Below are 56,733 nucleotides of genomic sequence, written 5' to 3' on the forward strand. Positions count from 1 at the left end.
TTTCCGCCATCCATGGCGGTCACACACCGTCCTGGGCTGGTCACCGGGGCTCCCAATTAAAACGAGAAAGGCCCCCCATAGCGGGTGGCCTTTTTTCGTTTTAGCTAGCAACTTGCGTTGCTATCTCATTGGGTAACTAAACCCATCAGAAAACAGTATCGAAGTAGCACTGCGTTGACTGTAAGGTAACAAACCATCCCTGGTGCTACGTCCAGCCGGTTCCTTGTGCCTTCAGCAAAAAGTCCAGGTCGGGCTTCCTCTGCCCTCCCGTTCACCACTCAATGAGCTTCACGTTTTCGCTCATTTCGGGCGTGGTTCACCCTGTACCGTCGTTCCGCCCTAGCCGAGCTTCGCGCCCTCGCTCGTCTCCAGACGGCCTCACCTTATCCGCGGTGGTCAAATAAATTACTATTCACCGTAACTCAGTTTTATGGATAGCGATTAACGCCGCTCAGTTTTGCAAAACAAGTCGGAAATCATATTCGTCTAAATCCGGTGTGTAGCACTTACTATAACGACGGAAATTAACGGATTGCCAAGTTTCCTTGTTAAGTAAAGCGGAGATTGTCTGCACATTATTCTTGGTAACCGGCTGTAACCTTGTGCTGATTTGCACACCGAGTTCCTGTTTAAAATCGATACCATTGGCATGATCCAGTAACAGAGCCATAGTCCAGCCTCCTTCCATAAAGTGACCACCAAAACTGACCAATACTTGTCCATCTCTAACGGCATTCAAAGCGGCATGTGACCAGTCAAAAGTTCCAATGACTGGTTGGTAGGGGGGATCTTGCTGACGTGCAATAGCGAGCACCCCCTCCGCGATATCCATCCCTGCGGTCCAGTAGGCATCCACACGGCCAACCCGATCCAGTAGTGCCTGAGTAAGCTTCGCAGCGCTATTTGCACTCCAGTCACTGTTCATTGTCGGAAGCCATTCGATGCCTTTTGGAGTTCTTTCACGTTGAGATTCTTTTCGCATACGCTGCATGGCTCGATTGTAACCTGTCAAGCGTGTACGACTGACAGTTGATTGATGAGCTCCAGAAATCGCTACAATAGAGCTAACGCTGCGTTGTGCTGCCAATAATGTCGCCAGTTCCTGACCCGCTTGCTCGTCATCTGGGGTCATATGACCTATCCATGCTGAATACTGCTCTCTGGGCATACCTATTGTTGCATATCCGCGCTTTTCCAGACTGGTGTTGATTGAAAAGTAGGGAATGTTGTGGGCTTCAATCAGTTCGAGCAGGCTTTCTTCGCCATTTGAGTAAAAAATTCCCACAATATAATCTGGTGGAGTGGCAGTGGTCAGTTTTTCATTGATCAGCTCAAGGAAGCTAAATCGATTGTGATATTGTTGTTGGATAGGAATCGTTTCAATATCAATCCCTAACCCTTCGGCGACATGTTCAGTAAAAGATTTTTGTAAATGCCAAAAAGAACCTTGTGCACCTTGTGGGTAAAAATACAGTACTTTCAGAGGACGCGTGGTTTCGTCAACGGTGATATCAGCACAGGTTTTTGCCAAGCTTTGCGTTGGATACGGAAACATGAGCAATATCAAAGCGAGTTTGAAAGCAGTGAAAAATCTACAATAAATAACGTGATAGGGACTAAGCAAATTGGTCGCTTGAATAGACAACAAAAGATGATCCAATGATAGTTAAACACGCGCTGATAGAGTAATTTTTTTAACAAGCTCGCACGGTCGGTAGATGTCCGGGGTGAGATACTGAAGGCAGGCGCCGGGCTTAATTTTGCGTGCTACAAAGTATTATCGTTAAAAAATTGCATCACCTGATTTTTGTCAAATACAACAGGAAAAGAGGCTAACCAGTCCAGTGCCGGTTCTATCTCATCAAAAAATTGATGCTCTATGTCTGCCTGCTCATAGCCTGCACTCAACTGGCGTACAATGGTTTTCGGGTACTCGGTGTCTTTCAGGACAATGGCCAGTGCAGTCAAACCAAAGCTTTTGCGCCTTGCTGTCTCTCGTACAAATACTTCAAACGCGTCCGGAGGCATCAGGCTTTCACCGTATAAACAGCTTAACTGAACCCATGGCTGTGTTTGGTCAACGTCTTTAAGAACACTACCCAGCCGTTTCGAACCACGCCGCAAACTTGGATCGTTCCAGGGGCCGCGAGCAACAAAGGTGACAAATTGGCCAAAGCGATCAACAAGATACTCGCCGTGTTCAAGCATCAGAACCTCCAAATGATGACTTACCTACATAAACCGGGAAGCAGTTTGCTGCCGCTTTACAAATAATCGAATAAACGGGATCAATAGATGCCATTGCAATAAGTGATAACGTCGCCTATTTCCTTTAGTAAAGTGTGAACATTCATGTTGGTCAAGGAGCATCCTGTGAACCCCTTTACCTTTAGTGCCGTTGCTAAGTTACATGTAGAGGTCGGCGCAGCAATTCATTTGGTCTCTCACTGCGAACGCTTTGCAGCCAGACGTGTATTGGTTGTAACGGATGCGGGTATTATCCGCGCTGGCTTGCTTATCGATACCGTAACCGAGTTTGCCAACCAGGATGTGCAGTTATGTGTGTTTGATAAAGTAGAAGCCGATCCCAGTGAAGCAACGGTACTGCAAGCGGTTGACGTTGCTAAAGCCCAGGAAGTGGATGTTGTGATCGGGTTTGGTGGTGGTAGCGCGATGGATGTTGCCAAGTTAGTTGCTGTGCTGGCTCACCGCGACAATCAACAATCCTTAGCTGACATGTACGGTGTTGATCAACTCTCCGGACCACGTTTGCCATTGATTCAGGTACCTACCACCGCAGGTACAGGCTCCGAAGTCACCCCCATTGCAATAATCACCACGGGCGGTACAACCAAAGCCGGCGTTGTGTCTTCTACATTACTGCCGGATGTGGCGGTGCTGGACGCAAACCTTACTCGGGGGCTTCCTGCTCACGTTACGGCGGCAACAGGCATCGATGCAATGGTGCATGCCATTGAAGCATTCACCAGCAAGGTAAAGAAAAATCCGATCTCCGACATGTTTGCGCTTGAGGCGCTGCGCCTATTGTCAGACAGTGTGCGTGTAGCCGTCAAAGACGGAAATGATCTACAAGCCCGCGAGAAGGCGCTATTGGGCGCCAATCTCGCCGGTCAGGCATTTGCGAACGCACCGGTCGCCGCGGTTCATGCGCTGGCCTATCCGTTGGGCGGGCACTTCCATATACCTCATGGGCTGAGCAACGCGTTGGTATTACCCCATGTGATGCGATTTAATCTGCCAGCCTGTGCAACAGCGTATGCGCAACTGGCAGAAGTGATGATCCCTGCCCAAGTGCAGGCTGAGATGGATCACGAGGCCAAGGCCAATACGTTGATCGATTGGCTGGCCGAACTGGTCACAGAATGTGGTCTACCCGATACGCTAAGCGATTGTAATGTTCCGCAATCCAGCCTGGCAGCGTTAGCCGGTGATGCCATGTTGCAGCAGCGATTGCTGATCAATAATCCCCGCGAAGTGACTGAGCAGGACGCACTGGCGATCTATCAGGCGGCCTATCAATGAATGACCAACAGATGACCCGACAACAGTTCGCTTGCTTTTATCCTGTTACGACCCGTTGGCATGACAATGATGTCTATGGTCATGTAAACAACGTCACGTATTACAGTTTTTTTGATTCAGCGGTAAACCGTTACCTGATCGAAGAAGGGGGACTGGATATTCACACCGCCCCGGTGGTGGCCTTTGTGGTCGAGTCCCAATGTCGGTATTTCCAGCCAATCGCGTACCCACAAGACATTCATATTGGTGTTAGTGTCAGCAAATTGGGTGCTCGCTCTGTCACCTACCAGTTGGGCGTTTTTGTTGGTGATGAGACGATGCCCAGGGCGCAGGGCAGCTTTGTTCATGTGTTTGTTGATCGTACAACCCAGCGCGCCGTTGCGATTCCCGACAATCAACGTCGGGCACTGCAGCTGTTGCTGCAGGATCCATCTCAGTGAAAGTCGCGAGATTTTCCGGCTAATCCGTCGGCCAGGTGATCAAGACGCTCAAGCTTGCCCGCAACAATATGGGTAACGCCACCGTCGCCACGTTCCAGAATGCCCCTTACCATCAGCAGGCGTGAGTTAAGAAATGCCTGTTTCTGGGCCCGCGCAGTGGCTTTCCACACGATCACATTGATATTGCCGGTATCGTCTTCCAGTGTCACAAATGTCACCCCGCCAGCAGTACCCGGCGCTTGCCGCCCAATCACCATACCGCAGACGGTGACCACAGTCTGGGCTGGATGTTGATGCAATGTGCTGGCACAGATGTGTTTTGGCAGCATACCTTGTTCACGGAGCAGGCGGATAGGGTGATGCTTCAGTGACACCGTCGTGGCCGCATAATCTTCCAGCATATCAGCCATCGGCTCAGGCGCGTTGTCGAACAAGAATAATTGATGTTGTTGTTTAAACAGGGGCAAGGTCGAGGTGGTATCCATCAATGCCCATCGGGCAGCATAACGATTGTCATGCACAGTGTGCAGCGCATTGGCGCTGGCCAACGCTTCCAGTTGTTCACGGGATAAGCCCACTTGCTGGAGCTGGGCAACGTCCTTGAAGCCCACTTTGGGACGTTGCACAGTCAATTGCTTCATCGCGCTTTCTGACACCCCCTTTACGAGTCGCAAACCGAGGCGAATGGCCTGTTGTTGTTCATGTTCAACCCATTGATGATCCCAATCAGACTGATTCACACACACGGGGAGTACGGTAATGTCGTGCCGCCGCGCGTCCTGTATCAGTTGGGCTGGGGCATAGAAACCCATCGGCCAACTGTTGAGCAGGGCAACATAAAAGGCCACCGGATAGTGGCATTTCAGCCATGAAGATACGTAGGCCAGCACCGCAAAGGAGGCTGAATGAGACTCCGGGAAACCGTATTCGCCAAAGCCCAGAATTTGATTAAACAGACGCTCTGCAAACGCTTCGCTATACCCTCGCTGGCGCATGCCGTCGATAAGCTTGTGTTTAAATTGCATCAACTGACCATTTTTCTTCCAACTGGCCATGGCCCGACGTAGTTGATCCGCTTCACCACCACTGAATCCGGCGGCGACCATCGCCAGTTGGATCACCTGCTCCTGAAAAATGGGAACGCCCATGGTGCGACTGAGTACCTGCTCGACGTCCTTGGACGGGTATTCAACGGCCTCCAGGCCATCCCGTCGTTTTAAGTAGGGGTGAACCATGTCCCCCTGGATCGGACCGGGACGAACGATGGCAATTTGCACCACCAAATCGTAATAACAGGCAGGTTTGAGTCGTGGCAGCATGCTCATTTGGGCGCGGGATTCTATTTGGAACACGCCGACGGTATCGGCGCGCTGGATCATGGCATACACGTCGGGGTCATCGTCCTGACGGGTAATATCGGCAATCTGCAACACCCGCTGTTGATGTTGCTCAATCAGATCAAACGCCTTACGTATCGCGGTCAACATGCCCAGTGCCAATACGTCCACTTTGAGCAGGCCCAGTGACTCGAGGTCGTCTTTGTCCCACTGGATCACCGTACGCTCAGGCATGGCTGCATTTTCAACCGGCACCAGGTGATAGAGCGGACCGGCGGAGATGACAAAGCCGCCGACGTGCTGTGACAAGTGGCGGGGGAATCCCATCAGCTCGTTAACCCGTTGAATAAATTGCAAGCCGCGGTGGCTATCAGGGTCCAGCCCGAGTTCGGTGATTTGTGTTTGCCAATCCAACCCTCTATCTCGTCGGTTGATATGCTTGATAAAGTAATCCAGCTGGGTTTCTGCCAGTCCTAGCGCCTTACCCACATCACGCAGGGCGCTTTTGAAGCGGTAACAGATCACCGTGGCCGCCAGTGCTGTGCGCTCGCGACCGTATTTACGGTAAATGTATTGAATGACTTCTTCCCGGCGCTCATGTTCAAAATCAACATCAATGTCGGGTGGCTCATTACGCTCTTTGGAAATGAAACGCTCGAACAGCACATTAATTTGACGGGGGTCCACCGCGGTGATCTCAAGGCAGTAGCAGACCACGGAATTAGCCGCAGACCCGCGCCCTTGGTACAGAATGTGTTGTGATTTGGCAAACTGCACAATGTCATGAATGGTCAGGAAAAAGTACTCATAGTTTTGCTCATGGATCAGGCGTAACTCTTTTTCAATAATGTCACGTATGTTTTGCGTTAATCCTTCGGGAAAGCGTTGCTGCACCCCGGCTTCCACCAGAGTGCGTAAGTATGAGCGAGGCGTATGTCCGGGTGGGATCAGCTCTGCCGGGTATTCATAGCGTAACTCGTCAAGGCTGAATTGACAGCGCCGCGCAATGTCGACACTGGCCTGCAACCAGCGGTCTGGAAACAGCGTTGCCAGTTTTTCCCGACTGCGCAACGAACGTTCGGTGTTGGTGATCAGGGCTTCACCCAACTGATCGACCGGCTGTTTGTGTGATATGGCGGTCATGATGTGTTGTAGGGGTTGACGTTCAGGATGGTGAAACAGTACACCGCCACAGGCACAAACCGGTAAATCCCAGTGTGCAGATAATGCCTCGACGGCACGCTGTCGCTGAGCATCATGTCCGTCTAACCAGCGGGTAAATCCTATCCATAGACGCTGGCGGTGATGCTGACTTAGCCAGCGTCCCCAGTGCGCATCCCGTTCGGGTTGCAAGCTGGGTAACCACAGTAAGAAACAATGCCGCAAGGTACGCCAGTCCCACAGGTCAAGACGATAGCTGCCTTTATCCGCGCGGCGGCGTGCTTGGGTGATCACCCGGCACAATTCGGTATACGCCTGCCGGTCAGGGCATAACACCACACACTGTAAGTCGTCCATACACAGCAGGCTCCCAACGATTAACTGCACAGCCAATTGTTGGTCCCGTTGTTCAGTGTAAGCGCGTACCACACCGGCCACAGAGCATTCATCGGTGATGGCCAGCGCCCGGTATCCGAGAAAGTGAGCTTGTCGCATCAGCTCTTCAGGATGGGATGCGCCCTTAAGAAAGGAAAAATTCGACTGACAAAATAGCTCGGCGTACTGCATAAAAAAGACCGTTACATGGATTAACTGAACAACCCGTGGATAAACCATTGTTGCTGGGGAGTACGAAACAGCCATAACCATTCCCCCCGGCCATTGCAGCCAACGAAGTAATCCCGGATCACGGCCTGATTGTCCCACCAACCGGTGGCAATCCGTTCCGGGCCGTGTAGCAGGGTGACCTTGTGGGTCAGTGGCTTTGGTGGGGTTAGCAGCAGGCTAGGACGCAGGAGAGCCATGTGATCACTTACCGGGGCTTTCAGTTGCATCGGTCTGAGTGGCGCATGCTGCACTGTGGCATATTCGGGGCGCGGGTCGTCGCCAGGCAGGATCTGAAAAACGGCATCCTCACCCAATCGGGCCTGCAGTTGGGAAACCAGTTGCAAGCACGACAACGCGCCTTGTTGCCCGCTAAAGAGGTCCTGTTTGTCAGGTTGGCGGATATAAGCATGACCACCTTTCAGTGTCAGCCCGTAGACCGGCGCTTCCAGCGTGAGGGTTTCTAATTTTAATCGGCACAGGGTCTGCCAGGCCGTTAAGCGATACTCGCCAACCGCGCTGCGAACAATCACGGTTTGTGGCTCGGCATCCCGGTGATGAAGCACAAGGGTGATTTCCTCGCTCAATTGATCCCGCAGTTTCAGGAAGTGGCTTAATTGACCGAGCAGTTGTGCTACCGGCACCAGCAAGGCATTGATATCTTCAATGTCGTACAACAGTTCCAGATAACGTTCGAAGCGCTCTGACGGCTGATAGAAAGAGACCGGTTGTTGGAAGCTACCCTTGATCCTCCCCAGATAGGTGACCAGCGTGTGATCATAGCGTTGTGCCAGTTCATTCAATGGCAATGCCATCAGATCACCCAACCGCTTTACGCCCACTCTGGCTAAAGAATGAATGGTCTTTCTTTCCAGATCCGTGTTGCTTAAAGGCACGGTGGCCAACGCCCGCTGATGAACGTCAGCATCCTGATGTCGCTGATCCCAGCCATAACGGGCGAGCAGGCGAGCGGCCTGAGGTGTGGGGCCGGTGGCATAGTGGTAATGCAACCGTAAGGATTGTAGATGACTGTTCAGGGCGTGCCAGTAGCCCTCAAGTCCACCATACAGGGATAGCATGGTGTGAATGCGCAGCAACAATCCATCCGGTTGAAAAGGGCAGATGTCGCCAGTGACCAGGTATAACCACTGAGCAACGTCCAGCAGTGTCTTGTGCGTGATATCCGGTGAATAAGGAATGACTTGAAGGGACTGGCACAGGGCACTGGCATGTCCCAGCCCCATGCCCTTACGAATGCCAGCCTGGTAAGCCTGGGTGTTATATTGCACTACGGCATTGACCGCAGCATCAACAATCACGACTGGCCGCTGAAGATCTTGCTGATGATAGAGGGTATCCATCTGCAGCTTGGGAAAGTGCAGGTATAACCATAATCCGTGCATTAGCCGGTCCGTGACTGAGGAAAAGCAATGACGTTATTGGTGTTTTTACGGATGCGCATCAAGTCAGGCCAGCGGCTCGCCATGTTGACCCTAATGTGGCGATTGGCGACACCCCCTCGCTGCTTACGCAGTGTGATCGCCAGACCTTGCTCATCCGGGCTGAGGCTCAGCGCCAGTGGGACAGGAAGGGAGTGTGTACGGGCGTTGGGGGACTGCAACTGAATGTACAGTGCATCGCCTTGTTCAGCCGCTAATTGCAGCCGTTTACTTTGCGCGACCGTAACACCCTGATACCAGCACAACACACTGTGACAACAACCGCTACGCAAACATTGCTCGGCAGCCCACAGTCGCTCTGCGGTGCTGTTGGGTTGAATGATCAACACGCGGTCCAGCGCGATGTCTGCCGACTGCCAGAATGTTGCACACAGTGCATGTGGCGGCGCAATGAAGATCAGTAAACGTTCATCGTGATGGCGGAGTTGCAGGGTGGGCAACAGCAAACGCAGTTCACCGATGCCCAGCGGCGTGTGCAGATCAATCATTCCACGCTCTGGCAAGCCTCCGTCCAGTAATCTATCCAGCCCACTAAAGCCACTGCCTTTTGCCGGACGTACAGTGGCCTGTTGGCGGGCTTGCCAGACGAGTTGCTTTTGCTTCATTTCTTCAAGGGTCATGTTCATACATTATACTGTACATCCATACAGTATAATGATCAAACAAATGCAATCGCTCAACCCTCTGAATAATGCTAAGTTGCTGAAAGAAAAATTGAAAAAGTGACACTCGTATGCGGCACTGATTTTTGCATTCAGTCGCCATCGACGCCACACTGTGCAAGTTCCCCTTTTTTGAGAAAACAACATGGGCTATTGGTTATTTAAGAGTGAGCCCGATGCTTTCAGCATCGATGACCTGGCAGCGGCACAGACGGAGCCCTGGGACGGTATCCGTAACTATCAGGCCAGAAACTTCCTGCGTGATGAGGTTAAGGTTGGTGACCTCGTGTTTATTTACCATTCCAGCTGCAAGCATGTAGGCATTGCCGGACTGGCAGAAGTGGTAAAGGCGGGGTATCCGGATGATAGCCAGTTTGATCCCGAGTCGAAATACTACGACCCTAAGGCGTCACCGGACAATCCGCGATGGTATCGGGTTGACGTGGGGTTTAAACAAAAATTTGCTCAAATCCTGCCCCTCAGTGCCATCAAGCAAATGCCAGACATTCAGCAGTTAGGACTGGTAAAAAAAGGTCATCGTCTCTCGATCATGCCGGTGGATGAAAAGGAATTTGCGCGCTTGTTAGCCGCTTGTCAGGCCGATGGCGCTTCCGCTTCCGCGGAGGTTTGACGATTCTTCAGACGTAATGACTCCGAGGTCAGATTATGGCAGGCTGAGATAAAGCCACTGATAGCGTTTTTACACCAAGGTACCCGAACCTCTGATGGCTGACGGGCAATGAATTTGTTGATCCGTTCCATATCATATTGACTGCGCTGAAGGGCTTTATGGATGGCTTCTTCGACAGTGGCCCCTGATTCGCAGCACTGCATCACCACAAATTCCACATGATTGAGAATAAACTTGCACAGCTCATAGTCATCGGCACTGACCAATGCATGCTTCTGCAGCCCCTCAAGCCGGGCAAGGTAGGTGTTTTGCAGTTGCGTCGACAAGTTCATCAGGGTTGTCAGGCAAAAACGGGTTTGCTTTTCATGGTAGCGAAGCGAGTGCTTTAACTGGGTGACTTCCCGCACCAGATTCTGGGAGCGCAGAAACATAAAGATCATCACCAAAACCAATAAGCCGATAATGGAAAACGCGATGATCATGATGTACTCCTGAATGCGATGGCTATCCCCTTCAGTGTGAAGGGGTGCCTTGATGTTGCTGAATAAATTGTTCGATATTGTCTGCCAGCACCGATAAAGGCACTGAGCCGTGGGCCAGTACGGCATCATGGAAAGCGCGCAAGTCGAAGCGCTCACCTAAACGCTGCTCGGCCAGTTGCCGTAAACGTTTAATTTCCAATTCACCAATTTTATAGCTCAGCGCCTGGGCTGGCCAGGAAATATAGCGATCAATCTCGGTCTTCACATTGTGGGCTGACAATGCGGTGTTTTCCATCATGTAATCCAGTGCTTGCTGACGGGTCCAACCTTTCATGTGCATACCGGTATCCACCACCAGTCTGCAGGCGCGCCACATCTCATAGCTTAAACGACCAAATTCGTCATACGGGGTCTCGTAAAACCCGATCTCTTTGCCCAGGTATTCGGAGTACAGCCCCCATCCTTCGCCAAACGCGGAGATGTAGGTGTAGCGACGTACCGGCGGCAAATCGGACATCTCCCGGGCCAGCGATATCTGCAAATGGTGACCGGGTACCGCTTCGTGCAGGGTCAGCGCCGGAATCGCGTATAAAGGGCGCTTGTCTAATGCATAGGTGTTGACCCAGTAATAGCCGGGTTCATCATCGCGGGTGGGCGAGATGTACCGTCCGGTGGTGTACTTGGGTGCGATACTCTCTGGTACCGGTGCAACGCCATAGGGGGTGCGTGGCAGGGTGTAAAACAACTTGGGCAGTAAGCCGTCGATCTTTTTCGAGTAATACGCGGCGTGCTTGAGCAGCGCCTGGGCCGAAGGTGCATAGAACTGCGGATCGGTGCGCAAAAAGTGAATAAAGGCATTGATATCACCCTCAAAGCCCAGCTCGTCGATCACCTGTTGCATTTCGCCCCGAATGCGCGCCACTTCCTCCACGCCAATGGCATGAATCTCGTCGGCCGAAAGGCTTGTTGTGGTGTAATACTCCGCACGATTTTGGTAGTAGGCTTTGCCTTGTGGCCACTGGCTGGCAGCGATGCCGGTTTTGGCCTGAGGAATGTATTCATCCACCAGGAATTGATAGAAACGCTGGTATGCAGGCATGACAACCTGTGCAATGTGTTCACGAGCCTGAGCTTGCAGACTGGCTTGCTGGGCATCACCGATCGCATCGGGCAATGATTGCAACGGAGTGTAGAACGGACTGTCTTCAGCGCTACCTTCGAAAAAGGGCTGCACGGAGTCTTCAAAACCGGCTAAAACCGCTTTTGGCTGGACCATGTTGACCTTCATACCTTCGCGCATCCAGGCAATCTGCTGATCAAAATAAGGCCCGATGGCCGCCAGCCGTTTAAGGTAGTTGGAGACATCCTCGGCCGTTTTAAACCGGGCAATCTGGGGCAACATGGCAATGGCACTGTGAAAGCCATATTCAGAAGTGATCGGTACAAAGTGGGCATTAAACCGATACTCATCCAGGTAGTTTTGCAACCGGCGCTGTTGCATCATCACGGTGATTTGTTCGCTGCGTGTCAATGCGGCTGAATCGATGGCCTGAAGTCGCTCCAGAAAGGCGCTGTAGCTGCGATTTTGCGCGGCCAGCGCATCCGCAGAGTTGTCGGCCAGTTGATCATCATAATCGTGCACACCCATCGACGTTGCGTAGGTAGGAGACACCTTCAATTCATATTGCCAGATTTCTTCCAGCAGATTGGAAAGGGTATCCGATGGCGATGAGGCCAGGGCAACGGTTGGCAATAAAAGCCACAGAACAGCAAACAATCGGCGCATAAAAGTGGATCCTGAAGTCGGGCAATCAGCTGGCTAGAGTATTACACGGCGCGGTTGATTGCCAGACGCTCGTCGCCGCGACAGTGCGCTTTATCGAAGTCAGGATTTGGGCGGATAAACCGGACCGGGAAAGACCGTCACCTTGTCCGACAGTTCACTGATCTTGGCCGAACCTTGCTTTTTGACTTCATCAATACGCAGTACGTTGTGCATCGGGATGTAAGTGCGATTAACGTCACCAAATTCAGATTTGAGTTTCTCGTGACTGGGATCAACGACCACTCGGCTGTGGGTATCCCAGACAAAGTCGCCAATTTCGACAAAACCAAACATGGCACCTTGGCTGACTTCACGGACATAGACCTCATACCGTTCACCATTACTGATGAATTGCACGCGGAACAGTGGGTGTTTTTCAGACATAGCGCATAACAGGTCGTTGAATGAACAAGGGCGCCGATTTTAGCCGTTTGTGAATCCTTCGCCAAGTGTCCGGTGACAATAACGCCGCTTGGCTACTCTGTCGCCAAAGGCCCTAACAAGGCGCGTGTCGCCAGCGACAGCTCATCGGTATCCCCGGCCAGTACAGCATTAACCGCAAACCCTTGCACATAGCTGGTTAATTGCAGTGCGGTGGACTCCAGGTTGATGTCTGCACGCACCTGCTGGTGGCGCTGGGCCTTTTCCAGGCAACCGATAAAGGCGATTTGCAACCGATCCAGGTAGTGACGACCCCGGTCACGTACCGCTTCATCATCAAAACCCATCTCCGTGATCATGTTGATCAATAAGCAGCCCCGGCCGCGCACGTGCCGTACGTAAGCGTCGAAAAAATCATGAACCGATACCAGGCCCTGATTTTGTTCCAGTAGGCCTACAATGGGATCAAGTTGGGTGTGCAGATAATGGTCGAGCACCTGATACAGGAATTGCTGTTTGCTGCCGAACTCGAGGTAAAACCCTCGCCGGTTAAAATCGGTACGGGCAATGATTTCATCCATGATGGCGCCGTGATAGCCATGCTCCAGCAGGACATCAATGGCCTGGGTGAGCACGGCCTGTAAATCATATAAGGCTTTTCTGGGCATGATTTTTCACTGAGAACATATGTTCTCTCCAAGCTTAGTGGAGAAAAAGCAGCCGTCAAGCTGGAAATGTCAGCGCAGAACTTTTAGTGTTACCCCCCGATCACTAATCCCTACCCACCGAGTAAAAAGACATGGTGAAGCACGCGTTATTGTTTTTCACACTGGTTACCGGGCTGATGGCCTGTACACCAGCCGATCAATCGTCTCCAAAGGGCGCTGACACGTCCTCTGCTACGGAAGTCATCGAAGCGGATCCACAGCGCCTGCGGGCGCATCTGTTCTTCCTCGCCGATGACCTGATGCAAGGCCGGGATACAGGCTCTGAGGGGCATGAAATTGCGTCTCGATACATTGCCAGCCAATTCGAGCAGTATGGATTGCAGCCTGGCGGTGACAGTGGAACGTATATGCAACGTATCCCATTTCGCCAGTCTTACCTGGATCAATCCTCTCCCCAACTGACCCTGATCAGTGAGCAGGGGCAGGAGTCACTGACCTACCCGTCACAGTTCATCATGTCAGCAGATTCGGTGGCAGAGCAGGCCAGTGTTAGCGCTGAACTGGTTTTTGTGGGCTATGGCATTGTCGCCCCCTTGCTGGGCCATGACGATTATCAGGACATGGATGTTGAAGGCAAGATTGTGGTGGTGCTGCACGGCAAGCCCGCATCATTCCCCAGTGAGGAAGGCGCGCACTTTGGTTCTTCCGCGCAAAAAGCCAGGCATGCCGCTGCCAATGGGGCAGTGGGGATGATCTCACTCAGTACGCCAACAGCTGAAAAAGTCAGGCCGTACCAGAACTTGCTGAACTATCTGCACATGCCCAGTGTGCGCTGGCTGGACAGCGAGGGTCAACCCGCCAATGTCTATCCTCAATTGCTGCAAAGTGCCTATTTGAGCGCCGAAGCCGCGGCGAAATTGTTTGTTAATGCACCTGCCTCATTACAGGACATTTACGCCCAGTTGGATCAGGACCAAGCCCCGGAAGGGTTTGCGCTAAACCTGTCTGCAAGTCTGTCATCCGCCAGCGAGCACCGTACCATTACCAGCCCGAATGTGGTGGCCATCTTGCCGGGCAGTGACCCGCAGTTGCGCGATGAATATGTGGTTTATTCGGCCCACTCTGACCACATTGGCTTGTCGAAGTCGGTGAAAAAGGATCGCATTAATAACGGTGCAATGGACAACTCAACCGGCGTCGCCGTATTGCTGGAAACTGCGCGAATGTTCAGTCAGCAAGCGACGCCACCGAAACGATCCATCGTGTTTGTGGCCGTTACCGGTGAAGAAAAAGGGCTGCTGGGGTCAGACTACTTTGCCCGCAATCCCACCGTACCCGGAGATGCGATGGTGGCCAATGTCAATCTGGACATGCCGATCCTGACCTATCCCTTTGCGGATGTTATCGCGTTTGGCGCTAATCACAGCGACCTGGCCGACTCTGTTGCCGATGCTGCGGGCAAAGTGGGTATTGCTCTGAGTCCAGACCCGTGGCCTGAGATGGCGTTGTTTACCCGTTCGGATCATTACAGCTTCGTCAAACAAGGCGTACCGTCAGTGTTTTTGGTGCCGGGTTTGAAATCGTCAGACCCCGCGATTGAAGGGCAAAAACAGTTCACCAGCTTTTTGCATACCCATTATCACAAGCCCAGTGATGATCTGAATCAGCCCTTTAACTGGCAGGCAGCCACCACCTTTACGGAGGTGAATTTTAACATCGGACTGACATTGGCTAACCAGGAGCAGCGCCCCTCCTGGCACGAAGGGGACTTTTTTGGCGATACCTTTGCCAGCCCTGAGTAACCCTAAGTTTCACCCAGGCAAATGTTGCTTGGGTGATGTGGTGTACAAACGGCGCTCTATCCATAGGCCGAGAGCGCCGGCACAAAATAACACCACGCCTATCACCTGTAACCAGCCATTGATGGCGCGGGGAATGCGCCGGTCCCCCTGCAACGTATAAATCCGCCTGCCGCCGTTTACGGGGACTTCAAAGGCCATGCCTTCGAATCGGGTAGTGACAATACTGATGTCGTCCCGGCGCTGGTGCATTTCCCGTTCTTTTTGTTGGGTTAACTCAGAACGCCGCCGCACATCCTCCTGCACGGGGATCAATTGTCGCCAGGCAAAGAATACATTGTCCGGTTCATCATCGGTGACCACGCCAGGGGATTCGTACACGTAATGGGTTTCATCAAAGACTTGTTTTGTGAAGCCTGCATAAAAAATTCCAGCAGACAGTGCCATCAGCAGGGTTGATACGATCAACCACAATCGCTGTTGTCCGTGGCGCCGAGCACTGCGTGCTCGCAGCCATTGTTCGATATCGGGAACCTGGCGTAAGCGGGCCAGGTCTGTGTCCAGTGCCGGGTCGTTCAGTACCTCGTCCAGTGTCGTATCCAGCGCTGTCAGCAAGGCGCGTAAGATGTCGTTTGAGGGAAGCGAACGATCATTTTCGAGTTTTGACAGATACGATTGCTCGATACCCACCCGTTCAGCCAATACCGGCTGACTCAGATCCTGTTGCTGACGTAGTGCCTTAAGTTTTTCTCCCAGCGTCATGTGCTCTCCTTCATTCAGTTAATGTCGCGGCGATGACTGGGAAGTCTTGGGGATTCCTGCTGGACTGCCAAGATGAATATCGCAGACTATGCAGGAATGATAGTGACTTTCTGGCAAGAAGGGTTCGGATGTTTCCGAACCCACATTGGCTCACTCAAAAAAACGGGTTTTGATCAGTTTCCATTGATCCGCAAACCCTTCGGTAGGGCGGCGGGTAAATTCACTACGAATAAACTGGTTAATACGACCGTCGGTGTAACAGATCAGAAAATTGGCGATGATGCTTTCATCGGCTGGCAGCGTTTTACCTTCTCGCAGCTTCCGCTCACGCAGGATCTGCTTAAACTGGGTTTCCAGGCGCTCAAACAACTGCGCAATGCGGCTGCGCAGGCGATCTTGTTCGCCCATCAGCGCGTCACCGTTCAACAGTCGGGTGATACCCGGGTTCTTTTCCGAAAATCCCAGGATCAGATGCATGATTAACTGGCAACGGGTGGCGGAATCTTTTTCTTCGTTAACGATCTTGTTGATGCGGGAAAACAGGGTTTCTTCAATGAACTCAATCAGCCCTTCAAACATGCGTGCTTTGCTGGGAAAGTGGCGGTACAACGCCGCTTCTGAAACACCCACCTGAGCGGCAAGTTTAGCGGTAGTAATGCGTTGTCCAGGGTTGGTTTCCAGCATACTGGCCAGTGCCTGCAGAATCTGGGCACGTCGATTGGTTCGTTTTGTTGCGGGCATAATTATTGTTCTCCCGGTCGCTGGTGGCACTGGCTTGCGTGCCGCTTGCAGCAACGATTGTTACAGGGTTCCTCTATTGGCAAGCTGACATACGTTGCTGTATCAGCGTCAGTAGCGCACTTGCCACTTCTAGCTTTGAGGCGACAGGCAATAGCTGATCGCCACCTGACCAGAAGACATGCAACGCATTCTGATCAGCATTGAAGCCAATGCGGCTGTCAGACACATCGTTTGCGGCGATCATGTCCAACCCTTTGCGCTGCAACTTGTCTTTGGCGTAATGGGCCACATCCTGGGTTTCAGCGGCAAAACCGACGGTAAACGGCCCTTGTTGCATTTTGGCTACATCAGCAAGAATATCAGGGTTTTTAACAAAAGTAAGTGTTAACTCTTGCTGATTTTTCTTAATTTTTTGTGGTTGCTGGTCGGCGGCGCGGTAATCTGCAACAGCGGCGCAAGCGATAAACACATCGTTATTTTTGGCGTGCTGCATGACCGCTTCATGCATGTCTGCAGCACTGATAACATCGATTCGGTGAACCCCGCCTGGGGTGGGCAACGATACCGGCCCGCTGACCAAGGTCACCTGGGCACCGGCTCTCACCGCTTGTTGTGCCAATGCGTAACCCATTTTTCCACTGCTGTGGTTGCTCATATAGCGAACAGGGTCAATGGCTTCACGGGTAGGGCCTGCAGTGATCAGTATGCGTTTGCCGCTGAGCGGCCCTTTAGGGGGAGTGCCTGCCAGGGCGGCAACCAACGCTTCCGGCTCCAGCATGCGACCGGGACCGATGTCTCCACAGGCCTGTTCTCCTTCGGCGGGGCCATGAAAGGTGATCTGACGTTGATGTAACAGTGCTAGATTGGCCTGCGTGGCTGGTGCTCGCCACATTTGCTGATTCATTGCCGGCGCGATATGTATCGGTGCTTGCGTGGCCAGACAAAGTGTCGACAATAAATCATCGGCAAGACCATGGGCCAGCTTGGCAAGAATATTGGCCGTAGCGGGGGCAATAAGCAACACATCGGCCCATTTGGCCAATTCGATATGACCCATAGCGGCTTCAGCAGCGGGATCCAACAGATCCTGGCTGACCGGATGCCCGCAAACCGCTTGCAGTGATAATGGCGAAACGAAGGCTGCAGCGGACGCCGTCATTACGACGCGGACGTTCGCGCCCTGGGCACGCAATTTGCGCACTAGGTCTGGGGCTTTATACGCCGCAATACCCCCGCTAATCCCCAACAATACGTTCTTGTCACACAGACTCATGAATAACCGGACCCAACTTTTGGTGATTCTGGACCCCACATTATTGGCCGAACAAGGGCCCTATTGCTAGGGTTATTTAACACTCAATGACGGTAAGGACACCGCGCAATGGCGGCTAAACATGACCCGCAACACCTGTTGCAACGTATGCTGCGTGCGGGCCCGGATACACTGTCCAATCAGGAATTAGTGCGTCTCATGCTCGCGCCAGGCGCGCAGACACCCCGTACAGATGCACTGGCCACACAATTGTTGAACCATTTCGGCTCATTACGGGCAATGGTGAAGGCGTCTTGTGCGCAATGGCTGGCGATCAGCGGGGTAGGCCTTTCAACCTATAGCCGTTTCGTCGCGGCGAATGAGTTTTTCCGCCGCAGTTTGACCGAAACCGTCACAGAACGGCCAATTCTTAACGGTGCTCATGCGGCCCGGACATTGGTATTGCAGCAGTTGGGCAATGAGGCCCGTGAGCATTTTGCGTTACTGCTGTTGGACAGCCAGCACAGGCTAATGGCCTTTCGTCGCTTGTTTCACGGTACCATTGATGCCGCCACAGTCTATCCTCGTGTTGTCGTGCAAGTGGTGTTGGAAAACAATGCCGCAGCAGTGATTTTGGCGCATAATCACCCTTCAGGCGTTGTTGAGCCAAGTGACGCAGACAAACAGATCACCGAGCGCCTGCGCTCAGCGCTATCGCTGGTGGATGTCCCGGTGCTTGATCACATCATCGCCGGCGCCGGGCGCACCGTGTCATTTGCCCAGCGTGGCTTGTTATAAAGCGTTCATTAAACTGTCAGTGGGTTGACATATTGGCGGGCTAAGTTCAGTACACATACTGTGTGACTTTGGCAGCCCAATGGTACCGACCACGTCCGTTATTTTGACGACCTACAATTCTCCGCTTTGGCTTGAAAAAGTGCTGTGGGGGTTTCACCACCAATCCGTTTGTCCGCTTGAGATCATCATCGCTGATGACGGTTCAACCTCAGCAACGGAACAGACTATCGATAAGTTCAGGTCTCGTACTCACTTACGCATCCAACATATCTGGCAGCCGGACGACGGTTTTCAGAAATGCCGGATCCTGAACAAGGCCATTCGTGTTGCCAAGGGCGACTACCTGGTGTTTACCGACGGTGATTGCATTCCGCGTAATGACTTTGTGCAAGTTCATCAACGCTTTGCAAGACCGGGACATTTTCTGTCGGGCGGATATTTCAAGTTGTCGTTGGCATTGAGTCAGCACATTTCAGACAGTGACATCGCTACAGGACGGGCTTTTGCGCCAGACTGGCTGGTGGACAACGGACTGGCAAAGACACACAAGTTGATGAAGTTGCGCGCTCGGGGCATCACGGCAACGCTACTGAACCACCTGACCCCTACCAAAGCAACATGGAATGGGCACAATGCTTCTGGCTGGAAACGGGATATATTGGCGGTTAATGGCTTTGATGAGCGGATGCAGTACGGCGGAGAAGATCGGGAACTGGGAGAGCGAATGATTAACCATGGTATACGCCCGCGACAAATACGTTATTCTGCGGTGTGCGTCCATCTTGATCATGAACGGGGATACGTGAGCCCTGAAATGATCAGGAAAAACAGAGTGATAAGGAAAAATACCCGTGAAAACAGGCGAATATGGACGCCATTTGGGCTGGTAAAAGATTAAATCTTCGGCACTTTTTTATTGAACCTGTCGCTTATTTACTGTATAAAGTGCGCCCTCTTATCAATAGTGTTATGTGTATTGGTTGCTCGGTAATCAATTCGGCGCTGAATTTTATTGTTGTTTCGGAGACAAATACGATGTCCAGAGTATGTCAAGTAACTGGCAAGCGTCCTGCGGTAGGTAATAACCGCTCTCACGCGAAGAACGCGACCCGTCGTCGTTTCTTGCCAAACCTTCAATCCCACCGTTTCTGGGTTGAAAGCGAAAACCGTTTCGTAAAACTGCGTCTATCTGCAAAAGGTATGCGTATTATCGACAAGAAAGGCATTGATGCAGTGTTGACTGACATCCGTGCTCGTGGTGAGAAAATCTAAGGAACATTACCATGCGTGATAAAATCAAATTAGTATCAACTGCGGGTACCGGTTATTACTACACCACAGACAAGAACAAGCGTAACATGCCTGGCAAAATGGAGATCAAAAAGTTTGATCCTAAAATCCGCCAGCACGTGATGTTCAAGGAAGCCAAAATCAAGTAAAAGTTACTTGTTTTTGTCTCCAGAAAAACCCGGCTCATGCCGGGTTTTTTGCGTATCTGTTGTGCTGATCCTGACGCAGGTTACAGCGGGGTTATTTCCGGTTAGTATGGGCTATTAGTGTCCCACCCCCGAGGTTTTGCCGCTGTGCTACGACTGACTCAACAAGCCTGGAATAACCTGTTGATTGTCGCCATGTTGGCCATGATCCTGTTGTTTAATCTGACCGGGCCTGGCTGGCAGAACGAGGAATCTGTTGATGATCGCCCCGTGCCGCTGCTTCCCCCGCAAGGGGTCATTCTGAGCATTGAGAGCGACGGTAGCAAGGTGCAGCGCATTGGCAAGGGCTGGCGTAAGATACCCTCTGATGCAACGCCTGAGCCGCAGTTGGCGGCTTGGGTGCAGCGCTGGACTGAAGCCCAGGGCGTTGTTAGTGAGAAACGTCCCCCAGGCCAACCAAGCATTGTGGTGGTGTGGTTAGCGGGTGAGTCTCAGGGGCGTGTGTTTGAGTTGTTCCATGATGCGCCACAGCCCATTGTGCGCTATCAACAACGCCACTGGGTGCTGGACAATGTCTCGATTGACGATTTAACCATGCCAGGAGTTTGATCCTTGCCAGAATTACCGGAAGTCGAAGTTAGCCGCCAAGGCATCGCCCCCCACATGATAGGGCAATCCATCACTGCTATCGTGGTGCGCCAGCCACAACTGCGTTGGCCTGTGCCAGACGCCGTTCAACAAGCAACGGGTCAGGTGATCCATGCCGTCCGTCGCCGCGCCAAGTATCTTTTCATTGATACCCCAATGGGCAGTGTGGTGTTGCACCTGGGCATGTCAGGCCGGTTACGTGTCATCCCTGCCAGTACGCCGGTGGCTAAACATGATCACCTGGATATCGTATTGGACAATGGTCAGTGTTTGCGATTCCACGATCCCCGTCGCTTTGGTGCCTGTTTATGGCAGGGGCAGGACGACCCGTCGTTACCGCTGCTTGAAAAATTGGGTCCTGAACCGCTGACAGATGAATTTGATGGTAAGCACTTACACTTGTTTTCGTCAGGTAAAAAAGTGGCCGTTAAAAACTTCATCATGGACAATCACGTGGTGGTTGGAGTTGGCAACATTTACGCGAACGAAGCATTATTTGCCAGTGGGATTGACCCTCGCAAGCCTGCGGGCAAGGTCAGCAGGTCACGGTATGATCGCCTGGCCGACAACATTAAAAATGTCTTGTCACGTGCCATTGAGCAAGGCGGCACCACGTTAAAAGATTTTACCCAGACGGATGGAAAGCCCGGTTATTTCGCCCAACATCTGCGGGTTTATGGGCGAGCAAACGCCCCTTGTGAGGTGTGTGAAACGCCGATCAAATCGGTCACCATTGGCCAGCGTAACAGTTTCTATTGTCCCCAATGTCAACGGTAGTTAAATCAGGCTGACAATGGATTACAGCGCTGCCCGCCTTACTGACGCGCGGCAAACTTTTGCTGCAATGCCTTCTCCACTAACGGATGACAGAAACCACTGACATCACCGCCGTGCAACGCCACCTCTTTAACCAGGGTTGATGAGATAAACGAGTTTTCCTCGGCCGGGGTGAGGAACACGCTTTCCAGCTCAGGATTGAGCCGACGATTCATATTGGCCAATTGGAATTCATACTCAAAATCTGACACTGCACGTAAGCCACGTACCAAAACAGTTGCCTGCTGTTGTCGGGCGAAATCCGCCAGTAATCCGGTAAAACCCACGACATTCACATTGCCCAGGTGTTCGCTGATACGGCGAATATGATCAACCCGTTCGTCAAGGGTAAACAAAGGCTTCTTACTGGGGTTAGCAGCGACGGCCACGGTAACCTGACTGAACATATTGGCGGCACGCTCAATCAAATCGGCGTGTCCGTTGGTGACCGGATCGAAGGTACCCGGGTAAATGGCTTTTGTGTGCATGAATATCAGACTCCCCAATAGCCCAGTTTTTTGCGTAATTTAAAGTTGCGTATCACATTGCGCGGCATCGGCTTAAGACCTTCCCTGCCGTTGCTGAGCATATATTCTACAGCATTCAACATCCGTGCAGATGATTGCCCATCCTGGTACGGATGCAATTGAGCGACGTTATCACGAATTGCAGCGAGATGCTTTTCACTCGGGTGTAAATGATTGGCGATTGCGTCTTCCAATGCGTCGGCAGAGTGTATATCGATCAGATGTGGTTCCGGATCACGGTTTTTGAAGGTCACTACCGGTCTTCCCAGAAGTGCAAATTCAGTAATGATCGAGGACGTGTCGGAAACCATCAGGTCGGCGGCTTTGAGCACCGGCGCCAGGGATGGCGTATCGACAATGTGGCACGTGTCGCAGGTCAACTCACGGTAACGTTCAATCCACGCCGTGTCCATTTTAGGGTGAAATTTGATCAGCCATTGCCAGTCCTTGGTTTCTATCAACCGGGCAATCTCATCGTACAAGGCTGGTGCGCTGGTCAGGGCGGGCGAAAAGGTCGGTGCAAACAGGATCACCGGCTTGTCGTTGCGACTTGACCAGGTATAGGGCTCGGCATCAAACAGCACATCCACCTTTGGCCAGCCGGTTTCTACCACATTGAAGTGTCGGTCTGCGTCGCGCATCTGTATAAAGCGCTGAGTAAACAATGGCCCCTGAGTACAGTATAAATCGAACATACTGCGCATTCGGAAGTGGCCTTTTTTCTTCCATTCAAAGCCATGAAAGACCTGCACCTTGAGACCGGGAATAAAACGAGGCACCAAATTGCCAGGTACGAAAACAGCGTCAGGCTTAAAGGCCCGGATGGCACCAACGCTGGTCAGGCGTTGCTCATGGGGTTCAAAGTAGTCGAGATTAACGTCACTGCCTTCAACAAACCAGGCAACTTTGTCCCCACGCTGTTGTGCTTCAGCCTGCAACGGGCGCAGGATCTCAAAGGAATAGTTTTGACCGATATAAAACAGGTAGTGCCTCATTTGACCTCTCTGATGACCTCGATGATTTCGGTGGTCGAAATGGATGGTGTACGCGGCAGATAGACCACCTCACAGATGTCGTTAAACTCGTCAAACCGGCCTTCCCAGTCGTTACCCATCACCAGTACATCGGCATTGTGTTGTTGGATATATTCCCGTTTCTTTTCCAGCGACTCCTCTACAAACACCGCATCGACAAAGCGTAATGACTGAATAATTTCCATGCGGCTGGATAAGGGATACACCGGTGCCCGGCCTTTTTTGCTCTGATTCAGTTCATCTGACGATATACCCACTGTCAGATGGTCGCCCTGCGCGCGGGCTCGCTTGAGAATATTAATGTGCCCTACGTGGAAGACGTCGAACGTGCCAAATGTGATTACTTTTCGCATTGCGTATCCTGATTACCAGCGGTAAAAGCCGTTGACTCGCGTGAATGAGCCGCCAAATACGCTGCGGCCGGTATACAAGGTTACTCCCCAGAAGCCTTGTGGAGTAGCCTGACTAAATGTGGCTTCGAGCTCTATACCGTTGTCGTAAGTGTAGGTGGCTTCAGACTGGTTTTGAATGTGTCGCAAGGTGATATCCAGCAATTGGGTTGAAGACATTTGCCAGTTGACGTTCATTGCATGGACATGGGCTTTTACATCATCACCAAACTGACGTTCGGAACCACCCCAGTGGCCCATCACCCGACCTTCGTTAGTGTATCCTTGCTGATAGAGGTGGTGCACATACCAAGCCGTTGACCAGCGGGTAAATTCGTAACGTAGGCCGATGTTGTCAGTCAGCACAGGAAGGTACAGGCCGGCAGACAGTGTTTCATTGCCGAGCTTATAATTTTTTTCACCTTCGGTATCTTCACCGCCAATTTCACCATACAACACAAACGGAAAATCACCGTCGTAGTGGTAGCGGGCGGTGACGGAGGCCTGTTGGTTACCAAACTCAAAATTGGGGTCATCGCCGGTGTAATCTCCCACGTTGTCTTTACCGGCCGGATTGAAAATGGCCTGGATCACATCACTGAAATCAACTTCCCGCAAACCGCCGCCAAATTGCAGGGTGCGATTAATGCCAAGGGTAAGATTATCAATGGGCTGGAAGCTGATATGCAGTCCGGCATGACGAGGTTCGCCGGGAGTCACCTGATCACCCAGTCGTATGCCTTCCACGGTTTCAAGTTTGCTGTAGAAAAACGTGTAATTCAGCTGCCAGTCGGTGATCGGCGCAACGTTACTGACTGTGATGGAGGGGGACGGCTTGGCGTGTGTACTGACCAGCATTGCGCCGTCCTGCATGGGTGAAAACCAGTGTTCCCGATAACCGATATCGACTTGCGCATATTCAAACCCGGCTGACAAAGCCGTTCCCCAATGAACGAGCCCTTGTTCATCATCCCAGCGTGTCCCGACACTGGCCATTGCATAGGGAGTGAGCATCGTGAACCCTGCAGTTGACAGCGAGAAATGGGTATCGCTGTTCATGCCCCGCTGATTGGGTAAGGCTTTCAGTTCACCACTGTCGAATCCTGCACTGATACTGCGATGGGTCCAGCCCCGCTCACGCCGGTAGCGGTCAAGGTATTGGGACAGCAACTGATAGAGGCGCGGGTGCTCGGATTTGAGTTTGGGTAAAACCCGATGCAAGTCCGCCGCTTTGTAGGGTTTAACCAGCGGGGCATTGCCGGTCAGGGCAAAGGCTTTTTCGATATGGTGTTCGACTTCTGGCGACATATTCAGTGGCAGATAAGGTGACACACCCTTGGCCGCAACCCACGTCGGCAAGACTGCCACACACAGTAAAAGCTTTTTTAACACTGGGTTTCATTCCCCTGACAAAAACAGCACCGGATCATACGTTTTTTCCTTGTCCATAACCACTCAGCAATGCCTGCCAATCATCCATACAAAAATGGTAGTCACCGTTTTTGCCGTGTTCTTTGTGCAATGAGCGTTGCAGACGGGAAAGGTTGTGCGCTTTCCAGCGGTTGCCCCGTCGGCGTCCGCATTTGTCAAAATCAATTAACCAAACGCGTTGTTGGTCATCCAACATAATATTGTGGATATTCAGATCATGGTGATAGATCCCGTGGTCATGAAAGCGTCGGATAGTGGCGCCAATATCCTGCCATTGCTGGGCTGACAGAGACGCTTTACACAACCGGTGATGTGCATCTGTGGCGCCGGGAATACGCACCGTGATCAGATCGCAACGGTAGCCCAACCCGTGGCGGCTTACCCGACCGGCAACCGGAGCCGGGCAGGGCAGACCAAGGTCCTGCATGTACTGTAGTAGCGTTAATTCCTGCCACACACGGGTGCGGGCTATACCCAGGTACAAAAACGTATCGGTGATCCATCGTCCAACCATGCCGCCGCGGCAATAATGGCGTAGAACCCAGGCATGTTGTTGATGTTGAATAAAGTGCGTGGTGCCGCGTCCGGGCGCACTGCCGGTCAGCTGTCCCAGCGCTCGCCAATGGTCGGGTTCAAACCAGTCACTGCTGACCTGATCCAATAGCGAAGCGGGCGCAAACAACATTTGATGTTGGCAAATTTTCTGCTGAATCAAGGTCATGCTACACTTCGCCCCAATGAAAGAACGCTCATTGTAAATAAAAATGTGTGACAATGCGCCCCAAAACCGACAGAGGCTGTGTCGTTGAGCAAACAATCTTCAAACCAAGACATTGAACTTATCCTGGGAAATTCCAATTCAAACTTTTCCGGTGTGACGTCTACCATGTTGCAGGTATCTGCCGAGCAGCGTAAGTGGGTAAATTTGCGCATCATGGGCAGACACCATCTTACCGACCCGTCGTTGTACATCGGCTTCTGGGATGTGGTGAAACTGTGCCAACGGCCACTGGCAAATGGCAAGTGGCGGGTGTTTCACGCTCGTCGGGTGGATGAGATGATCCAGGGCTTATTATTGCGCTATGTGTTTCGTTGCAAGCTGAAACTGGTGTTCAGTAGTGCTGCCCAGCGTAAGCGCTCTGGCTCGACGGTGTGGATAACACGAAAAATGGATGCCGTAGTGGCCGTCAGTCAACGTTCGGCCGGTTTTCTGGCCGATCCACCGGACAAGGTGATCCCTCACGGCGTGCAAAGCAATACCTACGTGCCAGCCGAAGACAAACACGCTGCATGGCAGGCGTTAGGATATGGCGGACGTATTGGGATCGGCATTCTGGGCAGGGTAAGAAAGCAAAAAGGTGTTCATCACTTTGTCCACGCCTGCATCAAGGTATTACCCAAATACCCCGACGTGACCGCCGTTGTTGTCGGTGCCATTTCTTCATCTCATCAGGGATTTGTCGACGAGTTGAAACAAGCCATTGATGCGGCGGGTTTGTCTGAGCGCATTGTGTTTACCGGAGAATTACCCTTCGAGCGTATCCCGCCGATCTTTTCTGCCCTGTCATTGGTGGCTGCGCTGAGCGATAACGAGGGCTTTGGATTAACCGTACCAGAAGCGATGAGCGCTGGTGCCGCAGTAATGGCAACCGATGCCGGCGCCTGGCCAGAAATCATTCGGCCGGGTGTTGACGGACACGTCGTGGCGGTCAACGATCGGCAGGCCATGATAGAAAAGCTGGATACCATGCTGTCTGATCAGGACGCCTTGTCGGCTATGGGGAAAGCCGGCCGTGAGCGTGTTCTGGCTGATTACAGTATCGAGCGAGAAGCCCGTCAGTTGCTGGACTTTTTTGCTACCTTGCAATGACGTTTGACGGGCCCAGCAAATCATACAGCAGTGCCAGGTGTTGCAATGTTCGCTGCAATGCGCCGCGGTTTTGTGCCACGACGCAGAGTCCGCCTTGCTGCGCTTTTTGGAACAGCGCCGGATCGGTGAGCAATTGATACACTGCAGTGTCTAAGTCGCTTTGAGCGGTTATGGTAAACAATGCGCTTTGTGCTGTTAGCGCGTCGAAAAGCTGCGGGTTGTTGTGCTGACTGGGGCCCATGATAACCGGCACACCGAAGCGGGCGGCTTCCAGTGCGTTGTGGCCACCCCGAGGCGCGATACTACCACCGACAAAGGCCAGCGTAGCAATGCCGTAATAGGCACCCAATTGGCCCATTTCATCCACCACCAGAACATCGGTTTGGTCGTCAAGACGCTCCCCCAGTTGACTGGAACGACTGACGTGCCAACCGTCTTTTTTACACAGCGATACCACTTCATCAAAGCGTTGAGGGTGGCGAGGTACGATCACCAGCCGCAGGTTTTGTCCTTGCTGACGCAGCTTTTTCAGGCTTTGAAGCAGATAGTGTTCTTCTGGCGCATGGGTGCTACCGCCGAGCAGCAATGGGCGCGAAGGACTAGCGATTTTCTGCTTCAGGTTGTCAATAGCGGTTTGAGAGATGTCGGGCAGATCAAACTTCAGATTGCCCGTTACATGCAAGGCGTTGGCTGAAATACCCAGGCGTTGAAAGTTGTCGTAATCTCGCTGTCCCTGCACACATGCGCAGGTGATGCTGGCCAGAGCTGGCGTCAGCAAAGCCGATGCTTTTTGATAACGCCGGAAAGACCGGTCTGTCATACGGCCGTTGACCAGCTTGACGGGGATGTGACGGCGCGCGCAAGCCCGCAGCAGGTTGGGCCAAATTTCGACTTCGGCGATGATCATCTGCGCCGGTTTTATGTGATTCAGCAATCTTGCCACAAATCCGCCAATATCCAGCGGCAGATAGCAGTGTTGAACGTTGTCGCCAAAGCGCCGTTCGACCTCTGCAGCGCCTGTCGCGGTAGTGGTGGTTACTGTCACCGAATGCCCTTGCCCAAGGCATTGTTGGATCAGCGGGACCATCATCACCACCTCACCCACCGACACGCAATGGACCAGAATACCGTTGGGGCGCGTCGCAGGAAGCAACAATCCAACCCGTTGCCAACCCCGTTTACCGCGCCCCTGACCGCGCAGGTGATCGACAATCTGACGGATCACAACCACCGGTAACGCCAAAATCAGTAATATAGCGTAGCAAGTTCGCCAAAAGATCAGTGCAAGCAGGGACGTATCCTCCATGTTCTGGCATTACGGGTGTTGGGGCGGGTGTTATTGCGCCTTGAGTCTAGCAAATCCCCTGCGCCACGAATAGCGTCGTGTATGGGGTAGTTTTTTTCGTATGGGTACTGCTTTCGCCGAGAGTTGGTCTAGTATTGAATTTGGGACACGGCAGGGAGTTTATTTTGCCATCACAACAGGGATTCCGCAGGCTCTTGCATATTGGATGGTTTTTATGTGCCTCGCTGGCCTTGCCAGCGTTGGGTCAGCATGCTGCATCTGACGTTTTGGTGGTGGCACATTCCTCGGTTCAGATCGACACCCTCTCGCGCAGTCAGTTGCGGCGTATATTTACCCTTCGTCAATCAACCTGGCCTCAGGGCGTACCCATCACGGTCGTGGCCATGCCGGACAGTAACGCGGCACATCAGGTTTTCTGCAAAAAGTTGCTCAGATTGTTTCCTTATCAGTTGGAGCGCACCTGGGACAAGGTCGCGTATTCGGGCTTAGGCGAGCGCCCTTTGAGCGCCCAGAACAGCGCCGAAATGATCGAAATTATTCGCCAGCAGCCCGGCAGTGTGGGTTATCTGCTGATTGATCCACAGGAGATACCTGAGGATGTGCATGTTATTCACGTTAACGAGGATTAGGCCATGAAGATGAAAAGGACAATCATCGTCACTTTTTGCCTGTTATACGGTAGCGTTTGCCAGGGGCAACTGAACGAACCTGTGGTACACGGTTTCGTGTCGCAGGGGGTTATACAGGCCAAAGACAGCAATTACATCAATCACGATGGTGAGCCATCGCTGCGCTTAACGGAAATCGGTGTGAATATGTCGATGCGTTTGCACGACAGAGTCCGCGTGGCAGGACAGGGTATCTATCTCAACGGCGGCAACCGATACCCGGAAGGTGTGCGGATCGACTATCTGTTTCTGGATTGGCAACTGGCGTCAGGTTTGGACTGGCAGATGAACGTACAGGTTGGTCGGGTCAAAAACTACCATTGGTTGTTTTCCGCTACCCGGGATGTGCCGCATACCCGGCCATCGATCATTTTGCCCCAGTCGGTCTACTTCGACAGCTTCAGGGACATTTCGTTGGGTAGCGACGGTGCGGCACTGTTGGCCAATGCCGATACCGCCGCTGGCAGCCTGGAATGGCACTGGAGTTATGGCACTTCCCCCATCAGTGATGAGCAAAGTGAAAACCTGTTTTCCAATCTGGCAACCGGTGAGATAAAACAAACCAAAGACCACCAGATGAGCCTGGTATTCAAGCCCATCGGCACCAGTATGGAGTTAGGGCTCAGTGGTGTGAATGCGGCGTTTGATTATCATCAGGGGCCACAAGATCGGGTGTTCTCCGGCAGTGCGACGTCGAAACGTCTGATGCTGCGTTTCCGATACAGCTCAGAAAACTGGGAATTGTCTTCAGAGCTATTGCGTGAATGGGTTGCCTATTACGGCGTGTTCGGTCCCGGCGGGGATATCCATCAGGCCTCCGAGGGGGGCTATTTGCAATGGCGTTATTTTCTCTCTCCGGAACTTACCTTGCTGGCGCGCGCCGATCTGTTTGATTTGAATCGTAAAGATCGCTCAGGGCAGCTTCGATTTGAGCAAACTCAGGGCGCCGTACCGCGCTATTTTGGTTACATGGATGATGTGACCTTGGGTGTCAGCTGGAATATCGCGCCGCAGTGGCGCGCCCAGTTCGAGTATCATCGGGTCAAAGGCGCGGGACGACTGGCACCGGTGATCCTGCCCGATACCGTGCATAACGATCAGGAGTACTGGGACCTGTTCGCGGTGCAGATCATGTACTGGTTTTGACCTCGATGCGTCCGTTTCTCAGTTTGTCATGGAAGTTATTGGGCGTGCTACTGGCCGTTATGCTGAGCGCGTCGGTGACCATGACCTGGCTGTGGTTGCAGCGATCTGCACAGGAGTTTGCCTCACAGCAGCAATCCATCCGCGATCAGAGTGCCCGCCAGTACCAGCTGGTCAATCAGATGATGCGGGGCCGACTGGAGGCATGGCTTGAAGGACTGATCCATTTTCAGCCCAATGTGAAAGTAGATACCCTCACGCAAATGTTGCAAAGCGAATGGGAGTTTTTGCAGATCAATTGGCAGGTCAATGACATCTGGCTGTTGTCTGAAGGACTGCAGTTACGCTACAGCTCAACATACAGCTTGCCGGACTATGTTTTAAACGGCAGTCAACAGGCCCTGCAGCAGCAGGCCTCGGGAACCACGGTGTTTTGCGCATCTCAGTGTCAACAACTGTTGTTTATGCCAGTGCTGACTGACGATGATGCGGTGCATGTGCTGGTGGCCAGCTTTACCTTACTCGACAGTCTGGCATTTTTGCATCAGTCCACCCAGGCTCAACTGGCCATCGTTAATATTGATCCGCTCAAATTTGATCGTCGCGAGGGAGGGATCCGTTTTCTACAGCCCCTCGGTAGTCAGCTGGAGCAATCGCTCAGCGCATTACTGGCAGCCCTTGAGCGCGACACCAGTGCCCAACAGCTACTTTCCCAGGGGGCTAAGGTATCCCTTAATGAACAGGTCAGGCTACTGACCCTGCTGGACATGCAAAGCGCCGAGTCACCTCACCATTACCTCATGCTGGTGCACGATATAACGGATGAAGCGGCGGAATTGCATGACTATCAGCGTAAGATCATTGGCGTGGCGGTGAGCGTGTTCTCGCTGCTGCTGATTTTGCTGTTGGTGGTGACCGGTCGATTCCGTCAGCGTCTGATGTTCATTGCCTCCCGTTTACCCTTGCTGGCCAATCGACGTTTTGATGTGTTTCAGGAACGCACCGTGTCTGGAGGACGCTGGTTCCGGGACGAGCTCGACACGCTACAGCAAGCGGCTGCCAAATTGGCCGACCAGTTGTCTTCCCTGGATGAGCAAGTCAATCAGCGCACCCAGGAGCTGGAGCGCATCGCGATGTACGATGAACTGACCCAGTTGCCGAACCGCAACATGCTGACTTATCAACTGAACGATGCAATAGCCAGTCTGAGTCGGTTGCCTGGCTATGTGATCCTGTTGTTTCTGGATTTGGATGACTTTAAAAAGGTCAACGACAGCTACGGTCATGACGCCGGGGATCAACTGTTGATTGAGGCGTCTGCGCGCCTTTCTTCGGTGCTGCGCAGCACCGACATGGCCTGTCGACTCGGCGGTGATGAGTTTGTGATTCTGTTGCGTCATGTGGCGCACCTGGAAGCCGGGGTGCTGGTGGCGCGTAAAGTGCTTGAGCGATTCAAGGCGCCGGTGCGGATTGGTGACGCCCAGTTTTACGTATCCTGCAGCATCGGACTGGCGATCACAGACCAAACCCAATGTTCCAGTGCCGAACTGATCCGCTATGCGGACACGGCGATGTATGCTGCCAAGCGCGCTGGCGGAAATTGCTACCGGTTGTTTGACTCTGCCATGTCGCAACAGGCATTGACCAAGGTGGCATTGGAATCAGAAGCCCGCGAAGCATTGCTGAACAATCAGTTCTTTTTCGCGTTGCAACCACAAGTCAGCATGCAAGATGACGCGCTGACCGGGTTTGAAGCGTTGTTACGCTGGCGCCATCCTGACAAGGGCTTGATTGCTCCGGGCACGTTTATTCCGGTGCTGGAACACACGGCGTTTTTTGTGCACGTGGGGTACTGGGTCATGGAACATGCTGTCGGCTTGTTGGCGATGTTGCGAGAATGGGGATATGGCCATCTGACAATCGCTATCAACCTGTCTGCGTCCCAATTTCTCGACAAGGCCATGATCCCTCGCTTGCGGGACCTGATCAATGACTCCGGCATCGACCCAAGCCGACTCGAGGTTGAGTTGACGGAGAGTTCATTGTTGCATGAAACGGAGCAGGCTCTGGTGATCGCCGATGAACTTAAGTTGATGGGGATCAAGCTGGCCATTGATGACTTTGGTACCGGTTATTCGTCGTTAAGCTATTTGCGCAATATCCCGGCAGAAGTGATCAAAATCGATCGGGGGTTTGTGCAGGGGATGCTGGAAAATGAAGCTGACCGCCATATCGTTGCCGCGACCATTGAATTGATCAACAACCTCGGATTGACGGTGGTCGCCGAAGGTATCGAAACCGCCAGTCAGTACGATACCCTGCGCAGGCTCAATTGTGACGTCGGACAGGGCTTCTGGATTGCAAAACCGATTGCAGAAACAGAGTTGCTGTCTGCGTTGCGTCAGCATTGTGAAAAAGGCTACTGGAAACTACCATCCGACCATATTCAGCGCCCCCTCATCGGCAATCAACCCAAAATGTAACGAGTCTGTTACACTGCAATGCATGCGCGGGTGATCTCCGACCACACAGTGGTTATCATCGTCATCAAGTTCTTTTAGAATAGCGCCCTTTTCAAGCACCGTGATTCGAGGTCCTCATGAGCCAGGCATTTACCCAGCATTTGCAAGCCCAGTTAGATCAGGTCAAGGCCGATGGCCTTTTCAAGCAAGAAAGGATTATTACTTCCCAGCAACAGGCTGATATTGCCGTGCAGGGCGGTGAGCATGTGCTCAACTTTTGCGCCAACAATTATTTGGGCCTGGCTAATCATCCAGACCTGATTGGGGCGGCCAAAGAAGGCCTGGACAGTCATGGCTTCGGTATGGCGTCGGTACGCTTTATTTGTGGTACCCAGGATATCCATAAGACCCTTGAGCAGAAAATCAGCGCGTTTCTGGGCACCGAAGACACCATCTTGTACCCCTCATGCTTCGATGCTAACGGTGGCCTGTTTGAGACCTTGCTGGGGCCGGAAGATGCGATCATTTCTGATGCACTGAACCACGCCAGTATCATCGATGGCGTGCGCCTGTGTAAGGCAAAACGCTACCGTTATGCCAACAATGACATGGCTGCGCTGGAAGCACAGTTGCAACAAGCCGACCAAGACGGTGCGCGCTTCAAGCTGATTGCCACTGACGGGGTGTTTTCCATGGATGGCATCATTGCTGATCTGGCCAGCATCTGCGATTTGGCAGAAAAGTATGACGCCATGGTGATGGTGGATGATTGCCATGCTACCGGTTTTGTCGGCGACAATGGCCGCGGCAGCCATGAATACAACAACGTCATGGGTCGGGTCGATATCATCACCGGCACATTGGGTAAGGCGCTCGGCGGCGCTTCTGGTGGTTACACCAGCGGCAAGAAGGAAGTGATTGCTTGGCTCAGACAACGTTCACGGCCGTACCTGTTTTCCAATTCCGTCGCACCTGCCATCGTTTCCGCGTCGATCAAAGTGTTTGAAATGATGGAAAACGGTCATGATTTGCGTGCAGCCTTGCAGCGCAATAGTGCCCATTTCCGTCGTCGCATGGAAGAGGCCGGCTTTACCCTGGCAGGTAAAGATCATGCCATCATTCCAGTGATGCTTGGCGATGCGCGACTGGCCAGTGAAATGGCGGATAAAATGCTCGAAAAAGGTATTTATGTGGTCGGGTTTTCATACCCGGTGGTTCCGCAAGGTGAAGCGCGCATTCGTACGCAGATGTCGGCGGCACATACCTTGGAGCATATTGATCGCGCGGTGGATGCCTTCATAGAGGTTGGCCGTGAATTAGGAGTTGTCGCATGAAGTCACTGGCAAAACTGCACCCTGAAAAAGGCATTTGGCTGACCGACTCTCCGCGCCCGGAAGTGGGTCACAATGATTTGCTGATCAAAATTCACAAGACCGCCATATGCGGTACCGATATGCATATCTACAACTGGGACGAGTGGTCACAAAACACCATTCCGGTGCCTATGGTTGTGGGCCACGAGTACGTGGGTACAGTGGTTGATATGGGCCAGGAAGTGCGTGGTTTTGCGGTCGGCGATCGGGTATCCGGTGAGGGTCATATCACCTGTGGCCACTGCCGCAACTGTCGTGCCGGACGCCGTCACCTGTGTCGTAATACCTCCGGCGTTGGCGTAAATCGACCGGGTGCGTTTGCCGAATACCTGACGATCCCTGCGTTCAATGCGTTTAAAATACCGGACAATATCAGCGATGATTTGGCGGCCATTTTTGACCCCTTCGGTAATGCGGTGCATACCGCATTGTCTTTCGATCTGGTTGGCGAAGATGTGTTGATCACCGGTGCCGGTCCGATTGGCATCATGGCTGCGGCGGTTGCCAAGCACGTTGGTGCGAGGCACGTTGTGATCACCGACATTAATCAGTATCGCCTCGAATTGGCGCGCAAGATGGGCGCTACCCGGGCCGTCGATGTCAGCAAAGAGTCGTTGGCAGACGTGATGAATGATCTGGGCATGACCGAAGGGTTTGATGTTGGTCTGGAGATGTCCGGCGTACCTGCTGCATTTCATGACATGCTGGATAAGATGAACAACGGCGGCAAGATTGCGATGTTGGGTATTCCACCGCAAAACGTCGCCATTGACTGGAACCAGGTGATTTTCAAAGGTTTGGTGATCAAAGGGATTTACGGGCGGGAAATGTTTGAAACCTGGTACAAGATGGCGAGTCTGATCCAGGGCGGTCTGGATCTGACACCGATCATTACTCACCATTTCAGTATCGATGACTTCCAGCAAGGGTTTGACGTGATGGGCTCCGGCCAATCCGGAAAAGTCATTCTTGATTGGGTGTAATGCATGAGTATGGAACAGTTCGCCCACATTTCTGTGTCAGAAACGGCGCAGAAGCTGCAAGACAATCAGGCGCGCCTGGTCGACATCCGTGATGAGCACAGTTTTGCAGAGAGTCACATTCCTGGTGCCTGGCACCTGACCAACGGTACGCTGCAGACATTCATGAACGACTGCGATTTTGAAACACCGGTGATTGTTTGCTGCTACCACGGTATCAGCAGTCAGCAAGCGGCGCAGTTTCTGATCCATCAGGGGTTTGAACAGGTCTACAGTATGGATGGCGGGTTTGCCGCCTGGCGCCTGGCGTTTCCGACTGAACTGGCGACCGGTAGCGAATGACCGAAAAGTTGGTGGTTGCGTTCAACCAGGAGTCTCCGGCCCGGGTGCTGGTTGATCACCTGGTCAGCCAGGGCATTCCTGCCCGGATGATTACCCAGTCATCAGAACACCCTTATGCCGTTGCCGTACCCGCGTCCCATGTCGATGGGCGTTTGCAGGCATTGCTGGAGGGCTTTTTGCAGAACCCGGGCGATCCCCGCTTCCAGCGGGCTGCGTGGGAACATGGCGAAGCCGTCAGCGATACGTCCCTTGGACAAATTGCATCTGCCTTTCCTGCCGCCCGTTGGCGTGATATGCCATTGATGTGGGCGGTTTTGATCGTCTGTCTGGGGGTCTACCTCGGTTTCTATCTGGGCGCGTATGAATGGCTGCGTAACCAGCTGGATATTCGCCCTGTTGCCGTGTTGATGGAAAATCAACAATGGTGGCGACTGTTAACGCCTGCGTTTGTCCACTTCTCTGCCATCCATCTGATTTTCAACCTGATGTGGTGGTGGTCGCTTGGTGGACAGATTGAGCGCAAATTGGGACATTCTGTATTGTTGGTCCTGCTGCTGTTTACCGGCATCAGTTCTAACCTGGCTCAGCTATGGACTTCAGGCAGTACTAATTTTGGCGGCTTGTCTGGCGTCGTTTACGGGGTGTTGGGATTCGTCTGGTGGCTGGGGTGGCTGCGTCCGTCCTGGGGCTTGGCGCTACCCAAGGCCATTGTCGGGCTGATGCTGGTGTGGATGCTGTTGGGCTTTGCTGACCTGTTGTGGGTCAGAATGGCCAATGGGGCGCACTTGATGGGTTTGGTCAGTGGGTGTCTGGCGGCGTGGCTGTTCAGCCGACTGTCTGCCAGGGCTGACTAGCCCTGGTACAGGTATTTGGTAAAGATCACATCCTTGACCATCGGATTGCCGGTCTCTTTCTTCATTAAGCGTTTCAGTTCATCCAGACAGGTACGGCGAATATCTTCACGTCCGGTCAGTGATTTCACTTTGTCTTCCGGCTGACGGCCGATGATTTCAATGATGCTGGCCCGTAGCAGGGGCGAATGGTGTTCCGCCGCTTCGAGGTAGTCGGGACTTTCCAGCATCAATTCGACGGTGACTCTGACATAACCGAGTTTGCGTGCATTGGAGCCAAGATAATTGGTGATAATGTCCGGCTCCAGGCCGAAATAGGCAAAAGGGCCGCTTTGCGCATGCACAGACACTGGTGCCAACGTGGTTACCAGCAGTGCACTTGCTAACAACAGTCTTAAAGTCCGCATGTGTTCAAAAATCCGTGTGTTCTTGGAATCGCGTTACAGCCGGGCAGTTTATCAACAAAACCCGTAAGTCAGAAAGGTTTTTACTGACACTTTTGTCCGGCTCGACCACTTGCTATCATCTCGCCAACAGAAAAAAGGCACCCACAACATTGAATCAGGCTATTCGTTTTCCCGTAGGTAACCCCGCCGGTTGGTTTGCGCCCGGTGCATACCCCATTCCTAATCCTTACCTGAAAAACTGGTTGCTGGATACCGGCTCACTGACCGAACGCCTGCAGGCCCACTGTCGTCAGTTTTCCCTGTCTCTTCTGGGTCAACGGCAGGCTGACGTAGACCTTGAGGAGTTTCGTGCCCTTGATGTGCAGGAGCCCTCATCGTCGGCGCCACCCTGGCAAGTCAGGGAGGTACTGTTGTACGGTGATGGTCAGCCATGGGTGTATGCCCGTTCCATACTGCCTGAGGCGTTGTGTCGGGGGGATTTTGCTGGCCTGGGTGAGCAACCACTGGGCAAGTTGCTGTTTAACGATCAGCGCTTTGTGCGAATGCCGTTTCAATTGTGCCGTGTCGCTGTCGATGCCCCGATACTGAGCCGCCTGCAACAGCAAAGCAATCATACGCTGTGGGGGCGCCGCTCGGTGTTTACCTTTGCGCAGTATCGCATTATGGTCGCAGAGCTTTTCCTGCCACAGGCCCCGGCTTATGCCCAACTGTCAGAGGGTTAAGACATGCTGAATAAAACGTCTCTGCACGGCTACTGGCGACTAATGCGCGCCGACAAACCGATAGGTACCTACTTGTTGCTATGGCCAACCTGGTGGGCGTTGCTGTTAGCGGCTCAGGGCTGGCCAGGCTGGCACCTGGCGCTGGTATTCAGTGCTGGTGTGTTTGTCATGCGCTCCGCCGGATGTGTGATCAACGATTATGCTGATCGCCATGTTGATGGTGCGGTAAAACGTACCCAAGGGCGTCCGCTGGTGGACGGCTCAGTGACCGAAAAAGAAGCTATATTCTTATTTATATTTCTGATTTTAATCGCTTTTATTTTGGTTCTAACCCTCAATTTCAATACGATTTTGTTGTCGGTAGGGGGCTTGCTACTGGCGTGGTGTTATCCGTTTATGAAACGCTACACCCATTGGCCGCAAGTGGTGTTGGGAGCGGCGTTCAGTTGGTCGATCCCGATGGCTGCCATGGCAACCCTGGATCATCTGCCGGTGTGGGTCTGGTGGGTGTACCTGGCCAACCTTTTGTGGACCGTTGGTTATGACACGGAGTACGCCATGGTGGATCGTGATGACGACCTGCGCATCGGTGTTAAATCTACCGCTATCCTGTTTGGTCGCTACGACAAAGTGATCATTGCCCTGCTGCAGCTACTGACGTTGCTTATTCTGGCAGGCACGTTCTGGCATCTGTCGCTGTCATGGCCGGTGTATGTCGGCCTGGCGGGAATGGCTGCGACGTTTTGTTATCAGCAATGGTTGATACGCCAGCGAGACCGGCAGGCTTGTTTTGCGGCCTTCCTGAATAACCATTATGGCGGTTTGGCGGTGGTGTTGGGGCTGGCCGGTCACTATCTGCTGTAGGCGCGGCCAGCGCAAGACGTCAGTCGTTTTTGGCCGCTTGGGCTTCCAATGCCGCAACCCGCGCTTCCAGGGCCTCGAGCTTTTCACGGGTTCTGATCAGCACCTGACTTTGAATGTCGAACTCTTCACGTGAGACAAAGTCCAACCGCGACAGCTGCTGCTGCAGGATTTGTTTGACTTTGTTTTCGGCATTTTCAGCCATGGATTTCACCCCCGGGGGGACGGCATCGGATATTTGCTTGGCTATCTCTTCAATTTTCTTGGGATCCAACATAACAGGGTTTCCTTTAGCATTTGTTGTTATTGTACCTGACTCGCAATGATTAGAAACTTTCTCGACAAGGGTTTACAATCCCTGCCCCCAATGAAGAGATGATCATGAAGCTTAACCCCGGACAACAACAAGCGGTAACCTACGTGTCAGGACCTTGTCTGGTGCTGGCCGGTGCCGGCAGTGGTAAGACCCGCGTGATCACCAACAAGATTGCTTATTTGGTACGGGAATGCAAGATGCCTGCTCGGCACATTGCAGCGGTAACCTTTACCAACAAGGCGGCACGGGAAATGAAAGAACGTGTTGCCCAAACGCTGGGTAAGCAGGAAGCCCGGGGCCTGAAAGTGTCCACGTTCCACACCCTTGGCCTGAACATCATCAAGTCTGAAACCCGCACCTTGGGACTGAAGCCAGGCTTCTCTTTGTTTGATGACAAAGACACCATGGCGCTGTTGAAGGATCTGACCGCCGATGAACTGGACGGCGATAAGGATCAACTGGGGCTATTGCAAACCTGTATTTCCAACTGGAAAAACGATCTTATCTTGCCCGAGGCGTTGCAAAAAGTGGCGCTGTCGCCCGGCGAAGTGGATTTTGCCCGTTACTACCAACGCTATCAGGACCACCTGCGGGCCTACAACGCACTGGATTTTGATGATTTGATCCTGATGCCGACCTTGTTGTTTCGCGAAAACCTCGACGTGCGCTCGAAATGGCAGCGTAAGATCCAATACCTGCTGGTGGATGAGTATCAGGATACCAATACCAGCCAATACGAATTGGTCAGGCTGCTGGTGGGGGAGCGCGCCCGTTTCACGGTGGTGGGAGATGACGATCAATCGATTTATTCCTGGCGTGGAGCCAAGCCGCAGAATCTGGTGTTACTGCAGGAAGATTTCCCTCGTCTCAAGCTGATCAAGCTGGAGCAGAACTACCGCAGTTCGGGCCGTATACTGCATTGCGCCAACATTCTGATCCAGAACAATCCCCACGTGTTTGAGAAGCGCCTGTTTTCCGAGTTGGGCTACGGCGAACCGTTACGGATCATTTTTGCCAAAAATGAAGAGCACGAGGCCGAACGGGTGGTCGCCGAGCTGATTGCACACAAGTTTATGAACAATACTCAGTTTAAAGACTATGCAATCTTGTATCGCGGGAATCACCAGTCTCGCCTGTTTGAGAAGGTGCTGACCACTAACCGTATTCCTTACAAAATCAGTGGCGGTATGTCATTTTTCGGCAGGGCAGAGGTCAAGGACATCATGGCGTACCTGCGCTTATTGGTGAACCAGGATGATGACAATGCCTTGTTGAGGATCATCAATACACCATCCCGGGGGATTGGTCGGGCGACGCTGGAGAAGTTGGGTAATTTCGCCAATGCCCTGGGCGAGAGCATGTTTGCTGCGGCCTGCCATGACCGACTCAAAGACGTGCTGTCCGGTAAATCATTACACGCGGTGGAACAATTCAGCCGCTGGATAGTTAACCTGTCTGATCAGGCCGTTCGCGGCGATGGGGTCACCGCAATCCGTGACATGATCAAATCGATGGACTACGAAGCCTGGTTGTATGAAACCAGCACCAGTCCGAAGGCTGCCGAGATGGGCATGGCCAATGTCAGCACCTTGTTTGGCTGGGTCGGGGATATGTTGGAAGGCTCTGCACTGGATGCGCCGATGACCCTGACAGAAGTGGTCAACCGCCTGATCCTGAGGGACATGATGGAGCGCGGTGAAGACGAGGACGACAGTGATCAGGTGCAACTGATGACCTTGCATGCTTCAAAAGGCCTGGAGTTTCCGTATGTGTTTATGGTCGGCATGGAAGAAGGGTTACTGCCTCACCAAAGCAGCATCGACGAAGACAACATCGAAGAAGAGCGGCGTCTGGGTTATGTGGGGATCACCCGCGCCCAGCGTGAACTGATCTTTACCCTGGCCAAAGAACGGCGCCAGTATGGTGAAGTGATCCAGCCAGAGCCGTCACGCTTCTTATATGAGCTGCCTCAGGACGACGTGGTGTGGGAAGTGAAAAAGGCCAAACAAAGTGCTGAGGCGCGGCAGAAAAAAGGCGAAACCAGTATTGCCAACTTGCGCCAGATGCTATCAGGCGGTCAGTGATTTATTACGGGCCTGGAAATCGACCACCGAGGCCTGTTCCAGGAACTTACCCTGGCCATACTGACAGCCAACTTCGCGCAGGGCGTCGAGCTGTTCCTGATTCTCGATACCTTCGGCGATCAGGGTGAAATTCAGGTGTTCTGATATCACCATTACCGATTGGATCAGTTTGAGGTTGCGCTGTGAACGGGGGATCGATTTCACGAAGCGGTGATCAACTTTCACGAAATCAAACGGGTATGAATACAGGTAGCTGAGCGACGCTAAGCCGCTGCCAAAATTGTCCAGTACCAGAGTCACTCCGGCACGTTTCAACTTGCGGATCGCCGGCAGCATGAACTGTGATTTGCGATTCAAATCATTCTCGTCAAATTCAAACACCAGTTTTTTCGGATCCACCTGGGCTTTATCGATGTATTCAATCAGCTGATTCACCAGCTTGTTCTGCATCAGGTGATTGATCGACAGGTTGATGGCCACATTGTAGTTACGCTCCGGGCCATTGCTCTTCTGCCAGTGTTTCAGGATACGGCAAGCCTGCTCCAGCATGTAGTTGTCGATCTCAATGGTCAGCCCGCTCTGTTCGGCCACCTGCCAGAACTGTTCACGCTTGATTTTACCGATAGACGGATGCTCCCAGCGGATAAAGCACTCATGGTAAAGGTATTTATCCGTGTGGATGTCCATGGCCGGCTGAATAAAGCATTCAAACTTGGCGGATTTCAGGGTGCGACGGAATTCGTTTTCCAGTTCCAGTTCTTCCAGCAGTTTCTGGCGCATGCTCTTGTCGAACATGACAAACCGGCCACGCCCCAGCGCCTTGGCCTGGTACATGGCGGCATCGGCGTCTCGGATCAATTCGTCGGCAGACTGATAGCCACTCTCGATGTACGCGATGCCGATACTGGCACCGGAGTACATTTCTTTGCTGTCGAGGATAAACGGCGTGCTGATGCTGCCAATGATGCGGGTTGCCACTTCCTCAACGTCATGAAAATCATCGAAACTGTCGAGCAGAATGACAAACTCATCCCCACCAAGGCGGGCCAACAGATCGTGGCCGCGAATGCATTTGCCAATCCGCTTGGACACTTCAATCAGAAATTCGTCACCCGCGTGGTGACCCAAGGTGTCGTTGATCAGCTTGAAACGATCCAGATCGATAAACAACACTGCGTAATGCTGGTCGGTGTGGCGCTTCTTGCTGGCAATGGCCAGTTCAAGGCGGCTGTTGAACATCACCCGGTTGGGCAAGCCCGTCAGTGCATCGTGGTGGGCATCGTGGATCAACTTGAGCTCGATTTGCTTACGCTCTTCAATTTGCTTCTTAAGGTGCAAATTGGTGTTGTGCAATTCGTCGGTGCGCTCTTTGACCTTGTCAGCCAATTGCTGGTTGTACATTTGCAGTTTGTCGGAGGCCCGCTTGCGTTCCATGGCCACCGCGATGTGGTGGGAGACAAACCGCAACAGTTCCAAATCTTTCAGGGTGTATTGTTCGTCAGCGCCGTAGGTTTGCACCGCAATGACGCCGGAGATTTCCCCTTCCACAATCAGTGGAGAGCCCAGCCAGCTGTTGCTGCGCTTGAGCATGTTGGCAGCAGTGGCTTCATCCAGCTCGCCGTCATCGCGCAACGCCGCTACCCGGGAAAAGTTGATCAGTTCGGCACGGCCGGTGCGCAATACGTATTCGGTCAGGCCTCTGCCCAACGGACGTGACTCGACATCCCGGGTGATTTCATCACTGTAGTAAGGAAAGTCGAGGTGGTCTTTATCTTTGTTCAGGATTGCGATGTAGCAGTTGGGGGCACTGAGGAGGCGACCAAGAATATCGTGCAGGCTGGAATAGAAATTGGCCATTTCACCGTCCAGCGAGGCGGCCAGCTCAGAAATCTCAAATAACGCCTGTTGCAGCGATTCAATTTTTTGCCGTTCGTGGATTTCTTCCTGCAACTCTTCGTTGATGTTACGCAGCTGCTTGGTGCGCTCGCGAATGGTCTGCTCGGTCAGCTCACGACTTTTTACCCGATCAACGGCATTCACAATGTGTTGGGAGACAAACAGCAGTACTTCCAGATCGTCCGGGGAATAGCGAACCGCTTCGTCGTAGCTTTGTACCACCATGGCACCGATGACGTTGTTGCCGCGCTTGAGCGGTACGCCGATCAAGTCCACCGGCATTTTGCCATAGGCTTTGATGTTATTGGAGGCAAAGACTTCCTGATGGTTTTCGCGGGTCAGTACCAGGTGTTGCCCGGTACGCAGAATGAAACCGGTAATACCGCCCATCAGTTCTTTGGCTGGGATGGAGCGAATGGTCTGTTCATCGAATTCATCCACAAAGTAGACAAAGTCGACAACTTCTTTTTCCTGATCAAAGAACGCAACAAAGAAGTTTTCGGCGTTCATGAACTCGCCGATGGTACGGTGGATGGCCGGATAGAGTCGGGACAATTCACTGACGGAGCCGGCCAGTTCGGAAATATCGAACAACGCCTTCTGAACAAGCTCAGAACGCTTATACTTTTCTGTCAGCTGTTGCAGCTGAGGAATGAGTGCCCGAAGTTCTTCTTCGGACAGGTTCCCAGCTTGAATGTCTGCTGTCATTGGCGCTTCGATACCTATTACGGCGTTGTATTTTTAACCGAACAAATCTACCGCATTAAAAATAAAAAGGCCACCCCAAGGGTGGCCTTTTCTTGCGCAACTTTTTTTGCGGTGGCGAAGGTTAAATGCCTTCAACCATATACTCGATAGCAGCTTTAATCTCGTCGTCAGAGCAGTTGCCACAGGTACCTTTAGGCGGCATCGCGTTAAAGCCGTTAATGGCATGGTCAAGCAGTGTTTCCATGCCTTTGTCCATGCGAGGAGACCAGTCAGCGGCATCATGCAATTTCGGTGCTCCCATCACGCCAGGACCGTGACAAGCGACACAAGAGGCATTGTAGACGTCGGCGCCGGAGCGAGGGCCTGCGGCTGCCGCGCTTTCAGCTTGGGCACCAGCAACGTGTACAGAGCCAACTGGCTTGATACGTTCTTTAATGGCGTCTTCAGACATGTCTTGAGCAATGGTGCTGAAACCGAGCAGGCTGGCGAACAGGGCGAACACGAAAGCTTTCAATTTCACGATTCTCTCCAGGAAACACGTTTAGTGCGGTTAACATAATAAATTGCTGTCGATTATAGCGACTTATCATGATGGAACAACTATTTACTTACATTCAGCAGGTGTATTGCTGTGGTGACGCAAAGGCGATTCCAGTGCTTATTCGCCGTTGCTCGCCGGTGCATTTGCGTTGACCAGATCCTCAAGGAACCACGCGGCCAGTGCATGGCGTCCATCGATCCCTGCCTTTTCATAAATGCGACTCGCATGTTGACGGACGGTTTTTTCGGTACTGTCTCTGACCGCACTGATTTCCCTAAAACTTAGGCCCTTAAGCAGAAGCATAGCCACTTCACTTTCACTGGCGGTTAACTGCCAATCGCTGAATTGATGTTGGATGACCTGGGCAAAATCATGCCGGGCCTGGCGCATTTCGGCGGAGAGGTTTGCATTTTGCTGGTCACTGTCTGCCAGACTGCGTTTCAACTGGCCGATGTATTGCCGTCTGCGACGGTTTTCCAGGATCAGGAAGAATGCGCCGAAACCGGCTGCAGCAACAATGATGCTTTCTTCTACGATGTGCCACAGTGGCACACCCAACTGGCTGTCGGTCAGCACGTCAATGAAGTTCAGGCAGGTCACAACAATGAGTAAGGCGGTGAGTAATTTGTCTCTATTTTTCATTTATAATTCAACTAGATAGCTCTTTATAGGACATTTGCCCGATGGTGTAACAGGGCCCTGGGCGGCATTGTAGAGGAAACTTCCTCACTGAGTACTTTGTCATGTTAAACCGCCTGTTGGGCCCGCTACTGGTTGGAATGCTGTTGTTGCACCCTCACGATGTGTTCAGCCAGACCCCAACCGATGTACCGCTGTCGGCCTTGTCATCTTATACCCTGACGTATGTGCCGGCTGAAGCCGTTGCGGTAAAGCGTCTGCCTGCCACGGTCGGCCACATTACTTATCGTCCCGGCGATGCCTTTGAGGTTACCTTACCCTTTGCCATACAGCAATTCAGCCCTGAAACACTCGATGGTCAGTGGGTCGAGAAAGGGCAGACACTGGCCTATCTGGATGGCCGCGAAGTGCACCACTTTTTTGATGAGGCGGCATCGGCAGAATCATTATTCTTGTTAACTAAACGCCACTATGAGCGCAACCGCAAAGACATTGCGGATCAGGTCATAAAATTGCCGGAATGGCTGGCAATCGCGCAAGCTTATGAACAGGCCAAACTGGCTTATGAACATACCCGGCATGCCCGTGAATGGTTGTCTGAAACCGACAACGGCGTGGCGTTGGTGGCTGATCACAGTGGTTATGTTGAATGGCTTGCCGGGGCCAGTATGTCGACGGCCGGTCAACCCTTGCTGCGGATCATACCGGGCCAAGCACTGCGGCTCGAAGTGGCCGTGTCAGCATCACAGGTGCCGTTGATTACCGCGTTTTCATTGCCAGACAAGCAATGTGTTGACCCATTAACAGGTATTCGGCCTGCGCAGCGAGATGAGCAGTATTGGCGAACCTTGTGGGTGGATTTGGCCAGTGATTGCAGTCTTCGTCCCGGTCAGACAGTCAGGGTCGAACCCATTGCGTCTTTCTCGGGTTGGCGGGTTCCGGGCAGCGCGTTGATGACCCTTGACGATCAGCAGTGGATTGCGGTGTTAAACAATCAAACCCTTGAATTGATTCCGGTCGACGTGCGGGCCACCGATGCACAGGGCGTATTGATTGAAACTACAACACCGCTGGGCGGACGACAGGTGCTCAACCAATCACTCAGTGTGGTGCAAGGCTATCTGATGGGTATGGGGGGCGAGTAAACATGGCCGCATTATTACGCTTTGCGTTAACCCAGCGGGTATTCGTGCTGATCGCCGCGGCAGTGCTGATGTTTGTTGGTTGGAGGGCCTGGAACGAGATACCCATCGATGCCTTTCCGGATATCTCACCGACCCAGGTTAAAATTGTCATCAAAGCGCCCGGCATGACCACCACCGAAGTGGAAGCGCAGATCACCCGTCCCATCGAGCTTGAACTGCTGGGCATTCCCCGTCAGGAAATGCTGCGCTCGACCACCAAATACGCGATCACCTCGATCACGCTGGATTTTGAACAAGGCACAGACATTTACTGGGCACGGCAGCAGGTGAATGAGCGCCTTAGCAATGTATGGGCGCAACTGCCCAGCTTTATTTCCGGCGGCGTTGCGCCAATGAGTACGCCGCTGAGTGAAATGTTCATGTTCACCGTGGACAATCCGTCGTTGACCTTGCAACAACGGAGGGATTTGCTGGACTGGACCATACGTCCTGTATTGCGTGCGGTCCCCGGTGTCGCCGAACTGAACAGTCTTGGTGGCTATGTTAAGACATTTGAGATCACGCCCGATGTCAGTACGTTGATGCAACTGGGGTTGAGCCAGGACGATCTGGTCAGCGCCATCAATGACGCCCACCAGAACGTTGGTTTGGGGCGCATGAATCGTGGTGTCGATACCCTGATCGTGCGAACCCAGGGCCGGTTTGAGACCCTCGACGATATCAAAGCGCTGGCGGTGCCAACGCCGGACGGACGTTCAATACGGTTGTCAGAGGTGGCAACCGTGAGCATCGGCAGCCTGACCCGCTACGGCGCGGTGACCAAAAACGGTGAAGAGGCCGTGCAGGGACTGGTGATTGCCCTCAAAGGCAGCAATACCGCGCAAGTGGTGGCAGACGTCAAAACCCGCCTGGCCGACCTGCAACCTTCGTTACCGGAAGGCACCACCATCAATGTGTTTTATGACCGTGCCGAGCTGATTGACACGGCGGTCGGCACCATTACTGAAGCGCTGATTGAAGCCGTTGTGTTGGTGATAGTGCTGCTGGCATTGTTCCTCGGCAATGTGCGTGCCGCACTGACGGTGTCCTTGATCCTGCCATTGGCAGCGTTAAGCACCTTTATTCTGATGCACACCTTTGATCTGACTGCCAACCTGATGAGCCTCGGCGGGCTGGTGATCGCGATTGGCATGCTGGTGGATGCGTCGGTAGTGGTGGTAGAAAACGTCGCCACCCATCAACAACGTAAAGCGCCGTTACCGTTTCTGCATGTGATTTTTCGCGCCAGTAAAGAAGTGACTGCACCGGTGGTGGCCGGAACGATCATCGTCGTGGTGGTATTTTCACCGCTATTTACCTTGTCCGGGCTGGAAGGCAAGCTGTTCGCACCCGTGGCACTGACCATCGTATTTGCCATGGTCAGCGCCCTGATCTTATCGCTGACGGTGACCCCGGTGATTGCATCGTGGCTGATGGCCGGCACTGAAGCGCCGATGCCGAAGTACATGGTGTGGTTGCAGCAGGTGTTTCTCACATCGGTGCGTCGGGTATTGGCGACGCCGGGCCCGGCCATTGCCGTGGCGCTGGTAGCGTTGGTGGCAGGGGGCTACCTGTTCGTCGTGATCGGTAAAAGCTTTATGCCGACCATGGACGAAGGCGACATTATCGTGCAATTTGAAAAATCCCCCGGCATCAACCTTGATGCATCGGTGGCAATCGATACCCAGGCCGAAAAACATCTGTTGGCCACGGTGCCGGAAGTGCTACAGGTGGTTGCCCGTACCGGCTCAGACGAGCTCGGTCTTGACCCGATGGGGCTGAATGAGACCGATGTGTTCCTGCAGTTGAAACCCCGGGATGAATGGCGCCAGGGCAGCAAAGCCGAGCTGATCGACGATATCCGCGCCGCGCTCGCGGGCTACACTGGCCTGAATCAGAATTTCACCCAACCGATCCAGATGCGGGTGTCGGAAATGCTGACCGGTACCAGTGGCGATGTGTCGATCAAAGTGTTTGGCGACGACGTGGAAACCCTGGCGGGGCTGACGTCCGACATACAACGATTGGTCACCAAGGTGCAGGGAAGCTCCGATGTGCAGGCTGCCATGATTGAAGGCGGACAATACCTGAACATCAAACCCAAGCCTGCGGTGGCAGCGCAACTGGGGGTCAGCGTACGCAGCCTGGCCGACCAGCTGATTGTGCAGTTGGAAGGACGTGAAATTGGCCAAATCAGTCAGGGCGAAACGTTTATTCCGCTCAGGCTGTCTGCCAGCGCAGTGCAAAATCAACCGCTGCGGTTGGGGTCCATTGAAGATGTTCGCCATTGGCCGGTGTTACTGCCCAACCAACGTGTGTTGCCATTATCTGATGTGGCGGATATCGCCTTGCAGGAAGGGCCGCTACTGATTGAACGTGAGCAATCCAGACGTTTCGCTGTGGTGACCAGCAATGTAACCGGCCGAGACGTTGTAGGGTTCGTGAACGAACTGCAATCGCAAATTCAGCAACAGATCACACTGCCCAACGGCTACTGGATTGACTTTGGTGGTGAGTTTGAGAATCAGCAGCGGGCGATGGGCAATCTTTTGTTGGTGGTGCCGGTAGCGCTGCTACTGATCTTTGTCATTCTGTTTACCACCTTCCGATCTGTGTGGCTATCGTTGCTGATCCTGGCCAACATTCCGTTTGCGCTGGTGGGAGGTATTGCCAGCCTGTATGTCAGTGGTGCGTACCTGTCGGTGCCGGCATCGGTGGGCTTTATCGCGCTATTGGGTGTTGCGGTGTTAAACGGTGTGGTGATGGTCAGCTTCCTGGAGCAGTTGCGACTGCGCATCGCTGATCTGACCGAGCGGGTTGAGCAAGGCGCGGTGCGGCGACTGCGCCCGGTTCTGATGACCGCTACTACGGCGATGTTTGGTTTGTTTCCGCTGGCCTTTGCTACCGGGCCAGGGGCTGAGATCCAACAACCCCTGGCCATCGTGGTGATCGGCGGTTTGGTGACCTCTACATTGACCACCTTATATTTGCTGCCCGTGTTTTATCGACTACTGGAGAAGCGCCGTGGATAAACCTGCATTGCTGGTACTGACCGTACCGCTGGACATGAAAGATGACATTGTCGATGTCTTATTGGCCGATCAAACCCTGTCCGGGTTTACCCTGCGGGACGTTGAGGGCCACAGCAGGGAGCATCAGCATTACGACCTGATTGAGCAGGTTCAGGGCCATCAGCATATGGTCCAGGTGGATATCCTGGTCGACATTGATGAGCTGCCCCCGCTGATGGAACGCTTGCGGGGCATTCAGAAAGCCCAGTCTCTGCGTTACTGGGTGCTCCCTGTGTTGGAGCAGGGGAGGTTGTAACTCGCCCCTTTGGGCCATCGCCGCAGGTTCACTTTGTGGTGTAGGGAGGTGTAAACACGTCCATGATGAACTTCACCCAGCTCACACTTCCTGTGTTCGCGTTCACTTCTCACCAAGTGATGTTAAGTCACTTGGTGTCGGCTGTGCCGACCGGCGCTCACCCTTCGGGCCGCGCTAAAGCGCGTTCCAGATTGCCCCGGGCAATCTGGTCGAAGAAGGTTCTCATCCACGGTGTACAACAGACACAAAAAAACCAGCACGAGGCTGGTTTTCTTGTATCTGGCGCACCCGATAGGATTCGAACCTATGACCTTTGCCTCCGGAGGGCAACGCTCTATCCAGCTGAGCTACGGGTGCTAAATATGGCCGCCGATTCTAATGAAAATGGCTGAGAATGCCAGTATTTCTTTGGCTAACATGCAACAAAATCCGACGCGCTATTGTAAATAGGCAGATTTTTAACCAAAAAGTGTGCGGTTAATCGCAAGTGTATACTAACTAACTTAAAGTTTGAAGTTGACGGTTTTTACGAGATAAGTCCTTTTATATATTGGCTCAAGACTGCAGTGATTGCTTACTATTTAGTCGTCAAATGCCTGGCAGTAAAACTCGATATTGGTCAATGTATCCTCAAACGGCTCATTACAGCGCGCCGCTGTGGACATGCCGCGGATAAGACACATCAATGCCTGGGTGATTTCATGGGCAGCATCGGGTGCCAATTGTGCAAAGTGACCCTCAAGTAAATCTGCTAATTCCTTGTTTTTGCTTAATATAATCTCTTTTAGTGGCTCTTCGTGACAGGCATTGTGTGCATCGAGTAAGAAGCTTCCTGGTGGCTCCTGTGGATTGAAAAACTGCGCGGCACAAAATTCCAGACTACGACGGAACATCAACGGCAAGCTGTCGGCGCCGTCCAGGGCAATGTCGAGGTTGAGGCAGAACTCATCATGGTAGTGTTGCAGTGCTTGAGTGAACAATGATGACTTGCTACCGAAGGTGGCATACAGACTACTGGGTGTCGCATTCACTGCCTCACACAACTGCGCCACTGACACGCCGTTGTAGCCAAATTGGTGGAACAAGGTTCGGGCGATAGACAAGCCCCGCTGTACGTCCAATCGTCGTGGTCTACCCCGTTTTTGGTTACTTATTGTAGTGTTCATTCCAATAATTCGGCTTGATTCGTTGCGGGAAATATTAAAGTAGTGAACACTACAAAAGCCTAATTATCAAGCCTTTTAAGGCTGTTGGAAGTCAGATGACTCGATGGTTGCAAAAATATGAGTAACAGGAACGTATTCAGTAGCAAAAATGTAGTGATTGCTACAAAAAGATAGGTTGCCAACGGCACGCTAGTGTTTCAGCGTGCGTTGGCTGACGCTTTTGAAGCATTGGGCTGCGCCGGTAATGTCGTGTTTTGCCTCTTTGATTTGACCGAGCAGGAACCAATCCTTGGGTGAATCTGACAGTTTTACTGCCCGGCTGATGGCCTTGTCCGCCAGATTGATGTCGCCGGTTTGCAGCGCCAATTGGCCCAACACACTGAACAGGGTGCTGTTGGTGTCGTCGGATTTTATCCAACCTTCCAGTGTTTTCATTGCCAGGGTCGGGTTAGGGTGGCGGAAGGCTCGCATCACCTCTAATAGGGCTGCTGTAGGACGCTCAGGGGCATGCTCCAGTAGGGTCTTTTCCGCGTCGGCGTGTTTGCCCTGTTCCATTAGCTGTTTGGCAAACGCCAGGCGTTGGCTGTGGTCCCGCCGGGTGGAGCGGGGTAAACGCTGCCAGGTTTCCTGCAATTCCCTCGCGCCTTTCTTACTGGCAATTTCGGCATAAATAGACTCCGAGGCTCGCTGCTGCCACTTGCCGTGATTGTCACCCAACGCTTTTTTCCATTTGGGTAGGTTGGCCTGCAACGTCTGCCATTGGCCAGCCATGGCCAACGCTTCGGCATGCAGATTGACTGTCGGGGGTTGGGCGGCCTCTTTATCTGCCAGCGTGCCCAATAGGGTTAATGCGGCATCAGCGTCACGATGATCCAGACGCTCCCTGACCAGGTTCAGCGTTGCTGCTAAGCGTGCGGCGGGGATCTCGGTGGCCATTTGCCACAGGGTAATGGCCTTTTCCGGTTCGCCGGTGCGCATACACACCTCGCCTTGGGCGATCAGGTTGATCCCATCAAATTCATCGCCGTCCTCTAACTTTTCCAGCGACTTGCGGCTTGCTTCATAGTTGCCAGCCGCCAGAGCCAGCAGGCCGTCTCTGAAGGCGCGGCGGCGCTTACGCGCGCTCCAGTTGAATAACCAGTCTTTTGAGCCGCCAAACGTTCTGAACCCGACCCGCGCGACCAATAGCAATAGCCAGGTTGCCAGTCCCACAATCAGCAACAACAGCAGCACGCCAAAGATGCGCAGTTGCACCGTGCCGTGCTCCATGACAATCAATACATAGCCGTCATAGTTAACCGCCAGAGGACCGAGCAGTAGTCCGGCAATGATCAGCCCCAAAAACGCCAGCAGATAAGTCACTTTTCTCATAAAGGCGCGACCTCGGCGTTGTTATAAGCTTGCTGCAAGCGGTGACTCAGCACATCCTTAAGCGGCTGGGCAGCGCTCAGTTGCTCAGGATAGGTGCGTTCGATATCCGTTTCAGCCAACTGTTGTACAGCGCTCATAAACTGGCTGACCTGCGTCGACTGGATATCGTAATGCTCCACCAACACCGCCAGGGCCCGTTGCAACGCTTGTTGATACAAGGTGCTTTGCTCTGCCAACGCGGCAGATTTTGCCTGCGCCAGTGCCAGGGTCAGTTGTTCCTGTACCAGCCACTGCTGCTGTTGGTTCAGCAGTGGGCGCATGGGTAAAGTGCGCGGTTGATAGTTGACCAACTCGTTTTTGAAAAAGGACCACAACTTGCCCAGGTTGGCCTGCCAGTCAGAGACATCGTCGCTGGCAGTGCTGTCCATACTGGCAATTTCCGGAATTTCCGGCATCGCGATCTCAAGATGCGCAACCTGCGGTTGCAGTGCGCTCAATGCCAGGGCCACTGACGTTAAAGACACCGGATTGATATTTTTCAGGGTCTGTATGTCATCTGCGAGGCGCTGACGAATGGGCAACAGGCTGGGATCCGCCAGGTCGGCAAGGCGTGCATCGGCCGATTGCAGCATCAAGATGGCGGTGCTGATATCGTGCTCCAACCACATCTTACGTCCCGCCATGCGCACCAGATAGTCCGCTTCCGCCAGCAACCAGTCTGAAGGGCGACGACCGGACACTTCAGCCAGGCTTTGCTGATTGGATTTTGCCTGTGCCTCAATGGCTTGAATCTGGGTGTGTAAATCATTCAATTGTCCGCGCAGCGATGCCTGGGTGGCCAGTGCATCGGCCAGTTGACGGGATTCTTCGGTTCGTGCTGCTTCAACCGCGCTTTGCAATGCCTGCCAGGCTTGTTGCTGATGTTGTTGTTGCAACTGGGTTTGTTGCCACAGCCACCAACCTCCGCCTGCGGTGCCAAGGGCGATCAGCAACGACACAACAACAACCAGCCACAGCAATGCGCGGCTGCGCTGTCCTGAAGGAGGAATGTCGGCTTGCGCTGGTTCTGATAACGGCTCGTTGACAACGTCTACGGGCGCATCGATGGCGGGTTTGGTGGTTTCGTCAACCATGTTTTACTCCATTTTATTGCGGATGCACGCGACCAGGGCTGCATCACTGGCGCCGTTACACACTCTGACATCTGTGACGCCACGGCGTTCAAGGTGCCCGGCCAGACGTTCACTGACCACTGCCCATGGGATGGATTGTAGGACAGATGCCGGTGTATGGTGAAATGCCGCGTCGATCAGGGCGCCACTGGTAGCCACAATACACTGTATTTCTGACCACTGCCACGGCTGGGTTTGGTAGGGCTTGGCCATCACGTGACGTTGATAAACGGCCAACTCTTCAACCTTGTTGCCACGTTGCTGCAATCCTGTTGCCAGCGCATCTCTGCCGCCAACGCCTTTGAGGATAAACCAGTGTTGACATTCCAATGCCAGGCTGTCAATCAGCGCCAGCATACCTTCGCTGGTTTCAACCTCGGGGGTGTGGGCCTGAATGCCCAGGTTGTCCAGCACCGCGGCGGTGCTTTTGCCTATCGCGAACACAGTCGCCAAAGTGGCGGCGAGAAAAGACGCGCTGGCGTGTGCGGCAACGGTACTGGTTACGATGATGCCGTGTTGGTCATCAACCTTGGCCAACTGATGGCGGGCATGGCGGATGCCCCCGTCGTCAGGCAACGTCTCGATCAGGCCCCAGCCGAGTGCCGCGATACCCTGTTGCTGAAAAAAGGCTACGCTGGCGTCGACTTTGTGGCGTGGACGCAACACCAATACGGTCACTGCTGATTGGCCTCGTACACGTCTTTCAGAATGCGGTCTGCACCTTGTGATAACAGGTCATCGGCCACGGCGATACCTAACGCTTCTGCACCTTCAGGTTTACCCCGCACACTCGCCTTGAGCAAGGTTGTGCCGTCGGGTGACCCCACCCGGCCACGCAGGTAGAGTTGATCGCCTTTGAGCTCGGCATAGCTGCCGATGGGAACCTGACAGCCCCCCTGCAGGCGGGCATTCATCGCCCGTTCCGCTTTAACCCGGATTGCTGTTGCATTGTCGTTCAGGGCCTGCAGACGCTCGATAAGATCATGGTCATCGTTGCGGCATTCAATCCCGACCGCGCCCTGACCCACCGCCGGCAGGCACAACTCCGGTGGCAGGGTATGGCGGATGCGGTGCTCGAATTCGAGCCGGATCAATCCCGCGGCTGCCAGAATGATGGCGTCGTACTGATCCTCATCCAGCTTGGCCAGACGGGTGTTCACATTGCCGCGCAAATCGACGATGGTCAGATCCGGTCGCAGCGCCCTTAGCTGGCACTGGCGGCGTAAACTGGAGGTCCCGACTCTGGCCCCCTCGGGCAAATCCTGCAGATAGCTGTAGCGGTTGGAAACGAACGCATCAAAGGGATTTTCCCGTTCGCAGATGGCATGCAAACCGAATCCTTGTGGAAACTCTACCGGCACGTCTTTCATGGAATGGACCGCAATGTCGGCACGTCCTTCCTGCATGGCCACTTCGAGTTCTTTGATAAAAAGCCCCTTACCGCCCACTTTCGCCAGTGGGGTGTCTAGGATCTTGTCCCCTCGGGTGCTCATCGGCAGCAAACTGACAGTGAGGTCCGGGTGCGCTTGCTCCAGTTGATGTTTGACGTATTCTGCTTGCCACATGGCCAACGCGCTCTTGCGCGTTGCGATGCGGATTTCAGTTTTGCTCATAATATTCCCCGCCTGATTGAAGCGGCATTTTACCCCAATGCCGCTGGAAAAATCATGTGTTAGCAGGGATTTAAGTCATCATTGGTCACTGGACAGAGTGAAGGTATGTTGGGTGATCTGTAAATCGTCCTGCCACACCTGAATTTGCCACTCGCCTTGCCAGTCGGACATGATGCGCTTGCTGGAGTAGGTGCGCCAATGGTTACTGCGAATGGGCAAGGCCACCGATGCCATTTCCTGGCCTTTATACAGCCAGCGGTGGATCAGGGTTTTGCCAGCCATGTTGTCGACGGCGGTGAAAAAATACAAGGTTGTGATCCCTTCGGCGGGGATCACTGCGGTGCTGCCCAGATCATCTACCGGCTCGCGCTGGGCAATCCCCGTGGTGAGCTGAAAACGGGCAACCTGCGCGTTGACTGCTGTGCACAGCAACAAACCGACTAAAATAACCAAGCGTGTGAACATGGACCGATCCTCATGGCTGGGCAAGACTTACAAAGCCTAGCCCAGTTGGGTGAGGATGCAACGTATTGAGAGTAGTGCCGCCTGAAACGCTGAGACTCGATATTCTCGATATCGGTCTAGTCACACAGCCGCTGCTGCAACCAGGCTGAAATGGCCTGGATTTCTTCCAGACAGACATTGTGTTGCATGGGGTATTCCTGCCACTGGGCAGAATAGCCATTCTCTGATAGTACCTGATAGGCTGCCTTGCCCATGAACACCGGCACTACATCGTCAAACTGGCCATGACAACACAACACCGGGGTTTCACGGTTTGCAGGGTGGGCTTCATTGGCCAGCGATTCCGGAGCGCACATGTACGTAGACAGTGCCATGATCCCAGCCAGCGGTACAGATAATCGAGTCCCAAGGTGCAACGCAATCACGCCACCCTGAGAGAAACCGGCCAGCACAATCCGCTTGGGATCAATGCCGCGGTCGATTTCCGCCTGGATCAATTGTTCAACCAGGTAAGCTGACTCTTCTACGCCCTGACGATCCGCACGGTGGTTAAAGTCCATGCTGACAATGTCGTACCATGCGCGCATGGCCATGCCGTTGTTGATTGTCACCGGGCGCACCGGCGCGTGAGGGAAGATAAAGCGGATGCGGTGATCGGACGGTAACTTCAGTTCGGGCACGATGGGCGCAAATCCATTGCCCGAATCACCCAAGCCATGCAACCAAATCACCACTGCATCGTAATCCCCGTCGGGCAGTACATCCACATAGGGGAGTGAAGAATCTGACATGTGTTCATCCATTGTTTGACAATCTTCTGACAACGTATGTTTTACCGACTCCGGTCCAAGCCTGCAACGTTTTCCGTTCAGGCCGGGCTGAAGCTGACCGGCTGTTCAGCCTGGCGACTGGCCGCTTCGCTGATGAATTGCCAGAACTCCGCACCGGTACGTTCATCGATCCACTGCTCGCCGTCGAGATTGAAATGGTGGCCGTTGAATTTGGTGGCCACCCAGATCTGGTGCAGGGGCGCCTGTTTATTAAGGATGATTTTGCTGCCGTTTTCGAAGATCAGGGTAAGGATGCCGCCGGCGGACTCGTAATCGATATCTGCCGGACAATCGTCTAACGACTCTTCCAACGCCATGAAGATATCATCGACCCGTTGATGGTATTCGCTATCGTGCATAACTCGTCATTTATTGGCTGGGTAATTGGAACAGATATGCTAACATTGCAGCCCATTACGCACATCCTTTTTTGTTTTGAAAACCTTATGGCCCAAGCGTTAGGTAATTTGTTTATTTTGGCTGCCCCGTCGGGCGCCGGTAAGTCCAGCCTGATTAAAGCGTTGCTGGAAAAGCACACCCAAACCGACATGCATAACACCCAGATGCAGGTGTCTGTGTCCCACACGACCCGTGACCCACGACCCGGTGAAGTGGATGGTCAACACTACCATTTTGTCAGCAAAGACGCTTTCAGGGCGATGATCGAAGATGACGTGTTTTTCGAGTGGGCGGAAGTGTTTGGCAACTACTACGGTACCTCTAAAGTGGTGATCGAACAGACCCTGCGCCAGGGCATCGATGTGTTTCTGGACATTGACTGGCAAGGCGCCCGTCAGGTCAAAGCGCAGATCCCGGATACTGCGACCATTTTTGTCGCCCCGCCTTCGAAACAGGAGTTACGCCGGCGACTGACCGCGCGCAACCAGGACTCCCAGGATGTGATAGACCAGCGCATGGAAAAAGCCGTGGCGGAAATTTCTCACTACCACGAATTTGACTATGTGATTGTGAATGATGACTTTGACGCTGCGCTGGCGGAGCTCGACGCCATCGTCATCAGTCGCCGCTTGCGTAAGGAAAAACAGGTGGTGCGCCATCAGGCGCTGTTTGATGCTTTGCTGGGACAATGATCGCAGGATCATCAAAGATCTTTTCAAGTGGGTGATAAAAAAGTAAACTATGCGACCTTTTTTCCCACATTAACACGCTGACGGAGAACAGAATGGCTCGCGTAACAGTAGAAGACGCTGTAGATAAGGTTGGAAATCGCTTCGATTTAGTGCTGGTTGCTGCACGCCGTGCGCGTCAGTTGGCCACTGAAGGTAAAGATTCTCACGTACCAATGGGTAACGACAAGCCGACCGTGGTTGCGTTGCGTGAAATCGAAGAAGGCCATGTAACCCCTGAGTCGATTGAGCAGGAAGCCCTGCGTGATCAGCAACATCAGGAACAGGTAGAATTTGCCTCGGTTGCCAATATCCTGGCCGACCAGTAAGCATTTGCTGTAGCTACGCATCGCCTCTGTGCCGGTGCGTGGCTGCGGATTACCCTCGTTAGCCACGGTTGAGATTACCGTTGGCAACCCTTCAAAATCCCCGTATTCTTGTACCCATACAAACCCTTAATACGTTGTTGTCGTGTATCTGTTT

General features: G+C 53.0%; 58 protein-coding genes and 1 tRNA gene (1 of these 59 only partly in view). 27 read left to right on the forward strand and 32 right to left on the reverse strand.

Annotated features, from left to right (window positions below; translation table 11 throughout):
• Positions 1-451: 451 nt before the first annotated feature.
• Together LJ739_RS14610 and LJ739_RS14615 are read right to left on the reverse strand one after the other, a co-directional pair.
• Positions 452-1,648, reverse strand: a complete 1,197-nt coding sequence (locus LJ739_RS14610) for an ABC transporter substrate-binding protein (protein WP_229161688.1) — start codon at positions 1,646-1,648, stop codon at positions 452-454.
• Between the two features lie 119 nt (positions 1,649-1,767).
• The gene (locus LJ739_RS14615; RefSeq protein ID WP_229161690.1) at positions 1,768-2,208 is read right to left on the reverse strand and encodes a hypothetical protein; all 441 of its coding nucleotides are present in this window, start codon (positions 2,206-2,208) and stop codon (positions 1,768-1,770) included.
• A gap of 165 nt (positions 2,209-2,373) precedes the next feature.
• On the opposite strand from LJ739_RS14615, the gene LJ739_RS14620 reads away from it, so the two are divergent.
• Both LJ739_RS14620 and LJ739_RS14625 read left to right on the forward strand, forming a co-directional pair.
• Positions 2,374-3,543: an iron-containing alcohol dehydrogenase gene (locus LJ739_RS14620; RefSeq protein WP_229161692.1), complete on the forward strand. Its 1,170-nt coding sequence runs from the start codon at positions 2,374-2,376 to the stop codon at positions 3,541-3,543.
• The gene (locus LJ739_RS14625; RefSeq protein ID WP_229161694.1) at positions 3,540-3,983 is read left to right on the forward strand and encodes an acyl-CoA thioesterase; all 444 of its coding nucleotides are present in this window, start codon (positions 3,540-3,542) and stop codon (positions 3,981-3,983) included. The genes LJ739_RS14620 and LJ739_RS14625 overlap by 4 nt, the downstream gene beginning before the upstream one ends.
• Here LJ739_RS14625 and LJ739_RS14630 read toward each other — a convergent pair.
• From LJ739_RS14630 to imuA, 3 genes are read right to left on the reverse strand one after another with little or no spacing between them, the layout of a single operon-like run.
• On the reverse strand, positions 3,977-7,048 hold the full coding sequence (locus LJ739_RS14630; RefSeq protein ID WP_229161696.1) for an error-prone DNA polymerase: 3,072 nt from the start codon (positions 7,046-7,048) through the stop codon (positions 3,977-3,979). The two genes, LJ739_RS14625 and LJ739_RS14630, sit on opposite strands and share 7 nt — an antisense overlap.
• 20 nt (positions 7,049-7,068) lie before the next feature.
• Complete coding sequence (locus tag LJ739_RS14635; RefSeq protein WP_229161697.1) at positions 7,069-8,487, reverse strand: Y-family DNA polymerase; 1,419 nt, start codon at positions 8,485-8,487, stop codon at positions 7,069-7,071.
• Positions 8,487-9,170, reverse strand: coding sequence for a translesion DNA synthesis-associated protein ImuA (gene imuA, locus LJ739_RS14640; protein ID WP_229161698.1), 684 nt, complete (start codon positions 9,168-9,170; stop codon positions 8,487-8,489). The genes LJ739_RS14635 and imuA overlap by 1 nt, the downstream gene beginning before the upstream one ends.
• A 181-nt stretch (positions 9,171-9,351) precedes the next feature.
• Here imuA and LJ739_RS14645 point away from each other — a divergent pair, with 181 nt between their 5' ends.
• Positions 9,352-9,837 carry an EVE domain-containing protein gene (locus LJ739_RS14645; protein ID WP_229161699.1) on the forward strand — a complete coding sequence of 162 codons (486 nt, stop codon included), beginning with the start codon at positions 9,352-9,354 and terminating at the stop codon, positions 9,835-9,837.
• Here the strand turns inward: LJ739_RS14645 and LJ739_RS14650 are convergent.
• The 4 genes from LJ739_RS14650 to LJ739_RS14665 all read right to left on the reverse strand — a co-directional run bounded on the left by LJ739_RS14650 (position 9,801) and on the right by LJ739_RS14665 (position 13,193).
• On the reverse strand, positions 9,801-10,319 hold the full coding sequence (locus LJ739_RS14650; RefSeq protein ID WP_229161700.1) for a hypothetical protein: 519 nt from the start codon (positions 10,317-10,319) through the stop codon (positions 9,801-9,803). The two genes, LJ739_RS14645 and LJ739_RS14650, sit on opposite strands and share 37 nt — an antisense overlap.
• 31 nt (positions 10,320-10,350) lie before the next feature.
• Positions 10,351-12,105 (reverse strand): DUF885 domain-containing protein, encoded by a 1,755-nt coding sequence (locus LJ739_RS14655; protein WP_229161702.1) that lies wholly within the window; start codon positions 12,103-12,105, stop codon positions 10,351-10,353.
• A 99-nt stretch (positions 12,106-12,204) separates the two neighbouring features.
• A complete protein-coding gene (locus tag LJ739_RS14660) occupies positions 12,205-12,528 on the reverse strand; it encodes a DUF1820 family protein (RefSeq protein ID WP_229161705.1) in 324 nt (107 codons plus the stop codon).
• A gap of 92 nt (positions 12,529-12,620) precedes the next feature.
• Positions 12,621-13,193, reverse strand: a complete 573-nt coding sequence (locus LJ739_RS14665) for a TetR/AcrR family transcriptional regulator (RefSeq protein WP_229161707.1) — start codon at positions 13,191-13,193, stop codon at positions 12,621-12,623.
• 176 nt (positions 13,194-13,369) lie between these two features.
• Here LJ739_RS14665 and LJ739_RS14670 point away from each other — a divergent pair, with 176 nt between their 5' ends.
• A complete protein-coding gene (locus LJ739_RS14670; protein WP_229162108.1) occupies positions 13,370-14,995 on the forward strand; it encodes a M28 family peptidase in 1,626 nt (541 codons plus the stop codon).
• A 9-nt stretch (positions 14,996-15,004) separates the two neighbouring features.
• On the opposite strand, the gene LJ739_RS14675 is transcribed toward LJ739_RS14670, so the two are convergent.
• The 3 genes from LJ739_RS14675 to coaBC form a co-directional block, all read right to left on the reverse strand.
• Positions 15,005-15,754, reverse strand: a complete 750-nt coding sequence (locus tag LJ739_RS14675; RefSeq protein ID WP_229161710.1) for a helix-turn-helix domain-containing protein — start codon at positions 15,752-15,754, stop codon at positions 15,005-15,007.
• Between the two features lie 150 nt (positions 15,755-15,904).
• Entirely contained in the window at positions 15,905-16,495 is a 591-nt protein-coding gene (gene slmA, locus LJ739_RS14680) for a nucleoid occlusion factor SlmA (protein WP_229161713.1), read from the reverse strand.
• 73 nt (positions 16,496-16,568) lie between these two features.
• Complete coding sequence (gene coaBC / locus LJ739_RS14685) at positions 16,569-17,768, reverse strand: bifunctional phosphopantothenoylcysteine decarboxylase/phosphopantothenate--cysteine ligase CoaBC (RefSeq protein WP_229161715.1); 1,200 nt, start codon at positions 17,766-17,768, stop codon at positions 16,569-16,571.
• A 108-nt stretch (positions 17,769-17,876) separates the two neighbouring features.
• Here coaBC and radC point away from each other — a divergent pair, with 108 nt between their 5' ends.
• The 6 genes from radC to mutM all read left to right on the forward strand — a co-directional run bounded on the left by radC (position 17,877) and on the right by mutM (position 21,406).
• A complete protein-coding gene (gene radC / locus LJ739_RS14690) occupies positions 17,877-18,545 on the forward strand; it encodes a RadC family protein (RefSeq protein ID WP_229161717.1) in 669 nt (222 codons plus the stop codon).
• 79 nt (positions 18,546-18,624) lie between these two features.
• Positions 18,625-19,443 (forward strand): glycosyltransferase family 2 protein, encoded by an 819-nt coding sequence (locus LJ739_RS14695; RefSeq protein ID WP_229161719.1) that lies wholly within the window; start codon positions 18,625-18,627, stop codon positions 19,441-19,443.
• Between the two features lie 137 nt (positions 19,444-19,580).
• Positions 19,581-19,817, forward strand: a complete 237-nt coding sequence (gene rpmB / locus LJ739_RS14700; protein WP_229162109.1) for a 50S ribosomal protein L28 — start codon at positions 19,581-19,583, stop codon at positions 19,815-19,817.
• An 11-nt stretch (positions 19,818-19,828) separates the two neighbouring features.
• Positions 19,829-19,984 carry a 50S ribosomal protein L33 gene (gene rpmG / locus LJ739_RS14705; protein WP_229161721.1) on the forward strand — a complete coding sequence of 52 codons (156 nt, stop codon included), beginning with the start codon at positions 19,829-19,831 and terminating at the stop codon, positions 19,982-19,984.
• Between the two features lie 144 nt (positions 19,985-20,128).
• A complete protein-coding gene (locus LJ739_RS14710; protein WP_229161724.1) occupies positions 20,129-20,590 on the forward strand; it encodes a hypothetical protein in 462 nt (153 codons plus the stop codon).
• A gap of 3 nt (positions 20,591-20,593) precedes the next feature.
• On the forward strand, positions 20,594-21,406 hold the full coding sequence (gene mutM, locus LJ739_RS14715) for a bifunctional DNA-formamidopyrimidine glycosylase/DNA-(apurinic or apyrimidinic site) lyase (RefSeq protein WP_229161726.1): 813 nt from the start codon (positions 20,594-20,596) through the stop codon (positions 21,404-21,406).
• A 38-nt stretch (positions 21,407-21,444) separates the two neighbouring features.
• Here mutM and coaD read toward each other — a convergent pair whose 3' ends face one another.
• The 5 genes from coaD to LJ739_RS14740 are packed head-to-tail and all read right to left on the reverse strand — an operon-like array spanning position 21,445 to position 25,547.
• Positions 21,445-21,933 (reverse strand): pantetheine-phosphate adenylyltransferase, encoded by a 489-nt coding sequence (gene coaD / locus LJ739_RS14720; protein ID WP_229161727.1) that lies wholly within the window; start codon positions 21,931-21,933, stop codon positions 21,445-21,447.
• Positions 21,934-21,938: 5 nt separating this feature from the next.
• On the reverse strand, positions 21,939-22,967 hold the full coding sequence (locus LJ739_RS14725; RefSeq protein ID WP_229161729.1) for a CDP-glycerol glycerophosphotransferase family protein: 1,029 nt from the start codon (positions 22,965-22,967) through the stop codon (positions 21,939-21,941).
• Positions 22,964-23,359: an adenylyltransferase/cytidyltransferase family protein gene (locus LJ739_RS14730; protein WP_229161731.1), complete on the reverse strand. Its 396-nt coding sequence runs from the start codon at positions 23,357-23,359 to the stop codon at positions 22,964-22,966. The genes LJ739_RS14725 and LJ739_RS14730 overlap by 4 nt, the downstream gene beginning before the upstream one ends.
• Before the next feature lie 12 nt (positions 23,360-23,371).
• Positions 23,372-24,787 carry a capsule assembly Wzi family protein gene (locus LJ739_RS14735; RefSeq protein WP_229161732.1) on the reverse strand — a complete coding sequence of 472 codons (1,416 nt, stop codon included), beginning with the start codon at positions 24,785-24,787 and terminating at the stop codon, positions 23,372-23,374.
• Positions 24,788-24,821: 34 nt separating this feature from the next.
• Positions 24,822-25,547 (reverse strand): 3-deoxy-D-manno-octulosonic acid kinase, encoded by a 726-nt coding sequence (locus LJ739_RS14740; RefSeq protein ID WP_229161733.1) that lies wholly within the window; start codon positions 25,545-25,547, stop codon positions 24,822-24,824.
• Positions 25,548-25,712: 165 nt separating this feature from the next.
• Here LJ739_RS14740 and LJ739_RS14745 point away from each other — a divergent pair, with 165 nt between their 5' ends.
• On the forward strand, positions 25,713-26,696 hold the full coding sequence (locus LJ739_RS14745) for a glycosyltransferase family 4 protein (RefSeq protein ID WP_407646793.1): 984 nt from the start codon (positions 25,713-25,715) through the stop codon (positions 26,694-26,696).
• Here the strand turns inward: LJ739_RS14745 and LJ739_RS14750 are convergent.
• The gene (locus LJ739_RS14750) at positions 26,683-28,002 is read right to left on the reverse strand and encodes a 3-deoxy-D-manno-octulosonic acid transferase (RefSeq protein ID WP_229161737.1); all 1,320 of its coding nucleotides are present in this window, start codon (positions 28,000-28,002) and stop codon (positions 26,683-26,685) included. The two genes, LJ739_RS14745 and LJ739_RS14750, sit on opposite strands and share 14 nt — an antisense overlap.
• 164 nt (positions 28,003-28,166) lie before the next feature.
• Between LJ739_RS14750 and LJ739_RS14755 the strand changes: the two genes are divergently transcribed.
• The 7 genes from LJ739_RS14755 to glpG all read left to right on the forward strand — a co-directional run bounded on the left by LJ739_RS14755 (position 28,167) and on the right by glpG (position 35,824).
• The gene (locus tag LJ739_RS14755; RefSeq protein ID WP_229161739.1) at positions 28,167-28,631 is read left to right on the forward strand and encodes a type 2 periplasmic-binding domain-containing protein; all 465 of its coding nucleotides are present in this window, start codon (positions 28,167-28,169) and stop codon (positions 28,629-28,631) included.
• A gap of 9 nt (positions 28,632-28,640) precedes the next feature.
• Complete coding sequence (locus tag LJ739_RS14760; protein WP_229161742.1) at positions 28,641-29,816, forward strand: TonB-dependent receptor; 1,176 nt, start codon at positions 28,641-28,643, stop codon at positions 29,814-29,816.
• A gap of 5 nt (positions 29,817-29,821) precedes the next feature.
• Positions 29,822-32,296 carry a putative bifunctional diguanylate cyclase/phosphodiesterase gene (locus tag LJ739_RS14765; protein WP_229161745.1) on the forward strand — a complete coding sequence of 825 codons (2,475 nt, stop codon included), beginning with the start codon at positions 29,822-29,824 and terminating at the stop codon, positions 32,294-32,296.
• A gap of 116 nt (positions 32,297-32,412) precedes the next feature.
• Positions 32,413-33,609 (forward strand): glycine C-acetyltransferase, encoded by a 1,197-nt coding sequence (gene kbl / locus LJ739_RS14770; protein WP_229161747.1) that lies wholly within the window; start codon positions 32,413-32,415, stop codon positions 33,607-33,609.
• Complete coding sequence (gene tdh, locus LJ739_RS14775) at positions 33,606-34,631, forward strand: L-threonine 3-dehydrogenase (RefSeq protein WP_229161749.1); 1,026 nt, start codon at positions 33,606-33,608, stop codon at positions 34,629-34,631. Before kbl ends, tdh begins: the two co-directional genes overlap by 4 nt.
• 9 nt (positions 34,632-34,640) lie before the next feature.
• A complete protein-coding gene (gene glpE, locus LJ739_RS14780; protein ID WP_229162110.1) occupies positions 34,641-34,970 on the forward strand; it encodes a thiosulfate sulfurtransferase GlpE in 330 nt (109 codons plus the stop codon).
• Positions 34,967-35,824, forward strand: coding sequence for a rhomboid family intramembrane serine protease GlpG (gene glpG / locus LJ739_RS14785; protein ID WP_229161751.1), 858 nt, complete (start codon positions 34,967-34,969; stop codon positions 35,822-35,824). Before glpE ends, glpG begins: the two co-directional genes overlap by 4 nt.
• Here glpG and LJ739_RS14790 read toward each other — a convergent pair.
• Entirely contained in the window at positions 35,821-36,228 is a 408-nt protein-coding gene (locus LJ739_RS14790; RefSeq protein WP_229161754.1) for a flagellar basal body-associated protein FliL, read from the reverse strand. The two genes, glpG and LJ739_RS14790, sit on opposite strands and share 4 nt — an antisense overlap.
• Before the next feature lie 149 nt (positions 36,229-36,377).
• Between LJ739_RS14790 and LJ739_RS14795 the strand changes: the two genes are divergently transcribed.
• Both LJ739_RS14795 and ubiA read left to right on the forward strand, forming a co-directional pair.
• On the forward strand, positions 36,378-36,950 hold the full coding sequence (locus tag LJ739_RS14795) for a chorismate--pyruvate lyase family protein (RefSeq protein WP_229161755.1): 573 nt from the start codon (positions 36,378-36,380) through the stop codon (positions 36,948-36,950).
• Between the two features lie 3 nt (positions 36,951-36,953).
• Complete coding sequence (ubiA, locus tag LJ739_RS14800; RefSeq protein WP_229161757.1) at positions 36,954-37,814, forward strand: 4-hydroxybenzoate octaprenyltransferase; 861 nt, start codon at positions 36,954-36,956, stop codon at positions 37,812-37,814.
• Positions 37,815-37,833: 19 nt separating this feature from the next.
• On the opposite strand, the gene ubiK is transcribed toward ubiA, so the two are convergent.
• On the reverse strand, positions 37,834-38,088 hold the full coding sequence (gene ubiK / locus LJ739_RS14805) for a ubiquinone biosynthesis accessory factor UbiK (RefSeq protein ID WP_229161760.1): 255 nt from the start codon (positions 38,086-38,088) through the stop codon (positions 37,834-37,836).
• Between the two features lie 104 nt (positions 38,089-38,192).
• Between ubiK and rep the strand changes: the two genes are divergently transcribed.
• Positions 38,193-40,211, forward strand: coding sequence for a DNA helicase Rep (rep, locus tag LJ739_RS14810; protein ID WP_229161763.1), 2,019 nt, complete (start codon positions 38,193-38,195; stop codon positions 40,209-40,211).
• Here rep and LJ739_RS14815 read toward each other — a convergent pair.
• From LJ739_RS14815 to LJ739_RS14825, 3 genes are all read right to left on the reverse strand, one after another.
• On the reverse strand, positions 40,197-42,815 hold the full coding sequence (locus tag LJ739_RS14815; protein ID WP_229161765.1) for a sensor domain-containing phosphodiesterase: 2,619 nt from the start codon (positions 42,813-42,815) through the stop codon (positions 40,197-40,199). The two genes, rep and LJ739_RS14815, sit on opposite strands and share 15 nt — an antisense overlap.
• Positions 42,816-42,936: 121 nt before the next feature.
• Positions 42,937-43,335, reverse strand: coding sequence for a c-type cytochrome (locus LJ739_RS14820; RefSeq protein ID WP_229161767.1), 399 nt, complete (start codon positions 43,333-43,335; stop codon positions 42,937-42,939).
• A 138-nt stretch (positions 43,336-43,473) separates the two neighbouring features.
• Positions 43,474-43,998: a helix-turn-helix transcriptional regulator gene (locus LJ739_RS14825; RefSeq protein WP_229161770.1), complete on the reverse strand. Its 525-nt coding sequence runs from the start codon at positions 43,996-43,998 to the stop codon at positions 43,474-43,476.
• Positions 43,999-44,099: 101 nt separating this feature from the next.
• On the opposite strand from LJ739_RS14825, the gene LJ739_RS14830 reads away from it, so the two are divergent.
• Genes LJ739_RS14830 through LJ739_RS14840 form a run of 3 tightly spaced genes read left to right on the forward strand, consistent with a single transcriptional unit; the run spans position 44,100 to position 48,506 of the window.
• Positions 44,100-45,140, forward strand: a complete 1,041-nt coding sequence (locus tag LJ739_RS14830; RefSeq protein ID WP_229161773.1) for an efflux RND transporter periplasmic adaptor subunit — start codon at positions 44,100-44,102, stop codon at positions 45,138-45,140.
• A 2-nt stretch (positions 45,141-45,142) separates the two neighbouring features.
• Positions 45,143-48,211, forward strand: coding sequence for an efflux RND transporter permease subunit (locus LJ739_RS14835; protein ID WP_229161776.1), 3,069 nt, complete (start codon positions 45,143-45,145; stop codon positions 48,209-48,211).
• Positions 48,204-48,506, forward strand: coding sequence for a DUF3240 family protein (locus LJ739_RS14840; RefSeq protein WP_229161779.1), 303 nt, complete (start codon positions 48,204-48,206; stop codon positions 48,504-48,506). The genes LJ739_RS14835 and LJ739_RS14840 overlap by 8 nt, the downstream gene beginning before the upstream one ends.
• A 280-nt stretch (positions 48,507-48,786) precedes the next feature.
• Here LJ739_RS14840 and LJ739_RS14845 read toward each other — a convergent pair.
• The 9 genes from LJ739_RS14845 to cyaY all read right to left on the reverse strand — a co-directional run bounded on the left by LJ739_RS14845 (position 48,787) and on the right by cyaY (position 55,482).
• A tRNA-Arg gene (locus tag LJ739_RS14845) sits at positions 48,787-48,863 on the reverse strand.
• A 224-nt stretch (positions 48,864-49,087) separates the two neighbouring features.
• On the reverse strand, positions 49,088-49,672 hold the full coding sequence (locus tag LJ739_RS14850) for a TetR/AcrR family transcriptional regulator (RefSeq protein WP_229161781.1): 585 nt from the start codon (positions 49,670-49,672) through the stop codon (positions 49,088-49,090).
• Positions 49,673-49,861: 189 nt separating this feature from the next.
• Positions 49,862-51,043, reverse strand: coding sequence for a heme biosynthesis protein HemY (locus tag LJ739_RS14855; protein WP_229161783.1), 1,182 nt, complete (start codon positions 51,041-51,043; stop codon positions 49,862-49,864).
• Entirely contained in the window at positions 51,040-52,176 is a 1,137-nt protein-coding gene (locus LJ739_RS14860) for a uroporphyrinogen-III C-methyltransferase (RefSeq protein ID WP_229161784.1), read from the reverse strand. Before LJ739_RS14860 ends, LJ739_RS14855 begins: the two co-directional genes overlap by 4 nt.
• Positions 52,177-52,179: 3 nt before the next feature.
• The gene (locus tag LJ739_RS14865; protein ID WP_229161785.1) at positions 52,180-52,893 is read right to left on the reverse strand and encodes a uroporphyrinogen-III synthase; all 714 of its coding nucleotides are present in this window, start codon (positions 52,891-52,893) and stop codon (positions 52,180-52,182) included.
• On the reverse strand, positions 52,890-53,828 hold the full coding sequence (hemC, locus tag LJ739_RS14870) for a hydroxymethylbilane synthase (RefSeq protein WP_229161786.1): 939 nt from the start codon (positions 53,826-53,828) through the stop codon (positions 52,890-52,892). The genes LJ739_RS14865 and hemC overlap by 4 nt, the downstream gene beginning before the upstream one ends.
• Positions 53,829-53,906: 78 nt before the next feature.
• Positions 53,907-54,293 carry a DUF2914 domain-containing protein gene (locus LJ739_RS14875; RefSeq protein WP_229161787.1) on the reverse strand — a complete coding sequence of 129 codons (387 nt, stop codon included), beginning with the start codon at positions 54,291-54,293 and terminating at the stop codon, positions 53,907-53,909.
• 116 nt (positions 54,294-54,409) lie between these two features.
• Entirely contained in the window at positions 54,410-55,084 is a 675-nt protein-coding gene (locus LJ739_RS14880) for an alpha/beta hydrolase (RefSeq protein ID WP_229161788.1), read from the reverse strand.
• Between the two features lie 77 nt (positions 55,085-55,161).
• Positions 55,162-55,482 (reverse strand): iron donor protein CyaY, encoded by a 321-nt coding sequence (gene cyaY, locus LJ739_RS14885; RefSeq protein ID WP_229161789.1) that lies wholly within the window; start codon positions 55,480-55,482, stop codon positions 55,162-55,164.
• Positions 55,483-55,569: 87 nt separating this feature from the next.
• Here cyaY and gmk point away from each other — a divergent pair, with 87 nt between their 5' ends.
• The 3 genes from gmk to spoT all read left to right on the forward strand — a co-directional run.
• Entirely contained in the window at positions 55,570-56,214 is a 645-nt protein-coding gene (gmk, locus tag LJ739_RS14890) for a guanylate kinase (protein WP_229161791.1), read from the forward strand.
• 92 nt (positions 56,215-56,306) lie between these two features.
• On the forward strand, positions 56,307-56,579 hold the full coding sequence (rpoZ, locus tag LJ739_RS14895; RefSeq protein ID WP_229161793.1) for a DNA-directed RNA polymerase subunit omega: 273 nt from the start codon (positions 56,307-56,309) through the stop codon (positions 56,577-56,579).
• 142 nt (positions 56,580-56,721) lie between these two features.
• A protein-coding gene (gene spoT / locus LJ739_RS14900) for a bifunctional GTP diphosphokinase/guanosine-3',5'-bis pyrophosphate 3'-pyrophosphohydrolase (RefSeq protein ID WP_229161795.1) crosses the window boundary here: on the forward strand, positions 56,722-56,733 show its 5' end (the start). 2,109 nt of this gene lie beyond the right edge of the window; only the first 12 of its 2,121 coding nucleotides appear in the window; the start codon lies at positions 56,722-56,724; its stop codon lies beyond the right edge, outside the window.

It is taken from the genome of Fluctibacter halophilus (genome assembly GCF_020687825.1).
GTDB lineage: Bacteria > Pseudomonadota > Gammaproteobacteria > Enterobacterales > Alteromonadaceae > Fluctibacter > Fluctibacter halophilus.

Coding starts and splice junctions, on each gene's coding strand:
- LJ739_RS14675 (WP_229161710.1), bottom strand. CDS start 15,754: ATGACGCTGGGAGAAAAACTTAAGGCACTACGTCAGCAACAGGATCTG.
- LJ739_RS14850 (WP_229161781.1), bottom strand. CDS start 49,672: ATGAACACTACAATAAGTAACCAAAAACGGGGTAGACCACGACGATTG.
- cyaY (WP_229161789.1), bottom strand. CDS start 55,482: ATGCACGATAGCGAATACCATCAACGGGTCGATGATATCTTCATGGCG.
- LJ739_RS14790 (WP_229161754.1), bottom strand. CDS start 36,228: ATGCGGACTTTAAGACTGTTGTTAGCAAGTGCACTGCTGGTAACCACG.
- rpmB (WP_229162109.1), top strand. CDS start 19,581: ATGTCCAGAGTATGTCAAGTAACTGGCAAGCGTCCTGCGGTAGGTAAT.
- LJ739_RS14725 (WP_229161729.1), bottom strand. CDS start 22,967: ATGAGGCACTACCTGTTTTATATCGGTCAAAACTATTCCTTTGAGATC.
- LJ739_RS14665 (WP_229161707.1), bottom strand. CDS start 13,193: ATGCCCAGAAAAGCCTTATATGATTTACAGGCCGTGCTCACCCAGGCC.
- gmk (WP_229161791.1), top strand. CDS start 55,570: ATGGCCCAAGCGTTAGGTAATTTGTTTATTTTGGCTGCCCCGTCGGGC.
- LJ739_RS14645 (WP_229161699.1), top strand. CDS start 9,352: ATGGGCTATTGGTTATTTAAGAGTGAGCCCGATGCTTTCAGCATCGAT.
- rep (WP_229161763.1), top strand. CDS start 38,193: ATGAAGCTTAACCCCGGACAACAACAAGCGGTAACCTACGTGTCAGGA.
- LJ739_RS14825 (WP_229161770.1), bottom strand. CDS start 43,998: ATGAAAAATAGAGACAAATTACTCACCGCCTTACTCATTGTTGTGACC.
- LJ739_RS14630 (WP_229161696.1), bottom strand. CDS start 7,048: ATGCAGTACGCCGAGCTATTTTGTCAGTCGAATTTTTCCTTTCTTAAG.
- slmA (WP_229161713.1), bottom strand. CDS start 16,495: ATGCCCGCAACAAAACGAACCAATCGACGTGCCCAGATTCTGCAGGCA.
- ubiK (WP_229161760.1), bottom strand. CDS start 38,088: ATGTTGGATCCCAAGAAAATTGAAGAGATAGCCAAGCAAATATCCGAT.
- hemC (WP_229161786.1), bottom strand. CDS start 53,828: ATGAGCAAAACTGAAATCCGCATCGCAACGCGCAAGAGCGCGTTGGCC.
- coaBC (WP_229161715.1), bottom strand. CDS start 17,768: ATGAGTCTGTGTGACAAGAACGTATTGTTGGGGATTAGCGGGGGTATT.
- tdh (WP_229161749.1), top strand. CDS start 33,606: ATGAAGTCACTGGCAAAACTGCACCCTGAAAAAGGCATTTGGCTGACC.
- LJ739_RS14660 (WP_229161705.1), bottom strand. CDS start 12,528: ATGTCTGAAAAACACCCACTGTTCCGCGTGCAATTCATCAGTAATGGT.
- LJ739_RS14760 (WP_229161742.1), top strand. CDS start 28,641: ATGAAAAGGACAATCATCGTCACTTTTTGCCTGTTATACGGTAGCGTT.
- LJ739_RS14855 (WP_229161783.1), bottom strand. CDS start 51,043: ATGAGAAAAGTGACTTATCTGCTGGCGTTTTTGGGGCTGATCATTGCC.
- LJ739_RS14745 (WP_407646793.1), top strand. CDS start 25,713: ATGTTGCAGGTATCTGCCGAGCAGCGTAAGTGGGTAAATTTGCGCATC.
- glpG (WP_229161751.1), top strand. CDS start 34,967: ATGACCGAAAAGTTGGTGGTTGCGTTCAACCAGGAGTCTCCGGCCCGG.
- LJ739_RS14625 (WP_229161694.1), top strand. CDS start 3,540: ATGAATGACCAACAGATGACCCGACAACAGTTCGCTTGCTTTTATCCT.
- LJ739_RS14635 (WP_229161697.1), bottom strand. CDS start 8,487: ATGCACGGATTATGGTTATACCTGCACTTTCCCAAGCTGCAGATGGAT.
- LJ739_RS14695 (WP_229161719.1), top strand. CDS start 18,625: ATGGTACCGACCACGTCCGTTATTTTGACGACCTACAATTCTCCGCTT.
- kbl (WP_229161747.1), top strand. CDS start 32,413: ATGAGCCAGGCATTTACCCAGCATTTGCAAGCCCAGTTAGATCAGGTC.
- LJ739_RS14830 (WP_229161773.1), top strand. CDS start 44,100: ATGTTAAACCGCCTGTTGGGCCCGCTACTGGTTGGAATGCTGTTGTTG.
- LJ739_RS14835 (WP_229161776.1), top strand. CDS start 45,143: ATGGCCGCATTATTACGCTTTGCGTTAACCCAGCGGGTATTCGTGCTG.
- rpmG (WP_229161721.1), top strand. CDS start 19,829: ATGCGTGATAAAATCAAATTAGTATCAACTGCGGGTACCGGTTATTAC.
- LJ739_RS14815 (WP_229161765.1), bottom strand. CDS start 42,815: ATGACAGCAGACATTCAAGCTGGGAACCTGTCCGAAGAAGAACTTCGG.
- LJ739_RS14875 (WP_229161787.1), bottom strand. CDS start 54,293: ATGTTCACACGCTTGGTTATTTTAGTCGGTTTGTTGCTGTGCACAGCA.
- LJ739_RS14650 (WP_229161700.1), bottom strand. CDS start 10,319: ATGATCATCGCGTTTTCCATTATCGGCTTATTGGTTTTGGTGATGATC.
- ubiA (WP_229161757.1), top strand. CDS start 36,954: ATGCTGAATAAAACGTCTCTGCACGGCTACTGGCGACTAATGCGCGCC.
- LJ739_RS14860 (WP_229161784.1), bottom strand. CDS start 52,176: ATGGTTGACGAAACCACCAAACCCGCCATCGATGCGCCCGTAGACGTT.
- LJ739_RS14615 (WP_229161690.1), bottom strand. CDS start 2,208: ATGCTTGAACACGGCGAGTATCTTGTTGATCGCTTTGGCCAATTTGTC.
- LJ739_RS14655 (WP_229161702.1), bottom strand. CDS start 12,105: ATGCGCCGATTGTTTGCTGTTCTGTGGCTTTTATTGCCAACCGTTGCC.
- LJ739_RS14670 (WP_229162108.1), top strand. CDS start 13,370: ATGGCCTGTACACCAGCCGATCAATCGTCTCCAAAGGGCGCTGACACG.
- LJ739_RS14730 (WP_229161731.1), bottom strand. CDS start 23,359: ATGCGAAAAGTAATCACATTTGGCACGTTCGACGTCTTCCACGTAGGG.
- LJ739_RS14765 (WP_229161745.1), top strand. CDS start 29,822: ATGCGTCCGTTTCTCAGTTTGTCATGGAAGTTATTGGGCGTGCTACTG.
- glpE (WP_229162110.1), top strand. CDS start 34,641: ATGGAACAGTTCGCCCACATTTCTGTGTCAGAAACGGCGCAGAAGCTG.
- LJ739_RS14880 (WP_229161788.1), bottom strand. CDS start 55,084: ATGTCAGATTCTTCACTCCCCTATGTGGATGTACTGCCCGACGGGGAT.
- LJ739_RS14740 (WP_229161733.1), bottom strand. CDS start 25,547: ATGACCTTGATTCAGCAGAAAATTTGCCAACATCAAATGTTGTTTGCG.
- coaD (WP_229161727.1), bottom strand. CDS start 21,933: ATGCACACAAAAGCCATTTACCCGGGTACCTTCGATCCGGTCACCAAC.
- imuA (WP_229161698.1), bottom strand. CDS start 9,170: ATGAACATGACCCTTGAAGAAATGAAGCAAAAGCAACTCGTCTGGCAA.
- radC (WP_229161717.1), top strand. CDS start 17,877: ATGGCGGCTAAACATGACCCGCAACACCTGTTGCAACGTATGCTGCGT.
- LJ739_RS14750 (WP_229161737.1), bottom strand. CDS start 28,002: ATGGAGGATACGTCCCTGCTTGCACTGATCTTTTGGCGAACTTGCTAC.
- rpoZ (WP_229161793.1), top strand. CDS start 56,307: ATGGCTCGCGTAACAGTAGAAGACGCTGTAGATAAGGTTGGAAATCGC.